The sequence below is a fragment of the Macellibacteroides fermentans genome (assembly GCF_013409575.1).
GTDB lineage: Bacteria > Bacteroidota > Bacteroidia > Bacteroidales > Tannerellaceae > Macellibacteroides > Macellibacteroides fermentans.
This window is the reverse complement of sequence record NZ_JACCCY010000003.1, coordinates 741029-798699: the sequence shown is the minus strand read 5'-3', so window position 1 is coordinate 798699 and position 57671 is coordinate 741029. Positions and strand designations below refer to the sequence as shown.

Sequence of the window (57671 nt, the reverse complement as noted above, 5' to 3'; positions counted from 1 at the left end):
AATCCTTTTCCCCACCACGCATCATTTTCGGGTGTTGGATGGAACTGTGGCAGATAAAAGGCCAGTACCCTTGCTTTATTTTGTTTCATCGTTTTTCTTTTGTACTGCAAATTTACGCTTCATACCGCTAAAATAACCAAGAATCTCCTCCAGAATTACCACGCGAAGCAATTTCATCACTCCCACATACAACAATGCGGAAAGCAGAATCTTGAGAATCAGCAACAAATATATATTATCCACTGGTTTTAACAATAAGGAAACCACCAGGAAAACCGCAACAGTAATAAATCCGAAGGGAAGCACATCTCTTATAAAATCGGTCAGTCCGAAACGGAGCAATCTCCAGGCTACTACAAAGTAGGCCCCCAGTGTAAGTAAATTGATCGCCGTAGTAAATAACAACAGCTTAACCACTCCCAGATGCACCGTCGCCACTATGGTTGCCAGGAGTAAACATCCGTTCACAAGGCTGAATATCAGGTTTACACCCGGATGACCACGGGATATCATAACATTTACATACAGGCTGTACATCGGGACAAATGCTCCCCAGATACAAAGAATCTGAAGAATTACCACCGCACCCAGCCATTTGGCCGTAACCATCACCAAAATAAACTCTTTGGCGATGAAGGCAAGTCCCAGAATCATAGGAAATGAGATAAAAGCTGTAAACCTCATCATTTTGCGAAATACAGCCCGCTGCCGTTCGGTTTCATTGCTTATCTCGGACAATACAGGTAAAGCCAATGTGTTGATAATCCCATACACAATGGAATAGGGAATGGTATACCATTTATTTGCCTGGGTATAGTAACCAACCTGTTCCGCATCGTAATACTTACCAAGGAACAAAGAATAGGCCCCTCCGGCCAGCTGGGTGATTACACCCGAGAAAAGAAGCTTTACGCTAAACGGGAACATCCGCTTTAGAGCAGGCAGATGGAACGAAGCTTCCGGTCGCCAGTCGCTCATCATCCAGAGCAGCAGGGTACGGAAAAATGAAAGTGACACCGCCTGTATGGCGATGGCCCAATGCGCAAAATCGAGCAACGCAAATGTAAGTCCCAGGACACACGACAACAGAATGGATCCCAGATTTACCATGGCCAGCTGCTTCTGCGCAATCTGCTTGGTAAGAATGGCGTTTTGAATGATACCCAATGCGTTGAAGACAAATGACAGGAACACCACACGGGAATAATCCACCAGAACCGGTTGATCGAAGAAACCAGCTATTGCCGGAGCCGACACAAAAAGAATGAGGTAGATGACCAGACTGATAAAAACGTTGAACCAGAAGACCGACGCATAGTCCTCTTTGGTGGGTGCCTGCATTTTAATTAGTGTGGACGAGAAACCACTTTCCTGCAGTGTGTTGGCAACCAGGGTGAAGACCGAGATCATCCCGATTAAACCATAATCGTCGGGCATCAGGATTCGGGCCATCACAATCCCGAATACCAGCTGGACAAGCTGTTGTGAAAAGGTATTAAGTCCCCCCCAGAAAATGCCTGTGGCGGTACGTTCTTTCAATGATTTCATTCAGAAACTTTTTTCCTAAAAATTTTGGTCAGACTCCCCCCTGTTCCAAGCTTTACGCCCAGGTACTCGTTCATGTCGTCCATCAATGCCCGGATTGCACTACCCCAGCCTAAACGGATACCCTCTGACTTTTGGTGTACGACCGGCCCTCCATCGGACAATTGCCATTTATTGATAAACTGATAAACATGGGCATCGGGGCGACGCACCATGAAGGCTGCTAAAAAACGGAATGCATAATACTGTTTAAGTTCCGTAGCATCGGGACGCATCAGGTTAGATTCCTCAGCCACACTAAGCAATCCGCAGCTATTGAACAATTCAAACATACTTTTCCGGGTAAAGAAATGTACATGGGTATCATCAAGCAGACCAAAGGACTGGTATGGAAATTCGCCTTTAAGCAGGCCCATCACTACTGCATTATGAGAAATATTGGGAACAGATGACAGAATAAATCCTCCGGGCTTCAGAAGGGAGACTGCTTTTTCGAGGGTCTTCCGTGGATTACGCAGATGTTCTAACACATCTCCCATCACCACATAGTCGAAAGGACCTTCTATTGTTTCAAACCAGGGATCAGTATCCAGATTACCTACCACCATCTGTTCGGCATAAAGAGCTGCATGGCGGGCCATTTCGGCGCTTATTTCGACTTCGGTAACCCGGCAGTCCAACTCTTCTTTCATATAGCGAGTCATATATCCCATGGCAGCGCCCAGCTCCAATACCCTGGATCCGGATGTAACCCATTGCAATAAAGGCGAGGGGGTATATGCCTCTTCTGTTAATCCGTATATTTTTCCCATCTGGTTTTCTATAACCTCCCGTGAGCACATTCCCGGGGCAGAATCCCCTTTACGTCGAACAGGATGGTTTTTTTATTTTTTACAAATTGAAAGTCGACCGACCGGAAGCAATCGTGCCCTACAGCAAGCACAATGGCATCGTAGGTGGTAAGGTCGGGCAGATCGGGTAGCAGGCTGAGGCCGTACTCCTCCTCCACCTTGCTTCGAAACACCCAGGGATCGTACACTTGCACCGTTACTCCGAAGTCGGACAACTCCGTATAGATATCAATGATCCTTGTGTTGCGGGTATCGGGGCAATTCTCCTTAAATGAAAAGCCCAGAATCAGGGCCTTACTCTGACCGATACAGATTCCCTTTTTACTCATCAGCTTCACCACTTTTGATGCCACAAAATGCCCCATGGAATCATTCACATTCCGTCCCGATAATATCACCTGGGGGTGATAACCCAGGCATTGAGCTTTATGAAGCAGGTAGTAGGGATCCACACCGATACAATGACCTCCAACCAGACCGGGACTAAAATTCAGGAAATTCCATTTGGTTGATGCGGCCTCCAGCACTTCGCGGGTGTCTATCTCCATGCGGTCGAATATCAGTGCGAGTTCATTTACAAATGAGATATTTACATCCCGCTGGGCATTCTCGATGGCTTTGCTGGCTTCGGCAACCTTCATGGAAGAGGCTGTAAACACACCCGCGTCAATGATTGAAGCATATAAACCGGTCAGCATCCCGGCAACCCCGGGGGTTGAACCGGATACCACCTTACGAATGGTCTCCAGACGGTTTTTCTTATCACCGGGGTTGACCCGTTCCGGAGAATAGCCACAAAAGAAATCCAGGTTATATCTTAATCCGGATGTTTGCTCGAGCACAGGAACACAATCCTCCTCCGTGCATCCGGGATAGACAGTCGATTCGTACACAACCACGTCGCCTTTCTTAAGCATACTGCCAATCATGGCTGTTGCCGAGAGTAACGGAGACAGGTCGGGCGATTTAAACCGGGTGATGGGAGTAGGAACCGTAACAATATAAACCGAACAGGATTGGATGGATGCCGGATCAGAGCTAACTGTAAGTCCACCGGAGTTATCAACAGAGGTTTTCAACACCTTAACAAGCTCATTTTCATCAACCTCAAGTGTGTTATCAACACCCTGTTGCAAATCGGCTATCCGGGACGAATCTATATCGAAACCTCTTACCCGGTACTTTTTGGCAAAAGCAACCGCAAGGGGTAAGCCTACATAACCGAGACCAATAATTGCTATTTCCATTTCTTAGATTGCTTAACGTCCGGATACACCACAGGTTCGTCACTCCCGTCCCCGAAAGCAACCTGCGGGGACAAAGATAATAAATTGGGAGAATAGTTATTCCTTATTTATCCTTTAAGGCATAAATACGTTGAATAATATCCACAACCTTTAACCCTTCCAGCACATTGGTGGTTATACATGCGTTTCCTGAGAGAACCCGGACTACATTTTGAATTACATAATTATGATTTTGTGCGGAACCTTTATAGGCTCCATAGTCGTTGCCGGGATTGGTGGGAGCCAATTGGGGCAACTGATAATCCTTTACATGGCAATATTCTACTTCGTTCATATACTGCCCCCCTATCTTCACGCTTCCGTTTTGAGCCACGATAAGAATGCTGCTCTCCATATTCTTATCCCATACGGAGGTCGAATAATTGAGGGTACCCACACCTCCGTTCACAAAATCGAAACTCACGAACCCCGAATCTTCAAAATCGGTGAGTCTGCTGTGGTTAAAGTCTCGGAAACGAGCCTGAATATTGGTGATATCTCCAAAAAGCCAGTACATGATATCAATAAAATGGGAGAATTGGGTAAACAGAGTTCCTCCGTCCAGCAGAGCCGTACCGTGCCAGCCGCCCGGTTTATAATACCGGTCGTCACGGTTCCAGTAACAATTTAGCTGCACCATGTATAAATCGCCCAGTTTTTTGGAATCAATCAGCTCTTTTATCCATACGGAAGGAGGCGAATACCGGTTTTGCATCACACAAAACACCTGCTTCCGATATTTCAGGGAGGTAAATACCACCCGCTCTGCCTCGGAAACGGTAAGCGCCAGGGGTTTCTCCACAACAATGTGATATCCTGCCTCAATTGATTTAATGGCCATGGAGGCATGCATCCCGTTGGGAGTACAAATACTGATTACATCTATGGGGAGGTTCGCCGACAAAAGTGTGGACAAATCCTTAAAAAACAGAATTACGTCGGCCGGTTCATTTCCGGCCCGCCTGTTTTCATTGAGAGCTCCGGCAGGAACAACCGACTGATCTCCCGTGTCCAGCTTTAGCAACTCCAGAGGCAGCACATCGCATATGGCTACTAATTGTGCTCCCGGTTCTCTGCGAACCATCTCAATGTGGCGCTTTCCGATGTGTCCGCAGCCAACAACGGCAAAGCGTATTTTTTTATCTTGTTCCATAAACGGTATCAATTTCAAGGCTCTTCGTTACGTATCGGCATGTAGGTATTATTACTCGCATCCGGCTTGTAATCCGTCCGATTCGAAAAAAGCATTTACCTGTTGAATAATATATTGAATTTCATCTTCACGCATCGCGGTATGGATGGGCAAAGACAGCACTGTTTTACATAATTGGGAGGCGACTTCCAGTTTTTCAACCGGACGGACTGCCTGACGAAAGGCATGTTGCTCATTAAGCGGTAAAGGATAATAGACCATGGACGGTATATTTCTTCTTTTCAGAAATTGCTGCAAAGCATCGCGTTTCCCATTGTTTACCTGCAACGTATACTGATGAAAAACATGGGTGGATGAAGCGGTGCGCTGGGGTACTTTTATACCCTTGCAGCGTTTAAATCCTTCGTCGTATGTATCGGCAACTTTTTGCCGGGCTTTGTTGAATTCATCCAGATGTGATAGTTTGACTTCCAGAACAGCCGCCTGGATACTGTCCAGCCTGGAATTGCAGCCTACACGTTGGTGATGGTATTTGGACTGCTGACCGTGATTTGCAATCATACGTAAAGTATTTGCCAATTGCTGATCGTGGGTAAACATCGCTCCTCCGTCGCCATAACAAGCCAGGGGCTTGGATGGGAAAAACGAAGTGGTGCCAATCACCCCCATAGTACCGGCCATCCGCGTCTGCCCCCCCGGGAAGCGGTAGACCGCCCCCATCGACTGGGCGTTATCTTCAATTACATATAGATTTTGTTTGGATGCAAAAGAGAGGATAGAATCCATATCGCAGCACTGCCCAAATAAATGGGCCACTACAATAGCTTTGGTTCTGGAAGAGCAGGCTTTTGCCAGCGTATCTGCGGTAACCATAAACGTATCCGGATCCACATCCGCCCATACGGGGGTCAAGCCCAGCAAAGCCACAACCTCCGCCGCTGCCACATAGCAAAAGGCAGGTACTATAACCTCGTCGCCCGGTTTTAAAGTCAGAGCCATTAGCGCAATCTGCAAGGCATCCGTACCATTGGCACAAGGAATCACGTAGGGAACATCCAGGTAATCCGCCAGCTTTCCGGCAAACGATTTGACCTCCGGACCATTTATAAACTGTCCCTTCTCCACCGTTGCCAACAAGGCGGCATCAATCTCATTCTGAAGCCGATGATACTGCCTTTGCAAATCTACCATCTGAATATTAACCTGAAGTTCCGACACGCTGTTTCCCATTATTCATTATACATCGCTAACTTCCATAAAAACATAAAAAAGGCCTATTTATTATACAGATCGGTTTATTTCTTCGTCAGAGAATCACTTTTCATTTAATGCGATCTTTCAATAAAAAGAATTTTAAAATTTAACACCGGAAAAGTATATTATGAACATATGTTCATTATATTTGCAGAAAAATACAGATCAACAAACAACATCAACCATTATATATCAACACTTTAATTAATATTTTCATCATGATAATAGCAATCACATCTACAGATAATAATTTAGAAGGAACTATCGATAGCAGGTTCGGACGTTGTTCCTTTTTTGCATTTTACGACACAGAATCTTCAACTACTGAGTTTATGGTAAATCCTAACAAAGATTGCGATGAAGGAGCCGGACCTGCCTCAGTACAGTTTATTGCATCCAATGACGTAAAGAGAGTAATATCTGGCGAATTTGGAATGAAAATTAAATCGTTATTTGTTGAATTAGGCATTAAAGCAAGTATTGAAAAGGACACTACAAAAAAAATTAAAGAAATTATTGAATCAATAAAAAAAGAATAAGTATAATTCTTCAAACCGTAATTTATTGAATGTATTAATAAAAAGGAGGTAGTTATGCCAAGATTTAACAGACAACATGGATGCAGGAACGGTCAAGGAAAAGGAAGAAATTTCGGATTGACAGAATTGGAAAGTAATGCTGAGTCAAAAAAAACAGTTTGCAACCCTATAAGAGAGAGTTTGCAAATTGGGTTAAGCCGACGTAAAAGATGCTGTTTCAGACAGGATAATTTGAACAGAGGCAGATTTGGTATGGGCCAAAATATTTACAACAACAAGTAACAGGACGATAACTTTTGGCCTTATTGTGACAAGAAAATAAATACAATTAGATGAACAATAACAAAGTAATTCCTGATTACAGATGCTTTTTTTGTGCTACAAGAGTATTTGGAGAGTTGATGGAAAAGCTGAATATCCCTGCAGAGGATAAAAGCATATTCACAAGAGAAATGGCTATGCAATACAGTAAAACATGGGATTGTTATTTTTCTCCTGAGTTTTCTCGCTCCCTTCATTTGATGCTCAAAAAATACACCGGCGTAAATGACCCTTATAAAAATGAAAAGAGAGAAAGTAATGACTTTATCTTGTCCAAATATCCTAAATTAAAAGAGAAGGTTATCAACTCCCCCGACCCCTTCAACAAAGCACTTAGACTGGCAATAAGTGGGAACATTATGGATTATGGAGTCAGTAATAGCTTTAATGTAGATCAAACTTTACAAAAAGTTCTTCAATCGGATTTTGCAATAGACGACTCAATCGAATTAAAAGAAAAAATACAGAAAGCAAATACAGTGCTTTACTTAGGAGATAATTGTGGTGAAATTGTTTTCGACAAATTATTTATTGAAACGATTATGCATCCTAATTTGTATTATGCCGTACGGGGTGATGCTATTATAAATGATGCAACATTAGAAGATGCACGCTATATACAAATGGATGAAGTAGCAGATATCATATCAAACGGATACGATGCGCCATCTACAATTGTAGATAAGTGTTCTGCTGAATTTGTGGAAATATTTGAAAAAGCAGATGTAATTATATCTAAAGGACAAGGAAATCTGGAAGGGTTGCTGGAGCGGTCCGATAAAGAAATATTCTTCCTTTTAATGATTAAGTGTCATGTAATAGCAGAAAAACTTGGCGTTAAAAAGGGAGATTTTGTAGTAATGAAAAAAAATGGAATAAAATGAAAATAGCTATCGCAAGCGGAAAGGGTGGTACTGGTAAAACATTAGTATCAACCAACCTTTTCTATACACTGATGCAACAAGATTACGAAGTAACATTGGTTGATTGTGATGCCGAAGAACCAAATGCTCAGGCATTCTTCTCTGGCTTCCGGATTAAATCAAAGCGAATTACGCAGCAGGTACCTGTTATAAACACTGATTTATGTACATATTGTGGAAAGTGTTACGATTATTGTAATTACAATGCTATTTTCTTTCTCCGTACAAGAAAAACCATTCATGTAATGGAGGAATTGTGTCATGGATGCGGTGCGTGTTCGATTGCTTGTACTAAAGGTGCCATAACAGAGAAAGAAGATGAACTGGGTACAGTAAATACATACTCAATTTCAAAGTTCTCAAAAATCATTGAAAGCCGGATGAAGGTAGGGGTTTATACTCCGGTTAATGTGATTAAAGCTGCGATAAAAGAAGCCGGGCAATGTCCGGTTGTAATATTAGATTCTCCTCCAGGAACTTCATGTCCGTTTATTCAAACTGTATCTCAGGCAGATTTTGTAATATTAGTTACAGAACCAACACCTTTTGGCTTGAGTGACCTTAAACAGTCAGTCGATACGTTAAAAACTCTATCAAAAAAATATGGAGTAATTATAAATAAAGCGGGTTTAGGAAATCGGGACGTTTATAACTACCTGGAAACAGAAAAAATAGCATTGTTAATGGAAATTCCATTCGATAAAGAGGTAGCTTCTATTTATTCAAAAGGAGAAATATATTCGATTTTCAATCGGGATTGGCAGAAGAAATTTAAAGAAATGGTTGATAAAATAATAAATAATAATGGAGATAGCCGTAATTAGTGGAAAAGGAGGAACAGGGAAGAGCAGTATCAGCGCGGCATTTGCCACTTTAGAAAATCACGTTGTTCTGGCGGATTGCGATGTAGACGCAGCTAATCTTTATATTTTATTCAATCCGGTAGTAGAAAAAGAAAAAGCTTTTGTAACAGGTCAGAAAGCTGTGATTGATGAGCGTAAATGTACAAATTGCGGATACTGCATAGATTTTTGTCGTTTTGATGCAATTAGCTATGAAAATGACAAAGTTATTATATCTGATACTCTTTGTGACGGATGTGTATTATGCTCCAGGATTTGTCCGTATGACGCCATTAATAATATCTACGAAGATAAAAGCAGAATGTATGCAGGTAGCTTTAGAAATGGAAGGATGGTATATGGACGCTTAGCTCCCGGCGAAGAAAATTCGGGAAAACTAGTCAACATGGTTCGTCAGGAAGCCAAAAGGGAGGCCGAAAATAATCAGCTGGCAGTTACAATAATTGACGGTCCTCCTGGAATAGGTTGCCCTGTAATTTCGGCAATCACTGGTGTAGATCACGTAATCATTGTAACAGAACCAAGCGTTTCTGGATTACATGATTTGAAACGGACTATAGAAATTACCAGCAAATTTAATCTAAAGAGCTGGGTAATTATAAATAAATCAGATATAAATTCAAATATATCAGAACTAATAAAAACATATTGCAAAAATACCAGAATAGACATTTTGGCAGAGTTGCCATTTGATTCGCAAATGGTTGAAGCAATGGTACAATGTAAAAGCATCATAGAATGGTTACCAGATTCCACTATTTCCCAAAAACTGATTCACGCATTTAATCGAATTACAAATGGAAGCTAAGGGATATATTCATCTTTATACTGGAAATGGCAAAGGAAAAACGACTGCTGCCATTGGACTTGCAATCAGGGCAATTGGAGCTGGAAAAAGGGTTTTTATCGGTCAGTTTGTAAAGGGAATGCCATATTCAGAACTGAATGCATTAAAACACTTTCCAGAATTGGAGATTAAACAGTATGGGCTGGATTGTTTTATAGAAAATAATCCCACACAAAGAGATATTGAGGCTGCATGTGACGGACTAAAAGACGTAGAAAAACAAATAGAAGCAGGTTATTACGATGTCATCATACTAGATGAAGTATGTATTGCATTGTATTATAAACTTTTTAAATCGGAGAATTTAATATCTATTCTTCAAAAAAAAGCAGTTTCGACAGAAGTTGTTCTTACAGGTAGGTATGCACCTGCAGAACTGATAGAAGTCGCCGATTTAGTTACAGAAATGAAAGAAATAAAGCATTACTACAATCAAGGAGTTCCCGCAAGAGAAGGAATCGAATTTTAAATATATAGAATCATGTTTGGCAAAAAATTCGTCGGTAGATTATTTGGAAATGGAAATGGAAGAAAATTCCTGTTTGGTAAGAAACAAACACAAGGCTGTAAAGGAAACAGACAAGGTACAAAAGAAGAGAGCTCGTACAATGAAGAGCGGTCTACTGTTGTGTGTGTTTGTCCTCGATGTGGCTATACTGCACCTCACCAAAGAGGAATATCCTGCAGATCTATACTATGTCCTTCCTGCAATGCCCAACTGGAGCGACGTAGAAAAGATGAGATAAAAGATAATGAGATTAAGTCTGATAAAAAACCCATTCGAAAAATTCCGGTTGTTAATATTGCATTATGTAGTGGCTGTGGAAACTGTGTAGATGCTTGTCCCTTCCATGCGATAGTGATTGAAAATAGCAAAGCTGTAATAGATGAAAGCATCTGCAAAAAATGCCGGAAATGCATTCCGGCTTGTCCTTCTGATGCAATAAGTTAAGGTTTTTCAATAGTTATATAAAAAGGAATAGATTATGATTAGTTTTGGACCGGTACCTTCTCGCAGACTAGGCATAAGTCTTGGGATAAATAATATCCCAACGCCTAAAATATGCTCCTATTCATGTATTTATTGTCAGGTTGGTGTAACTAAAAAGCACAATATCATCCTTCAGCAATTTTACAAGCCTGAAGTAATCTTTAAAAAAGTAAAAAAACATCTTGATAGTCTGGACAAAGACAACAAGCCCGATTATTTAACTTTTGTAGCAAACGGAGAACCCACATTAGATATAAACCTGGGAGAATCTATAGAGAGACTCAAAGAGTTTGGAATTCCAATTGCCGTAATTACCAATGCATCTTTGCTCAATGCTACAGAAGTGAGAAACAACTTATGTAAAGCAGACTGGGTATCATTGAAAGTAGACAGTGCCGACGAAAAAGTGTGGAGAGCAATTAATCGGCCACATATACTGTTGGATTTTAATACTTATAAAGAAAATCTGTTTCTTTTTGCAAAGGAATATAGAGGTAGCCTTAACACAGAAACGATGCTTGTTAAGGATGTTAATGACAATGCATTACAAATACAAGATACAGCCGATCTGATCAAACAAATCAAACCCACAACCTCATATATTTCGATACCGACCAGACCCCCGGCATTGAACTGGGTAAATAAACCAGATGAGGAAAGCCTCAATCAGGCTTACCAAATTTATCTGAACGCAGGTATAAATCCGGAGATGATACTTGGTTACGAAGGTTCAAATATGGGATATACCGGCAATATTATTAAAGACATCGTTAACATTTGCAGTGTTCACCCAATCAGAGAGGATGCTATGCAACAACTATTAATTAAAGACAAGGCAGATTCCAGAATTGTGGATTACCTGATAAACAACCATTCGATTCGTAAAGTTGAATACAATTCGACTGTATATTACATACGTCAATTTCAAAAGTAACACCGTCATGACATCAAGAATAGTTACCTACGGCTCTCCTGTTTTACGCAAAATAGCTGAGCCTATTACCGAAAACACAGAATTAGAGCAAACTGTAAACCGGATGTTTTCCATTCTCGATAAAGAAGAAGGCATAGGGTTGGCTGCTCCTCAGATCGGAATCTCCAAGCGTATATTTATTATAGATACAACCCCACTAGTGTCCGGTTAAGGACTTTAACAAACTCCTGAAACCCGCATTGATAAAGGCTTTCAAATACGTTCTTTAATTTTTCGATTTGAAAATATTGGAAATTACCTAGATTTACGAAAAATACCGTAAATCATGAATATAGGGAAAACCGTTTTCGCGCAACTGATGTCATTTTTACCGACTTATGAATTCAACAAGTGTGTTGAAAAGTACAAGGGTAACCATCGCGTAAGGAACTTTACCTGTAAGGAACACTTTTATGTGATGGGTTTTGCTCAACTTACCTATAGGGAAAGTTTACGTGACATCGAATCTTGCTTGACAGCGTTTTCCAATAAATTATATCATTCAGGCATAAAGCAGCCGGTTCCTAAATCCACATTGGCAGAGGCCAACGAAAGTCGGGATTGGCGAATTTATGCAGACTACGCACAAGTTCTGATCAAGGAGGCTCGACACCTTTATGAAAAGGATAACGAGTTCAAGCTTGATGTCAAAAACATGGTGTACGCCTTGGACAGCAGCACCATCGACTTGTGCTTAAGTCTTTTTCCATGGGCGAAGTTTCGCAAAAACAAAGGTGCTGTTAAAATGCACACGTTGCTGGACTTGCGGGGCTCCATACCCACATTTGTACATTTGACGGATGGTTTATGCCACGACGTCAATGTAATGGAACATATCGTAGTCGAGCCTGGTGCCATTTATGTAATGGACAAAGGTTATGTCGATTTCTTTCGGTTCTACACTATCATCCACGAACAACGCGCGTTCTTCGTGACTAGGGCCAAGGATAACATGGCTGCCAGAAGAGTGTATAGTCGAAAGGTGGACAAGACCACCGGACTCAAATACGATCAATCTATAAAACTGACAGGCTTTTACATCAAGAAAGATTATCCAGACTATTTGAGGAGGATAAAATATCAAGATGCCGAAACCGGCAAGATTTATGTTTTCTTGACGAATAACTTAGAGTTACCAGCCTTTACAATTGCTCAGTTATACAAAGAACGATGGAAGATTGAACTGTTTTTCAAATGGATAAAACAGCATCTTCGGATAAAAGCTTTTTATGGCACCAGCAGAAACGCAGTGTACACCCAAATATGGATAGCAATCTGTATGTATCTGCTTGTCTCAATAGTCAAAAAGAAAATGAAATTAGAGCCGCCGCTCTACACTTTATTGCAGATTTTCAGCTTGACTTTGTTTGAGAAAATGCCTATAAATGAGCTATTTATAAATACAAATTACAATTTAACCAGTCCGAATAGTTCTAACCAGTTGAATATCTGGTAGTTTTAACCGGACACTAGTGATACAACCCCATTAATAAACGATGATCCAGAAATTGAAATTATTCGGCAAGCCTTCATAAATCCATCTATAATTGAATACAGTTCAGAAAAATCAATTTATAATGAAGGGTGCTTGAGCATTCCGGGAATTTATGAAATTGTAGAACGTCCGGCCCATATAAAGGTTTCATTTTCAGACATGGAACTAAAACTTGTTGAAAAAGTATTATCGGGGATAGAAGCTCGTATTTTTCAACATGAATTTGATCATCTGGAGGGAATCCTATTTACCGACAGACTCGACCCTATGCGAAAATTACTCATTAGCAGCAAATTAAAGAAGCTTCAAAAATCATCAAGGATATAATAACAATTAATAGTTCAAATATGGAACAGAAAGTAAAAAGAGAGGTGATCGAAAAAACGGTACTGCCTCATATTAAAAATATTATCATAGTTGCCTCGGGAAAAGGAGGTGTTGGAAAATCTACGGTAGCATCAGGTATGGCTGTAAATCTGGCTTTGGAAGGATATGCTGTGGGATTATTGGATGCCGACATCTATGGTCCTTCAGTGCCTACATTGTTCAATATTCAAAACCAGCACCCGGAAATTAAAGAGTGTGAAGGAAAAAACAAAATAGTCCCCTTTCATAAATATGGCATCAAAGTTATGTCCATTGGGTTCTTCATTGATCCCAAACAAGCTGTTTTGTGGCGTGGTCCACTTGCATCCAATGCCTTAAAACAATTGATCAATGACACAGAATGGGGTCCGCTTGATTATCTTATTATTGACACTCCTCCGGGAACCGGAGACATACATATAACTTTACTGCAGCAATACATGATAACCGGAGCAGTTATTGTAACAACACCTCAATTACTTGCCATGTGTGATGTTAAAAAGGCTATTGATATGTATCTGGACGAACATGTAGGAGTTCCCATCTATGGCATTGTAGAGAATATGTCCTGGTTTACACCGGGAAAACATCCGGAAGAAAAGTATTATTTGTTTGGTAAAGACGGAGGCGAAAAGTTAGCAAGCCAATTCAATCTACGATTGCTTGCACAGATTCCAGTTACAGAAGATGTATGTAATAACTGCGATGAAGGAAAATTAGACATATTATTTAGAAATACAGCCGTTAAAAAAGGATTTGAATCCCTAACAGATGGTATTATTTCCTTTAATAAAGAACTCTCTGATAAATTAAATATGCAATGATAGAACATAGCCATTCTTTAAGGGTTTTATATCCGGAAACAGATAAGATGGGCACAGTGCATCACTCTAATTATGCCAGATACTATGAAGTTGCACGTTGGGAGTTATTTCGTGCGATTGGAATTCCTTATAATGAAATAGAAAATGCAGGTTATATGCTCCCTGTAATCAAAATGAATTTCCGGTTTATTAAAACAATCCAGTATGACGAACTTCTTACTATTAAAACTGTATTGAAGGAGATAAAAGGAGTTCGAATCTGGTTTACATATAAGCTATACAATAGCCAGAGCGAATTAGTCAACACAGCCGAGACAGAACTTGCTTTTGTTTGCAAAGAAAACTGGAAGCCCTGCCCTCCACCCGAATTCGTATTATCTGCGATTGAAAAAGCATATTTAATATAGGTCTTGTGATAATCCATAGGTATACTATATCAATAAGAAATCTGTTTGTCTTAAAAGATATACATGTTATATGTTTTTGAACATTAGTTCATTATTATTTATCATAATAATTTGTTTTAGTGAACTTTATTAATAATTTTATTGCCACAAACAATTGCTAATTTAAATATGGGGGGAATACATATGGGATGTGATACAGGATTAAAACCAAGAAAGAAAATCGAGACTAGCAGGATTGAAAATGTTAATTATCAAAAAGAAGAAAAAACTATGAGTTCAACAATGGTAAGACGTGAGATGCCAGTATTCACAATGGATGCATTTGATGCTAAAACAGGGCATTTTAAAACTGTTTCAAGTGAAGATTATAAAGGCAAGTGGGCTGTTGTATGCTTCTATCCAGCCGACTTTACATTTGTTTGTCCAACGGAAATTGCAGCGATGAACGCAAAATACGATGAATTTCAGAAATTGAATACAGAAATTTTAGCTGTATCCGTCGATTCTAAATTCTCACATAAACGTTTTGTAGAAACCGAACCGCTTTTAAAAGGGCTGCAACTTACCATCGGAGCTGATACAAATCAGGAAGTAAGCCGGGCTTTTGGTGTTTTAGTGGAGGAAGAAGGCGTTGCTTTACGTGGCCGTTTTTTATTTAATCCGGATGGAATCTGTGTTGCTCAAGAGGTGCAGGCCGACTCTGTAGGGCGCAATGTTAATGAATTTCTTCGCCAGGTTGAAGCATGGCAATATGCTACTAAGACAGGAGAAGTTTGTCCTGCAGGTTGGAGACCTGGAAAAAAGACACTGCCTGTAAATACTGACGCTGAGAAAATGGCTGGACATGTGGGTGACTATATCACCATTGAGGAAATAATGAGTTAACACTTACACTCCATAAAAAGAGGTATCTCATTTACATAATAAGTCGGAGTGTATACATTAAAAAAGGTGCAAGATAATTTGCACCTTTTTTAATCTGTCAAAACATTTATTATTTTGCTTTCTCACGAAAATCACAAACTCCATTGTTATTTGCATCAACATAGCGACCTCCTCTGCCATCTCCGGAACCGTCACGTTTTCCTTGAGCTAATCCTTTGCCGTTTCCATTCCTTCGTCCACTACCATCCCGCAAACCAGCATTGTTATTTCTTCCTCTTTGTTGAGAGTTGTTACAACCACTTCCATCTCTCAAGCGCTGTCTGTTTCCAACTGTAGTTGAACTATCCGCTACTTTTTTGGGTGCTGAACCCGACTTTGCATCCTGTGCCCATGCCATACTTCCGGCCAGCAAAAATGACATCATAATAATCACGACTTTTGTTTTCATATTTCTACGTTATTAAATTGTTAATAAAGCCACACTATAACTATCTGTTTCTATAAATAAAACTCGCACTACTCCTTAACCCGTCTGTGTTTGCCTTGTCTATCCATCACTTTACCCTGGGCAGATTGGGCAGTAAATAATGGAGAAAATACTGTTCCTAATTTCGATTGCTGTTCCTGATTGCATACGGCTTTGATGCGTTTATAAAATAAAATAGTTTCTCTTTTCAAATCCGCATGCAATAGTCCAATTTGCGCTGCAAGAGAGTCCAAAACAACCGAGTCCATATCAGCTTGTTGTAATTCTGTAAACATCTCACTTTTTAATGAATCAATGCGATATATTATATGTCGGAATCGAGGTTGAAAATGTCTGTTTTCCTTTCGGAAACTATCCATCTGTTCATTGTCGAAATTAAGAATATGCCTAAATTGACTCCCTGTTAATCTTTTACCCTCAGACATAATAAGCATACTTTCTTGTTCAACACTTGTTTCCCTTTGAATGTAATGATACGTTACAACAGTAGTAATATTTAAAACCACCAGTATTACAATCACCCATACAAGCATAGTCGTCTTACTCATCTTCATTCAGATTATAATAGTTTAAGCACTCTATATCTCTATCATTCAGAACAACGTCTGCATTTATTTCATTGGCAGGAGTAAAAGCAATACCGATCCGGATACCAAGCAAAACAGTAAGTACAATAGCCAAACTGAAAAATGCCGGTTGCCAATACGGTATCTGTTTCTGTATCGGATTGTCAATTTTTGACATAATCCTCGCAGACAACCAAGGATTAGGCAGAATCTTTTTCTCTTGTTCAATGTATTCCTTTATTTGATTAGGTATGTTCATCTTTGTTTCTGTTTTGTTTAATATTAGACAATGATTTCTGTTGAATCCTACGGATGTTTTATTTTTTTCTTAAGATTCATTTTGGCTCGTTGCAAAAGTTGCTCAACAGCCCCCTCTGATCGATTCATAATTGAGGCAATTTCTTTTATCGGCAGTTCTTCATATGCACTTAGAATAAAAGCCGTTCGTTGATTGATTGGCAATGAATCTATGGCAGTACGTACAAGGTTTCCACTTTCCATTTCTTCTAACTCCTGTTGTGCATCTTTATCGTTAATAGCCGTATTAAACACATGGCCTATAAGCTCTTCAGCCAATACAATAAAGCGATTTCGTTTATTCTTCTCTACAAAATTAATACAGTAATTAACTGCAATCCGATACAGCCACGTAGAAAAGATGGCGTCTCCTTTATAATTGGGAAGTGCAATCCACACCTTAATAAAAATATCCTGCGTAAGATCCTCTGCATTCTCCTTCTGATGTACAAATCCCATAGCCAGTGTAAACACCATACGCTGGTATTTGTCAATTAGTTTGCTAAACAAGAATCTATTACCCAACAGTATCTCTGTTATAATATCCTGATCGGTCATCTTATCATTTTTGATCATATTAATTAGACAGGAATATGATTGATTTCCTACGGTCTCAAACACACTTTATTAATGAACTTTTGTTCATTATTTTACGACGCATACCTATTTAATTCAACGAATTATCTACTTTTGCAAACACAATATAAAAATAATAAAACCCAATGAATTTCTCTAATAAAATAGCTGATTTTGATATTGAAGAACGTGTTGATAAAGCTGTTGATAACTTTTATACAGGTTATAATTGTGCCCAATCTGTGTTTCTGGCATATTGGGATATTCTTGGATTAGAGTACGATGTAGCTAGAAATATGTCTGTTTCTTTCGGAGCGGGAGTCGGCCGTATGCGTGAAATATGCGGAACAGTGACAGCAATGGCCATGATAGCCGGATTTAAATATCCGATATCAGTACCTAATGATGAAAATGAATCCAACAGCGTTGATAATATTATAAGGGAAATGGCCGGAATTTTTAAAGATAAACATCATACAATCCTTTGTCGCGAATTATTACCGGAATCGGAGTTGCAATCTACTCCTGCCCCATCCATCCGGACAAAAGAATATTATCAACGCAGACCATGCTCAGCCTTTATTGCTGATGCAGCCAGAATTGCAGGGTTTATGCTTAAAGAACAGCTCTCAAGTTTACAATCTGCAAAATCTTAAGGATTATATAAACACACGATGACCGGTCATATTATAAAAAACGGTACAGGAAAGGTCTTGCTTAAGTGTAAAATACTTTTCAATACCAGTACAATGACATACGCCTATTCTTTTGGGTTGTATTTCATTCATACATTCTATAACCTCCTCGTATTGCCGGGGAGTGCAGTTTTTAAGATGGAAGCCACCCAGAATCAGGTCGACCGACAAAATGAATGTTCTTACGGCTTCATACACCATATTGCTTATCCCCCTATGAGAACAACTGCTTATTATGGAAAGCTTTCCACTTCGAACAATGGTTAAAAACAGTTCGTCCTGAAATGTATCGTCCTTTATCTTCTGATCTTCTTTTACCTGAAAGCCATGCATAGATGTATCATCTGCATTTACAAGAGGTGTATGGGGCATAACAAATATTCCTTTGTCTATTTCAGTCCGTTCATAAACCAAACAGAGGCGATCCTTTAGTAGTTGGACATCAATGGTTGTTCCGATAAAACGATCCTTTCCGTGATACTTGGCATCAATGGCTCCGGGTTTCATATAGATGACAGCCTTGGTATTAATCTTCAGAAAGGCCTCTAATCCGCCAGTGTGGTCGTAATGTCCGTGACTAACAACCAGTGCATCTACATCGCTAAGGTCTATACCCAATGCTTTGGCATTATCTATGAAACGATCGCTTTGTCCGGTATCGAAAAGAATTTTCTTGTGATATCCTTCCATATAAAAAGACAGCCCATGCTCAGCTACAAGTCCGGATTGGTATACCAGATTCTCAATCAATGTTGTAATTTCCATACTGAAGAAATGAGATAAAACATTTTACATAAATTATTGAGACAACAGATTAATAATCTGTCGAATAGTAAGTTCAGGATCATTTACCAGAATCAGTTGAATTCTGTTTTCATCGAGAAGGGGTTTGATCTTCATCCCAAACTGTCCGGAAATAATCTTCGAACACGAAAAGGCACTAATCCAGTCTACTACTGCAACCCCAACTCCTTCGTCATTGTCTTTAAACGGATTGGGTTGAAAAACGGATTCTTTGGTCTCCGTATTATAAAAGACAAAATAGGAACAGCGGCCAAACCGAGGATCAATAAAGCTGTCAGACGAATTCCCTGTACTTGTAATGGCGACAATCATAACGAACGGATTTATCTATTAGAGTTCTCTGTATTTAATGTATTTGCATCGCTTTCTTTTTCCGGATTATCACAATTTTGGATGTTGCGACTTCCGCATAAAGCGCATTCCCTGGCCAGTCCATCATCAAACGGGTAGTTAAAATAACAATTACAAGACTTACAGGTATACCAATCGTTATTAAAAACAACTTTTCCCCCTTCAATGATCAGCCTCTTCCCTTCTACAAACGCCTGAGCAATTTTATTCCTTGCAGAGGTGTAGATTCTACTCAGCGTAGGGCGCGAAACGTTCATATAAACAGAGGCCTCCTGTTGAGAAAGTTTCTCGTAATCGCACAACCGGATGGATTCATACTCTTCGTAATGCAGAAAAACAGAGCCGGATACCTTCTTGTCGGGTAAAAAACCATACGGTTTAAAACCAGACACAACCGGGTGGTGGTTGATTTTTCGTATTAATTTGGGACGAGGAGACATAGTGAACAGTTTTATTGGCAAATATAATGAACATTTGTTCGCTACACAAATTGGTATACATAATTTGGCGCATAAAAAAAGAGCAATTTAAATTGCTCTTTTTTAGTTACCTGCTGGCCCTATCGGGACCAGGATTGAGGTATGTCAGTATTTGTCCGCTAAGTTGAAGGAGAGATATTTCACATAATTTTGTTGCGTATTCGGCTATGGACTGCCTTTCTTCTGCTTCAAGCAGGCTGTTCTGGGCCTCGCGAAGTTCTATTCCCGAAAGATCACCCAATTTATACCGGTCGATGGCAATACTATAGTTCTCTTGCGCCACAGCCTGGTTTTCTTTTTCCAGCTTCCACAGTTCCAGGTTGTTCTTATAGGCCATCCATAAGTTGCTTAGATCGGCCCGAAGAGATAATTCGAGTTCCTGCATGCGCAGTTCTTTATTCTGAATCTCAAGTCTGGCATTGCGTTGTTCCCGTCGTTTATTAAACCCGTCAAACAAGTTAATTCCGATGGTAACCCCGTAATTTAATCCCAATCGTTGCTGCAGGTCGGTTGTCCCAACTTCGTACCAATTGGCGGTGTATCCGTAACCGGCGTTCAGTTTTACGTAGGGATAGTTCCGGCTTTTAGCCTTCTTGTAATCCAGTTCCGAAAGCGTCCGGTTCTTCTGGGCGGCCAATAAGGATGTATTCGCTTCCAATGTAAGCTTCCACAGTTCGGCTTCCTCTAAGAATGGATTGGGATAGATAACCGAATCTTGCAATTGAATTTCACTTCCTACATTTTCGAGAGCCATTAACTCGTTCAGCCGGATGTTCGACGTGTTTACAGCTTCAAACTGGGTAAGTAGCTTAGAACTATCCGCGTTAAAGTCGACCTGCGCCTGCTGCAGATCCAGGCGTGACATGGAACCCAACGAATAACGCTCGGCCACAATGCGAAGGCGCTCCTTGGAGAGATCGACCGACGAGCGTAAATTCTTCAAACGTATCTTCTGACGAATCAAATTGTAATATTCGCTGGTAAGGTTTGCCACAAAATCTTCGATGGTCATACGCGTATTCAATTCCCCCATTAGCTGCAACTCTTTCAGCTTAGTATATGTAGCCTGAATACCGAAACCATCAAACACCGTCCAGTTCAAACTTAAGCCTGCATTAGCCGTTTCAGTGGATACCCCGTTACTTTTCTCGATAGTACCATCTGTAAGAGTAGAACGCGTATTGTTGTTAACTCCGCTGTAGCCGCCTGTCAGATCGAGAGTGGGCAGATAACCGGCATTGCCCGGAGTGGCATTGTTGGCACTTTGCTGTTGTTCGTTCTTAACAATGCGGATGGCATAATTCTTTTCAAGTCCGGTTTCTATGCATTTTTTAAGACTGAAAACTTCCTGCCCTTTACCATTCATTGCAAAGGAACAGACTATCAGGGAAGCAAATATATATTTTCTCATCATTGTTCAGTTGTAGTGTGTTTTCTTTTGGTTGAGACATAACTGTACATGGTAGGCACAATGTACAATGTAAGCAGCGTGGAGATAAGCATACCTCCCACAACAGAGATACCCATGGCAATACGGCTGTTGGCACCTTCGCCGGAAGCAAAAACCAATGGAACCAGACCAAGAATGGTCGAGATACTTGTCATCAGAATAGGACGTAACCGCTGTTCGGCAGCAGATTGTATAGCCTCCATTTTAGGGATTCCGGACTCCTGCCGCTGATTTGCAAATTCCACAATCAGAATACCGTTTTTAGCCACCAGACCGATCAACATGATCATCCCGATCTGACTGAATATATTCATGGTCACCCCACTGAACATCATGAATAGAAGTCCCCCCGCCAATGCCAGCGGAACCGTTATCATTACAATAAAGGGATCCTTGAAACTTTCAAACTGCGCCGCCAAAACAAGAAAGATCATAAGCAGAGCAAGTATCATGGCGAACATAAGGCTGTCCGAGCTTTCGCGGAACTCCTTGGACTCTCCCGACAATGCCGTGCGGAAGCTTCCCGAAAGTGTTTCGGATGCAATCCGGTCCATTTCATCCAATCCGTCGCCAATCGTATATCCCTTGGCAAGTCCGGACGAGATCGTAGCGGCAACAAAACGGTTATACCGGTAAAGTTGAGGTGGAGCAACATCCTCTTCCATAGTAACCAGATTATCCAGCTGAATCATTTCACCCTTATCGCTTCTTACATAAATCGACTTCAAGTCTACTGGTTTATTTCTTTGCTGCCTGTTTATTTCTCCTAAGATCTGATATTGTTTACCATTCAGATAAAAATATCCCATACGCTGACCACTCAAGGCATATTGTAATGTTTGAGCTATATTGCGGGTACTCACTCCCAGCAAGGTAGCCTTATCACGATTGATGGATATGCGAGTCTCCGGTTTAGTAAACTTCAGGTTTACGTCTGCCATTTCAAATACAGGACTGGCATTCACCTTATCCATAAATGCCGGTAAAACCTCCTGCAATTCGGCCAGGTTAGGAGCCTGTAATACATACTGAATCGGCATACCTCCACGTCGTCCTCCAAAAGTGGATTGTTGCTGAACAAAGCTTCGGGCTTTAGTCTCTTTGCGCACAACAGCACTCAGGTTGTCGGCAATTTCCATCTGAGTACGTGGACGATCCGAAATATCCGGCAGAATGATATTGATAAAACCACCTCCACCCCACGAGCGTACGATATTTGCCTTACGTTCGTAAGCTACAGAATCTGCCAGAAATTCAATCCGATCCGCATAATCTCTTATAAACTCGAAGGTTGCACCTTCCGGTCCGCGTAAATTGACAGTCACCATCGAACGGTCTTCCATGGGCGAAAGCTCCGTAGGAATGTTTTTCCATAAGAATGCAATCGAAATAAACAAAACAGCCACTACAGGTAAAGACCAGATACGATGTTTTAGCACCCAATTCAAACTGTTGGAATAAATATGGTTCAATCCTTCAAAAAAAGGTTCTGTTTTCTGATAAAATAAGTTCTTCTTTTCACGGCGTTTTAACAGTTTAGTAGCAAGCATCGGCGTGAATGTCAGTGCCACAATAGACGAAATACCCACCGATCCGGCAATTACAATACTAAACTCCTTGAAAAGACGCCCCGTCATCCCCTCCATAAATACGATAGGAAGAAATACCGAAATCAACGTAATAGTGGTGGATACAACAGCAAAGAAAATCTCTTTAGATCCTTCTATACCGGCCTCAATGGGCTTCATCCCTTTTTCTATACGTACATAGATATTCTCGGCCACCACAATCGCATCATCTACCACAAGTCCCACCGACAATACAACGGCCAGCATGGTGAGTACGTTTACGGAGAAACCCGACAAATACATTACAAAAAAGGCACCCACAAGTGAAACGGGAATAACGACCACCGGAACCAACGTAACACGCCAGTCGCGCAAAAACAGAAAGATAATGATAACCACCAGTAAGAAAGCAACATAAATCGTCTCTTCCACTTCAAAGATGGAGGCACGAATGAAACGTGTATTGTCGTATACCATTTCGATACTTACATCTTCAGGCAAATCTTTTTTTAGCTGCTCAATACGTCTATAGGCTTCGTCAGCAATTTCAATGTGATTAGCCCCGGGCTGAGGGATTAATACATTTATAACCGTGGGTTCTCCGTTCTTTTTCAACAGACTTCGGATATCTTCGGGGGCTAATTCAGCCATACCTACATCGCTAAAACGAACAATATTACTACCGTCATCTTTAATAATCAGATCATTGAACTCCTTGGCCGTATGCATCAAGCCCAGGGTACGTATGGATAACTCCATGGTATTCCCCTCAATACTTCCGGAAGGAAGCTCAACATTCTCGCGGTCCACCGCATTCTTGATATCTATCGGGGTAACACCATATCCGGCCATTTTAATAGGATCCAGCCACAAACGCATGGAATAGCGTTTTTCTCCCCAGATATTGACTGCACTAACATTCGGAATGGTTTGCAAACGTTCCTTAACCGTAAGATCGGCTATCTCACTCAGTTCCATCAAAGAACGGGTTTTACTTTGAACCGCGATCTGCATGATTGGACTGGCATCGGCATCTGCTTTAGATACAGTTGGGGGGTCACAGTCCCGGGGTAAGAAACGCTGAGCTCTCGAAACCTTGTCGCGGACATCGTTAGCGGCCGTTTCCATATCGACACTCAATTCAAATTCGACTGTAATACGGCTGCTTCCCTGACTACTCACACTCGACAACGAACGAATCCCGGGAATACCGTTGATATTCTGCTCCAACGGCTCCGTTATCTGGTTCATGATCACGTCGGCATTAGCTCCCGGATAGGAAACGTTCACAGATATGATGGGCTGGTCTACACTGGGGTACTCACGTACACCCAGAAAATTGTAGCCAATCATACCAAACAAGACAATAACCAGCACAATTACTGTAGCCAGTACAGGTCTTTTTATACTTAGTTCGGATATATTCATGATTGAAATTTTACAGATTTAATTAAGCGCATCAATACTAACCTTCATTCCGGTACGCAGCTGCATAACTCCCGTAACAAGAAGTGTATCTCCGGGTTGTAAACCTTCCAATACCTGCACACGGCTTTCTGTTCGTAATCCTGTTATTATTTCTGTTGGTTTGGCCTCTCCCGACTTATACAGATACACCATATTTTTACCCATCTCGGGGATGATGGCCTCGCTCGGGATGGCAAGTGCGTCTTTAATCTCATTCATATTGATTTCGACCGAGACAAACCGTCCGGGCAATATCGTTTCTCTAACATTGGGATAGGTGGCACGCACATTTAATGTTCGTGTTTCCATATTCACTTTGGATTCCACAGCATATACTTTGGCATGAAGATCTTCCAACGCTCCATCCATTCGGAAAGTGATGGGAGTTCCGGCTACAATCTGACTGGCATACCGTTCCGGGATGGAGAAATCAATCTTTAAGGGAGATATTTTGGTTAGTTTCGCAATCACGGTGGAGGGAGAAGTGAAGGCGCCTTCACTTACGGAACGAAGTCCGATAATGCCGTCGAAGGGAGCCCTAAGCTCTGTCTGGGCAATATTAGCCTTCACTAAATCGATGTCTGCCATCAATTTATCGTATTCTGTCTGCACTTGCTCAAAGGCCTCCTGACTTACAGCGTCTCTTTCAAGCAGTGTACGCTGGCGGAAAACCCGGTCTTTTGCAAGCGGAATCTGAGCCACCAGCTTTTTTAGCTGTGCCTGTAACGGCTGATCATTAATCTTTGCGAGCAATGTCCCCTTGCTTACATGGGAGCCTTCTTTAAAGTATATGGACGTAATCTTTCCCGATGATTCAAAAGACAGATTCACCTCTTCATCAGGGATTACACTTCCTGTACTCATTATCTTATCCGTAAGTGTTTGGAATTTTACCACTTCTGCATTCACATTGAGTACTTGGTTTCTTCCTCCTCCTTTAGAGGGTGACATGGGAATTTCGTCTTTGCTTCCCTGAAATTTTCTTTTTATATCCGGATAAAAAGCAAGCGCTGCAATAAATACAACAATAGCCGCTGTAAGGCTCCATTTTACACTCTTGGTCATCTTCTCTCTATTTTAATGATTCGTCATAAAAGTAATACTTTTGCTTAAGCATTAGAGATTATGACGTATATTTTACAATAAGGTTTAATTACCTACAGAAAAAAATTACAGTGATAGTCGCATACGGTTTAAAATTCCTATCTTTATCCTCCCAAAAGAAATTAGATATTACATGAAACCTTTTGTTCATTTACATGTACATACCCAGTATTCGATGCTGGACGGACAGGCATCTATCGACTCGCTGATTGAAAAGGCGCAAAACGATGGAATGCCCGCTATTGCCATCACCGATCATGGAAATATGTTTGGTGTTAAAGAGTTTTTCAATAAAGTTAACAAGAAGAACAGCAAATTCACCGGAACACTCAAAGATTGCGAGAAGGAGCTGAATATACTCAAAGATAAAGAGATACTTACACCGGAAGAGGAAGAACGGATAACGAAACTAACGGAGAAAATTGCAGAATGCAAAGCCTCTTTGTTTAAACCGATCATCGGCTGCGAATGTTATTGCGCCCGTACCAATCGGTTCGACAAGGATGGAAAGGAGCATTTAAGCGGCTATCACCTGATTGTTCTTGCCAAGAATTTTCAAGGATATAAAAACCTGATCAAGATGGTTTCTTTATCGTGGACTGAAGGTTTTTACGGCCGTCCGCGTATTGATAAAGAATTATTGGAAAGATATCATGAAGGTTTGATCGTAAGCTCTGCCTGTCTGGGGGGAGAAATACCTCAACACATCATGAAGGGGCGGTTGGAAGAGGCCGATAAATCCATTCAATGGTTTAAGAATCTGTTTGGTGATGACTATTACCTGGAGATGCAACGCCACGAGACGCATGATCCGTTGGCCGATCAAACTACTTTCCCCAAACAACAGGAGGTAAATAAGGTATTGATCGAGCTTGCCAGGAAACATGGGGTAAAACTTATTGCTACCAACGATGTGCACTTTGCCAACGAAGAAGATGCTGAGGCTCACGACCGGTTGATTTGCCTGAGTACCGGTAAAGACCTTGACGATCCGGATCGTATGCGTTATTCCAAGCAGGAATGGATGAAGACAACGGCTCAGATGAATCAGATTTTCGCGGACATTCCCGAGGCTCTTGACAATACGTTGGAGATCGCCAATAAAGTTGAATTCTATTCCATCGACCACAAGGCGCTTATGCCCGACTTCCCCATTCCTCCCGAATTTCAGGACGATGATGATTATCTACGGCACCTTACATACGTTGGAGCTGAAAAAAAATACGGAGAAAACCTGAATGATGAGGTTCGAGAGCGTATCGACTTTGAATTGGGTGTGATAAAAGGGATGGGATTTCCCGGTTACTTTCTCATCGTACAGGATTTCATTGCTGCGGCACGTAAGATGGGCGTAGCCGTTGGTCCGGGTCGTGGATCGGCTGCCGGATCGGCTGTTGCCTATTGTTTGGGAATTACGGATATCGACCCGATTAAATATGACTTGCTTTTTGAGCGTTTCCTGAATCCGGACCGTATCTCAATGCCCGATATCGATGTGGATTTTGATGATGACGGACGTGGAGAGGTTTTACGCTGGGTTACAGATAAATATGGGAAAGACAGGGTGGCGCACATCATCACCTATGGAACGATGGCTACCAAGTCGGCCATTAAGGATGTGGCTCGTGTGCAGAAACTGCCTTTAAGCGAATCCAACCGGTTGGCCAAATTAGTGCCCGACAAGATTCCGGACATGAAGAAATTCAAATTAAAGGATGCCATCGAATATGTTCCGGAACTGAAGGAGGCAGCCCGCTCGTCGGATCCGGCCATGCGCGACACCCTCAAATATGCACAGATGCTGGAGGGTAACGTGCGTAATACCGGAGTACATGCCTGTGGTATTATTATAGGTAAATATGACATCTCCGATGTTGTGCCTGTAAGTACCGCAAAAGATAAGGATACGGGCGAAGAGATGCTCGTAACCCAATACGAAGGATCTGTAATTGAAGACACGGGACTGATTAAGATGGACTTTTTGGGTCTGAAGACCCTCTCAATTATCAAAGAAGCCATCGAGAATGTTCAGTTGACTACCGGAAAACGTATTGACATCGACACAATCGACATAGAAGACGAGAAAACATACGACTTATACAGTAAAGGTAAAACAACCGGAACCTTCCAGTTTGAGTCGGCCGGTATGCAGAAATACCTGAAGGAACTGCAGCCCACCAAATTTGAGGATCTGATAGCCATGAATGCCCTTTACAGACCGGGGCCCATGGATTATATCCCCTCTTTCATCGCCCGAAAAAACGGTTCCGAACCTATCACCTACGATATTCCAATTATGGAACGTTACCTGAAGGATACCTATGGGATTACCGTGTATCAGGAACAGGTGATGCTTTTATCCCGTTTGCTGGCTAATTTTACCCGTGGTCAGTCGGATGAGTTACGTAAAGCCATGGGTAAGAAGCTCATTGAGAAGATGAACAGCCTGAAGGTAAAGTTCCTGGAAGGTGGAAAATCCAACGGACATAAGGAGGATGTGCTGCTTAAAATATGGGCGGATTGGGAAAAATTTGCTTCGTATGCTTTCAATAAGAGTCATGCAACCTGCTATTCGTGGGTCGCTTATCAAACGGCTTTTCTGAAAGCTAACTATCCATCCGAATACATGGCGGCGGTATTGAGCCGGAATATCTCGAATATCACCGAAATCACCAAGTTCATGGATGAGTGCAAGGCCATGGGAATCCAGGTGCTTGGTCCGGATGTAAACGAATCTCAGCTCAAATTCTCTGTGAACGCGAATGGCGATATCCGGTTTGGAATGGGAGCGATCAAAGGCGTGGGAGAGTCGGCTGTACAGAACATCATTGAAGAACGAAAGAATGGCCCTTTCAAAAGTGTTTTCGACTTTGTAGAACGGGTAAATCTTTCTGCCTGTAACAAGAAGAACATCGAAGCATTGGCTATGGCCGGAGCATTTGATAATTTCCCCGAGATCAGGCGCGAACAGTTTGTGGCCGAAGCAGGTAAAGGCGAAACATTTTTAGATGTATTGGTACGCTACGGCAATAAATTCCAGGTAGATAAGAATACGGCCACTAATTCTTTGTTCGGCGGAGATGATTTTGTAGCCATTGCCCGTCCCGAAATCCCTCAGGGGGACAGATGGAGCGATTTGGAACGCCTCAACAAAGAAAAAGAGCTGGTAGGAATCTATCTTTCAGCCCACCCGTTAGACGAATACTGGATTGTGCTCAACTATGTCTGCAACACGGGCGTTGCCGAACTGGCCGACCGGGATGAGCTGAAAGGAAGAGAAATTCTTATGGGAGGAATTGTTACCGGATTCAGAGAGGGTATGACTAAAATGGGAAAACCTTATGGAATCCTGAAACTGGAAGATTTTACCGGAAATGGAGAGATACCTCTGTTCGGAAATGATTATATCGAGTTCAGTAAATATTGCAAAGATGGCCTTGTTCTATTAATTAATGCGTCTGTTCAACCCCGCAGGTGGAATGAAAATGAGTTGGACTTCAAGATTGGTATGATCCAGACATTGGACATAAAAGAGAGTGATAAACTGGTAGAAAAGATCCGTATCACATTGCCTATCCATGATTTAGATGAGCCCCTGATCAATGAACTATCTGTATTGATTAAGAACAATCCGGGAAACAGCTTGTTATATTTCAAAGTCATGGACGGAGAACATAATGTATCATTAGATCTTTTTTCTCAAAACGTGCGTTTTCGTATCACCCGCGAACTGGTTGATTTCCTTAGGGAAAATGAAAACGTTGATTTTAAAATTAATTGAAACTTTGTCCGGCAGTAAAGAATTCGTATTTTTGATGCCACTTAGACAAACATAAACGAAAGAAAATAAAGTTATGGCACTACAAGTTACAGATGCAAATTTTGACGAGTTGGTAAACTCTGGTAAGCCCATGGTTCTGGACTTTTGGGCAGAATGGTGTGGCCCTTGCCGCATGGTTGGTCCAATTGTTGACGAACTGGCTACAGAATATGAAGGTAAAGTGATAATTGGCAAGATCGATGTGGATAACAACGACGATGTAGTATCGCAATTCGGTATCCGCAACATTCCTACAATTCTTTTCTTTAAAGATGGCGTAGTAGTTGACAAGCAAGTTGGAGCAGCGCCTAAAGCAACTTTTGTTGCCAAAATTGACGCGCTGCTGTAAGCTAAAGATATTACAGTTTTGTAGCGCGAAGCATTTCACGCTTCCCAGGGGGTCCGGGTATTCTTTCAACAGAAAATCCGGACTCTTTCATTGTACGGCGTACCGCTCCTTTGGCACAATAGGTTGTAAGTATACCTCCCGCATTCATACGGAAATACAATTTATTGAATAGTTCCTGATTCCACATTTCGGGTTGTTTATCCGGAGCGAAAGCATCAAAATATACAAGGTCTATTTCGTTGGGAAGCTCTGCCTGGTTGCAGTCTCCTTTCATTTTATGCAGCGTAAAATTGGGCGTGATCGACGCCGACTGGTTCCAGGGCGCTTCATGAAGCGCCATAAACAGGTCTTCTTCCCGGGCACACAACACTTTTCCGTAATTAAGATTTTGGACCAATACGATATCCAGCGGATAAAGCTCCATCGAATAATAGGTAATATGCCGATCGGCTTGCCTACTATCCAGAAGCGTAAGGAAGGCATTAAGGCCTGTTCCGAACCCAATTTCCAATACCCTGACCTCCTTTTTGGGTAACCGGTGGAGGCCGGCTTCAATAAATACATGTTCCGACTCTTGAATAGCTCCGTTCACCGAATGATAATGCTCGTCCATATCGGGCATGTACAACGTATGACTGCCATCTGATGTAATCTGCAACTCCCTTTTCAACCCGTCAGAAACCGGTTCTATGTTTACGGAATGGCTCAAATGCTGAAATGTATTCTTTTCTTTCAAGATATATTGAAAATTATTCTGTTTCTTTGGACAAAAGTACATCTTTCTTTGTTACATAAGGTATATTACAGATCTGAATAGATTCCAAAAAATAAAACTATGAAATATCAGCGCATGAATCTGAGGACTTACGCACTACTTATCCTGTTTTTATTAATTTCCGTTGTTCAGTTAACGGCGCAGCAAACGTATTCGATCAAGGGTGTTATAAAAGATAATCTTAGCGGAGAACCATTGCCTTTTGTGAACGTAATTATCTGGAATTCATTAAATGGATCGGTCACCGCTGAAGACGGATCCTTTACCATACAGGGAGTTTCGCCGGGAAGTTACCGGCTTCAGGCCTCGTTTATCGGATATAAGCCTTTTGTAACGGCCGAATTCCGCGTAGTAAAATCGGATGTCTTTGTGGGCATCGAAATGGAAGAATCGAGTCAGAATCTGCAAGAGGTCAACGTCGTGGCTACCCCCTTTAGAAAAACAGCCGAGAGTCCTCTTGGATTGCGAGTGATAGGATTTAAGGAGATTGAAAAGAGTGCCGGAGGAAACCGGGATATTTCAAGGGTGGTTCAATCTTTTCCCGGAGTGGCGTCGACAGCTGCTTTTCGTAATGACATCATTGTTCGCGGAGGAGGTCCTTCTGAGAACCGTTTTTTTCTCGACGGGGTGGAGATACCGAATATAAATCACTTCTCTACTCAGGGAGCATCGGGCGGACCGGTTGGGATAATCAACCCCGATTTTATCAGGGAGGTCAACTTTTATGCAGCGGCCTTTCCCGCTGCTCGCGGGAATGCGCTAAGCTCGGTTCTCGATTTTAAATTGCAGGACGGCAATCAGGAAAAATCATCCGCAAGGGCTGTGGTTGGAGCTTCCGAAGTAGCTTTTTCGTCCAACGGTCCTTTAGGGAAAAAAACCACCTATCTTGTTTCCGTTAGACGTTCGTATCTGCAATTTCTGTTTAAGGCGATCGGACTACCGTTTCTTCCTACGTACACAGATGCTCAGTTTAAGATTAAGCATCAGATAGATAAACAAAACGAAATCTCCTTTATCGGACTGGGGGCGTTAGATGACATGAAATTGAATACAGGGATGAAGGATATGTCTGACGAAAACAAATATATTCTTGAATACCTACCCGTTGTAAAACAAAAGACATACACCCTGGGTGCTGTATACAAACATTTTGCCGGGCATAACATGTATTCGCTCATTGCCAGCAGCAGCTACATGAATAATAAGAATTTAAAATATAAAGACAATATTGAAGAACCGGAAAGGCTGTCTTTAGACTATAACTCGGGAGAATCCGAGTTCAAATTACGTTCGGAGAATCTCTTTCGGTTGCCCTATGTACAACTTGCTGTAGGCGGTAATGTTGAATATATAAAATACACCAATGAGTCGTATCAGAAAATATTTACCGACCGGCCATTTATTCAGGAATACAATACTTCGCTGGGGCTGACGAAGTGGGGGTTGTTTGCAACCGCAACGTACGAAAGTTACAACGAACGGTTTACGGCTTCGCTAGGATTGCGTACAGACGCAAACAACTACAGTGCCCAAATGAATAATATGGTTGATCAGCTGTCGCCCCGCTTATCCCTATCCTATCGGTTTTACAAAGATTTTTACGTGAATGGAAACATAGGCCGTTTTTTTGAACTGCCTGCCTATACCTCTATGGGATTCAAAAATAATCAGGGAGAGTACATCAATAAAGTGAACGGACTGCAATATATAAGAAGCGACCAGGCCGGCATTGGCTTGGAGTTCAGACCAAAATCGTACCTTAAATTTACAGCAGAAGGCTTTTATAAGCATTACGATCGTTACCCGATGTCGCTTACAGACTCTATTCCGCTGGCATCCAAAGGAGCCGACTATGGTGTATTGGGAAATGAAGCGGTTCAATCTATCGCCACGGGAAGAGCCTATGGTCTTGAACTGATGGGACGCTGGTATAATTACAAAGGGTTGACTTTTATTGCCTCCTATACATTGGTTCGCAGTGAGTTTAAGGACGGGCGGAATACGAACAGATACCTTCCTTCCAGCTGGGATAATAAGCATCTGTTTACATTCAGCGGAACCTATTCGCTGCCTCGAAACTGGGATGTAGGTGCCAAGTTCCGCTATGTAGGCGGGGCACCCTATACCCCTTACGATCTGGAAAAAAGCAGCTTAGTTGAAGCCTGGGATGCCAAAGGCAACCTGTATTACGACTACAGCCGCTTTAATAGCGGGCGACTCAAGTCGTTTACACAGCTTGACATCCGTATTGATAAATCGTATTCGTTCAAGAAATGGATGCTGGGTTTATACCTTGATATCCAAAATGCCTTGAACAGCACCTATAATCAGCCGGACGTATATATCAAGACCGGGAAAATAATGAATCCGGAAGCTCCGATTTCCCAACAACGTTATGAACTTAAACCGGTAAAAAGAACATCAGGCACGTTGTTGCCCAGCATTGGTATTATGATTGATTTCTAAAAGATCCGGTTATTGCATACCCAGGGTATTCTTAATGCTATCGGCGTATTCAGCATCGGTTCCACTGATATGGATGATCAACCATTTTCTCATAAACGAGATCATTTCATTCAGGAGTTCCTCATTGTTATTATAATAACTATGATGGAACTCTTCCACTTTCTTCCTGAACAGCTCATGCTCCATGACATGTAAGTCAATATTGGGTGACTGAGATTTCACCATAAGATCTTCTTCTGTCTTGAAATGGTAGATAACATAGTTTTGAAGTTCATTGATTAAAGAATGCATCTCAGATTTTTCCTGCTTTTGATTAAGAGTCACCAGGTTATCTAATATTACAAAAAATTTTTTATGCTGATTATCTATCATCGGTATACCTAGTAAATAACTGTCGTTCCAATTGGTAGTCTCAGTATTGTATTTTGTTTTCGTCATCTTTCTTTCTATATTAAATTAATATCAAACAGCCTTTCAATAACAAGGCGTAAAAGTATTGCCAAAGATAGTTTAAATATTTATTTACCTTTTGAAATTGTATCAGTTAATGGGATTTTGTTTCTTTGTAAAAACTTTTAAAAATAAATTCATTGGCCGGTATATACAGACATCGAACGAATCGATTCATTATCATATTACTTTGTATTACATTATGCATTGTTTCAACAACACATGGGCAAGTGTATGAAAAGAATCTAAAGGCTGATTCTTTATCCCTCAAAGATTCATTGCCCGTTACAAAAACAAAGTATAGTAAAGTTCCCCTAAAGCAGTTTGTTTTACCTGCAACTCTGATTGCGGTTGGTGCTTTTGGCTCTTCTGTAGACGGAATGCGCGATTTTCATTTAATCTCCAGGAAAGATTCCGTTTCTCAAATTCGCATAGATGATTATCTTGAATGGGGAATGTTGGGTTGGGTATTTATGTGTGATATAGTAGGTAAGGAAAAACATAGCCTGGCAGATCAATTTGTTTTGCTTGCAATGGCAGAGGGAATAAACGCAGCAGCTGTTCACGGCTTAAAAAACAACATTGAAACAACCCGCCCCGACGGACGGCCCTACTCTTTCCCCTCCGGCCATACAGCAAATGCATTTCTGGGTGCACATATGGCTTATAAAGAATTTAAAGACAGCTCTCCGGTATTGGCCTATTCCGGTTATGCCATTGCGGGATTTGTAGCTGCATCGAGGGTATACAATAACCGTCATTGGTTGGCCGATGTGGCTGCAGGTGCAGGAATCGGTATCTTGTCTGTCGAATTATCTTACTTAATCTACTTCCCAATAAAGAACCTCATAATCCGGAAGAGCGGGAATAAAACGGCAAACAACCTGTTTCTAGCCCCCTCTATTCAGAGAGAAGGGGGCGGTTTTTATCTTTCGTACCGGTTCTAGTGGCGAATACTTATCTATTTAATTCCAGAAGCTCCTCAATATAGGTTCTTTGATTGCTGAGCCGGGGTATTTTATGCTGTCCACCCAATTTCCCTTTTTCTTTCAACCATTCATAAAATACACCCTCACGCGCCTGAATAATCTCGGGAGATAGCAAAGACATCCCTCTGTAACGCTTCGCTTCATAGTCCGAATTCAGTTTCTGAAGGGTATCATCCAGTATTTTTGTAAATTCATCCAGGGATTCCGGTGCATGCTCAAATTCGATAAACCATTGATGCCTACCGTGACCAGCATTAAGCATAAATAACGGTGCGGCTGTATATTCTTTTACTTTGGCCCCCGTAAGTTCGCAGGCTCTGGCTAAGCCTTTGTCGGCATTATCAACCATCAATTCTTCGCCAAATGCATTGATAAAATGCTTCGTACGGCCTGTAATAATGAATTTATAAGGATTCCGGGATGTAAAACGAATCGTGTCTCCAATCATATACCTCCATAAACCACCACAGGTAGTAATTATCAGGGCATAGTTTGTATCTGTTTGTACATCCTCTAGTGGTATAACCGTAGGATTTTCCTTTTCGATCTCGCTCATCGGTATAAATTCGTAGAAAATACCATAGTCTAATGTGAGCAACATGGCCGGATCGGACAAGTCTCCCTGTATGCCGAAAAATCCCTCAGACGCATTGTAGGTCTCCACATAATGCATCTTATCCGAAGGGATTAATGCTTTGTATTGAGCGCGATAGGGACTGAAACTGATTCCTCCATGAAAAAAAACCTCCAAGTTAGGCCATACGTCGGAAAGGGTTTCAGCTCCGGTACGTTCCAAGATTGCCTTAATGAGCACCAACATCCAGGAAGGTACTCCGGAAATGCTATTTACATCCTTGTTCCAGGTATAGTCTACGATCGCTTTAATTTTACTTTCCCATTCGTCCATAAGGATAATCCGCTTGGGGGGTACCCTCACCAAATTCACCAACGGATTTAACTGCTGCAGGAGAACAGCCGAAAGGTCGCCGCAATGGGCATGCTGGTTCAACGCGACAGGTTTGTGACTGCCGCCAAGGATCAACCCTTTTCTGCTGAAAAAATTACTGGATGGATTGTTTCCTAGATATAGAGCTACAGCATCGAAACCGCCTTTATAATGACATTTCCATAAAATTTCTTTCGACACCGGGAGGAATTTACTTTTATCGTTGGTGGTGCCGCTCGATTTGGCAAACCACTTTACAGCAGTTGGCCAGATAAGTCCCTGTTCTCCCTGAAGCATTCTTTCTACATAAGGCTTAATATCATCATATTGTTGTATCGGTATACGCTGTTGAAATGTTTCGTAGGTACGGATACTTTTATAATCGTATTTTTTACCCCACTCTGTATTCCTGGCGCTCTCAATAAGATTAGATAGCTGTCTTTGCTGTACAGCATCGGCGCACATTACGTGCGATTCGATCTGTTTTAATCTGTAACGAAAGAAGGGTAAAACCGCTTTAGTTAAAAAATCCATGCTTTTTCATATTGTGTTCTTTGCAAATTTAAGTATTCTCTTTTTATTTATACCTTTGCTAAGTACTTAAATGAGTAAAACAATGAAAATAGGGATACTTTCTTCCGGAGGAGACTGCCCCGGTATCAACGCAACCATTCGTGGAGTGGGGAAAACGGCCTTAATGCATTATGGTATGGAGGTGATTGGCATTCACAGTGGATTTGTAGGATTACTCAATAAAGATATCGAAGTTTTTAATGAACGTAGTCTTTCCGGTATACTCAACCTGGGGGGGACCATTCTGGGCACTTCCCGCGAGAAACCTTTCCGCAAGTTATTGGCATCCGGAGATTCAGAGAAACCTCATATCATAAAGGAAAACTACGAGTCCCTCGGCCTGGACTGCCTGGTTTGTATCGGGGGAAACGGAACTCAGAAAACGGCGAATCTTCTTTCTCAACTAGGACTTAATATTATCGGTGTTCCTAAAACGATCGACAACGATATATGGGGTACAGATATAACCTTTGGATTTGATACGGCAGTAAACATTGCCACCGAAGCCATAGACAGATTACATAGCACAGCCAGTTCGCATAAACGTGTGATGGTTGTAGAAGTGATGGGACATCATGCGGGGTGGATTGCATTGTATGCAGGTATGGCAGGAGGGGCCGACGTAATTTTACTGCCGGAGCTTGGTTACGATATTCGCAAGGTGAATGAAGTAATTCTGGATCGTGCACATCGTGGAAAGCCCTATTCTATTGTTGTCGTTGCCGAAGGTGTCTCTTCGCCCGGTAAGACAAGGCCTGCCGACTATATTACAAGAGCGATTGAAGAAACAACTGGTATCGAAACTCGTGAAACGGTATTAGGATACATTCAACGCGGAGGTAACCCCTCTCCCTACGACCGCAACCTGGCTACCCGGCTAGGGGGCCATGCAACGGAATTAATCTCTAAAGGAGAATTTGGCCGGATGGTTTGTATGTGCGGGAATAACGTAACTTCAACTCCGCTAAGCGATGTTGCCGGAAAACTTAAACTGGTTACCAAAGAGCACGAACTGATTGTACAGGGATTACGGATGGGGATAAATTTTGGTCATTAACAAGCAATTCTATTCACGAACAGTAAGTAAACTAATTATTATTCGAAGACTTTTAGATCTTTGCCTTAAGGGAAGTATTTGTTTAACAAATGGACACTTTGCATTCAACAGCTGTTAAACGCAAGGTATCCAGCTGTTGACTTTGCGTTTAACAGCTGTCAAACGAATACTTACCTTATGTGTTGTGATTAGTTTCCTTAACCTTTGCAATTACTACTAAACTTAACAGCAATCACTTTCTGACGGATTAAACTGAAAACGTAGACGGATCAACAATCATGATACTGAAATAATGGACACCATCTCGAAGTCCGTCATAACAAAGGTTGCAGAGGAGAAACCGTTTTGGACATATAAGGGCCCTGATTCCATTGATGGCAGATGACAGATACATTGAATCTGTCACAAGCCATCTATCATTCCAAGAACCCTTATCTGGAAAGGGATCTGAGCTGTTTCATGACAGATGACAGATTAAAATGACGTTTATTCGTTCCGGATAAGAACGGGGCTGGTTATTCTTCGGAAAGCAGTTTCTCCAACTGCTGATCATCCATTTTTTTGGTAGAATCAACTGTTTCAGGTTGTTGTTCTTTGCCATTGGCTTCGTCTGAGACGGTTGTATCAGGGTCGGATGATTTTTTCAAGTTTGCGATGATCTCTTGTGTTGCAGGATCTTTGCGAATCTTCTTTATAGCCATTTTTGAAGCATTTTGCTGAGCCTCTTTTTTTGAAAAGCCTATTCCGATTCCTAACTGTGTTTCTCCCAACATAACAGCGTACTGGAAAATAGGATTACTTTCCTCGTCTGTAAAAGATTCTACAAGATTGAAAGAAATATCCAACTTCGTTTTCTGACTCCATTCAATTAAAGCCGATTTGAAGTTAACCTCTTTACGGGCAAGTTTATCAATATTGATATATTTACCAATAATTACGGTAGAAACAAACTTATGACATACTTTATAGCCCTGATCCAAATAGATGGCTCCAATCAAAGCTTCCAGTACATTTCCATAAATATCATTTCCATGTGTGTGCATCTTTTTGGCACAAACAATGTGTTTATCGAGGCCTAATTCCATAGCCACACGGTTCAGCGTTTCACGTTGAACGATCTTGGAACGGGTATTGGTAAGAAAACCTTCGCGCTTATTTTGAAATTTGATGTAAAGAATATCGGCTATTACGGAGCTGAGAATGGCATCACCAAGGAATTCCAACCGTTCGTTGTTCCTCCAAGGTTGTTCAATGATACCTTCTGCAATAGCAGATTTGTGGATAAAAGCCTGTTGGTAAAGGTCAGGTTTATCGGGGTAAAAACCAAGTATCTTATATAAAGAAGAATAAGGCTCCTTGTTTTTACACAGGAGGAGCCTTATTTTTTTGTATAATGCTTTCAACACGTTATTTCACAAATTTTTTAACAATCATGCTCGCATTGTGACCTCCAAAACCGAAAGTGTTGGAAAGTGCTGCATTGATTTCTCTTTTCTGTGCTTTGTTGAACGTATAGTTCAATGTGTAATCTATTTCCGGATCTTCATCTCCCTCTGCAAAATTAATTGTAGGAGGAACAATGCCTTCTTTTATAGCCAGGATACAAGCTGCTGCTTCCAAAGCACCAGTTGCACCTAAAAGATGTCCGGTCATTGACTTGGTAGAACTTATATTTAGTTTTTTAGCATGTTCGCCAAAAACTTCCTTAATAGCTTTAACTTCAGAAATATCTCCAACAGGAGTAGAAGTTCCATGAACATTGATATAGTCAATGTCTTCCGGGTTCATTTCAGCATCTTCCAATGCATTACGCATCACCAACTTAGCACCTAGACCGTCAGGATGAGTCGCTGTAAGATGATATGCATCCGCAGACATTCCTGTACCAGCAACTTCACAGTAGATTTTAGCTCCTCTTGCAAGGGCATGCTCCATTTCTTCCAATACCAAACACGCGGCACCTTCTCCCATAACAAATCCATCTCGGCTTGCACTAAAAGGACGCGAAGCGGTTTCTGGAGAATCGTTTCTGGTAGAGATTGCATTCATGGATGAAAATCCACCAACCCCTGCACTTGTAATGGAAGCTTCTGCACCTCCGGTTACAATGGCATTAGCCTTTCCTAACCGGATGTAATTAAAAGCATCTGCAATTGCATTGGTTGAAGAAGCACAAGCAGAGACAACCGCAAAGTTAGGCCCTCTAAATCCGTATTTCATCGAAATATGACCAGACGCGATGTCTGCAATCATTTTCGGAATGAAAAAAGGATTAAAACGCGGACCACGTTCAGCATCGTAATTCTCAACCTCTTCTTGAAAAGTAGTTATGCCTCCAATACCTGAAGAGAAAATAACACCGACTTTGTTCAAATCAAGTTTTTCTATCTCCATGCCTGAATCAGCAATTGCTTCATCGGCAGCGATTAACGCAAATTGGGCATAACGATCAAGCTTGCGGGCTTCTTTACGGTCGAAATACTGGGTGGGATCAAAATTCTTTACTTCACAGGCAAACTGTGTCTTGAATTTTGAAGCATCAAAATGAGTAATAGGTCCGGCTCCACTCTTACCGTTAACAAGACCCTCCCATGTTTCTGTGAGGGTCTTGCCAAGCGGTGTTATAGCTCCAAGACCTGTTACTACAACTCTTTTTAATTCCATGCTTTCAACGTAAAAGGATTACTTTGCGTTTGCTTCGATATAAGCAACAGCATCACCAACAGTTGTAATCTTTTCTGCTTGATCATCAGGAATTGAGATACCGAATTCTTTTTCGAACTCCATAATCAATTCTACTGTGTCAAGAGAGTCTGCTCCTAAATCGTTAGTAAAGCTTGCTTCGTTTGTAACTTCTGTTTCTTCAACACTTAACTTATCTACGATAATCGCTTTTACTCTTGATGCAACTTCAGACATAACTTTTTCAATTTAGATTAATTAATACGAATTTACTTTTTAAATTTGCAGTGCAAAGAAAAGAATTTTTTATGTTACAAAACAAATATTATGTACTAAAAATGTGGAAAACTGCACATTTTTTCTTTTCTTGTGCATTAAAACCTAGAATTAATGAAGAGTTTAGCCATTTTTGCCTCCGGTTCAGGAACGAATGCGGAGAATATTATCCGATATTTCTCTAATAGTGAATTTTTTAAAGTCGCCATCGTACTCTCCAATAAACAAGGAGCCGGGGTTCACGAACGGGCTAAAAAACTGAATACACCCTCAATCTCTTTCTCGAAAGAAGAGTTTGAATCGGGAGAAGCCATTCTTGATATCTTAAAAACATATCAAATTGATTTTATTGTACTTGCCGGCTTCATGTCTAAAATTGCGGATAATTTACTTGCGGCTTATCCGCACAAAATAATAAATATTCATCCGGCTTTACTTCCCAAATTCGGGGGAAAAGGGATGTACGGCATGCATGTTCATCGGGCCGTAATTGCTTCCGGCGAAACAAAATCAGGAATCAGCATCCATTATATTGACGAGCATTATGATGAAGGACCGATTATATTTCAGGCCGAATGCCCCGTATTTGCGGATGACACCCCCGAGTCGTTATGCGAAAGAATACACCAGCTCGAACATAAATGGTATCCTGAAATAATAGAAAAGGTACTTACCGATTGAACCCTAACAGATCCGACAGAAAGATCTCTTCTTCCTTTATATTTAATAATGTATAGGCTTTGTACTCTCTTGGATGGTTGTAATTATTTCGTAGCGACTCAAAATCATGAGGAGCATTGCGTAACATCCGGTCTACTGTTTCCGGACAAAAGGTTTTCAGCACAGCCTGTTCCATCCGTCGGGAGGTAAATAAATCAAGATCAATTACCGGCTCTTCCGGTAGAGGAGGAACAACTTCTCCAATCTTTTCAATGGGAATACGAAAGAAATTACCGATTGTTTGAAGACAGGCGCGTGTTCCGTTAGCTTTTCCATCTGCCGAAAATCCGGCTATATGAGGCGTGGCTATAGAAGCAGCGTCCAACAGCTGTAAATCAATATGGGGTTCGTTTTCCCAACAGTCTATGATAAGTTCGGATACAATGCCTTCCCGTTTTGCCCTTAGCAAAGCTGTTGTATCATGCACTGCTCCCCTGCAGGTGTTAATAAACCATGGCTTCTTCTTCACTTCTGCAAAGAACGCCTCGTTTGCCAGATGCTTGGTTGCATGAATGCCAGATACAGTGTAAGGAACATGAAACGTAATTATATCACTTTCTTCGGCAATTGTCTTAAGAGAAACAAAACCGGCTGAACCCTCCTGCTCTTCACGGGGAGGGTCGTTCCGCAGAATATTCATCCCATAGGCTTTACACACCCGTTCTACAGCCTTTCCAACATGCCCTACTCCTACAATTCCTAATGTCTTATTTTTCAGATCTATATTATTGCGGATAGATAATGTAATAAGAGATGCCAGCACATATTGAGCAACGGAATCCGCATTGCATCCGGGGGCATTGGCCCAGGCAATACCTGCTTTATCGCAATATGCGGTATCAATATGATCAAAACCAATGGTAGCAGTCGTTATAAGCTTTATACTTGTTCCCTCCAGAATCTGTTGTGTACATTTATCGATACTGCGGATTATAAGTGCATCGGCGTTTTTTATTCTGTCGTGCGTAAACTCTTCAGGCGAAATATAACTAATTTCCGCAAAAGTTTCGGCAATTCCTTGCAGGTAGGGAATTGTATTGTCTGCAATGATTTTCATCCCTTATGTTCTATTTAATCTTCATTTATGAGGCAAAAGTACTTGAAAGAATGCCAATGTCCAAAGATATGATTGGCTCATTAGAAAGTTTTATTACTTTTGCACAGATTTGTAGAAAGATAAGACAATACATGATCGTATAGAGAATAGAGTGAGTTTTTAGGTTCTCTGCTTATCAGACTCTTAGCATGTAAAGAAATGGATTAAAATGGAATATGGTATGAAAAAGATGAATATTATTACTCCTGTAAAGGACTCGATAGAGTTAACTTTGCAGACCATCAAGGCGATTACCGCCTCACAACTATCTGTTCCATTTTCGTACATGGTTTACAATGATTTCAGCACTCCGGAAAACACCGAATTACTTAAAGAAGCTTCCGGAACGTATGGCTTTACGCTTGTCAACATTGCAGATATTACGGATCATCCCTCTCCTAATTATCTTTTAATTTTGCAGATGGCGCAAAAAGAAGCCATTCAAGAAAACGCAGCACTTATTATTGTTGAATCGGATGTAACGGTCGCACCAGACACGCTTCAGAAGTTATTCGACGAGTCGGTCATCCGTAAGGATTGTGGTATTGCCGCAGCTGTAACGGTTGATAGCCAGGGAGCAATCAATTACCCTTATCTATATGCTAAAGGAAAAGAAAACAGCGTATTTTCTACTCGTAAACACGTAAGCTTCTGTTGTTCGCTTTTAAAACCCGATTTTCTTAACAAATATAGTTTTGAAGAACTAAACCCTGAAAAGTCCTGGCACGATGTTACGATTTCTCACAAATCGTTGCAGTTAGGCTTTAACAATTACCTGTTCACTACGTTGCCCGTTTTGCATCAACCCCATAGCAGCAGGCCCTGGAAACAGCTAAAATATACAAATCCGTTAAAATATTACTGGATTAAATGGACGAAAGGTTACGATAAAATTTGACAGGCCGATTGAAATGATTAAAAAAACTTTAGTTTCGGTAGTGATTCCTGTCTATAATATGGAAGACTATCTGGAAGAAACGGTCAACTCTGTATTACAGTCGACCTATCCGAATATAGAAATTATATTGATGGACGATGGTTCGTCTGATAAGTCTCCCTTGATTGGCAAAAAATTATCGGAGCAGCACCCATCAATCTTTTTTTACAGCCAAACCAATAAAGGTGTGGCTGCAGCCCGCAACCATGCCATATCGCTTGCCAAGGGTGAATATATCTTTCCTTTGGATTCGGACGATTTGATTGGTCCTGATTTTTTTGAAAGTGCGGTAAAAGTGCTGGATACTCAAGATGATGTCAAAGTTGTATACTCGAGAATGATGTTTATTGGAGAGAAGAACAGCGAATGGATTTTACCAGACTTCTCCCTTTCCCTAATTGCAAGAAAAAACATTATTCCAGTCAGCGCCCTGTTCAGGAAAAGTGACTGGATAAAAGCCGGAGGATACTGTGAAACTATTATAGCCAGAGAAGATTGGGAATTCTGGATTTCAGTACTAAAAGACGGAGGAAAGGTTGTAAAATTACCTTGTATCGGATTATACTATCGAATCCGTCCAAATTCAAAACGGATGACTGATAGAAAACTAAAGAAGCACGTTATTGAAACATTAAATAATCGTCACGCCGATTTTTTCTTAAAAGAGCTAAACGGTCCGTTACGACAGTATCGTAGTTGGTCACGTATGTATAACAGGATGACCAATTTATTCTGTAAGAAGTCGGTCGCCGTGAATCCCTACTTCAAACACCTTACAACCTTCTTAAATTCATTGCCTTTTCAGTTCGATAAAATGGGAACTATCATATATAAAGGAAGAAATGAACTTAAAATGTTTGCTGTAGATGGTGATGAATATATTGTTAAGTCCTACAAAAGGCCGATATGGATAAACCGGATAATTTATGGATTTTTAAGGGCATCAAAAGCTCAAAGAGCCTATGACAATGCTTTTAAATTATTAAAAGCAGGCATTAAGACTCCTCTTCCGGTAGCTTATATAGAATACAGCCAAAATTGGTTGTTCGACAAAAGTTACTTTGTAAGTAAAAAATCATCGTGTCCGTTTGAATACCGCGACCTATTCAAGCAAACTTTCCAAAACGAGACAAGTATTCTGAAAGCTATTGCCCGGACCACTGCCATGCTGCATGAAAATGGTTTTTTGCACAAAGACTATTCGGGGGGTAATATATTATTTAAAGAAACGGACGGTGAAATTCAGGTGGAAATCATAGACCTGAACAGAATGTCTTTCGGAAAAATAAATATGAGAACAGGATGCAAAAACTTTGAACGTCTAAATGGGAATGAACACATCTACACTGTTTTAGGAGAAGAATATGCCAACGTGCGTGGATTCGACAAAGAAAAATGCATTCGGCTTATTCTTGAGGCGACAAAAAAACAGAACAAATAACCAGGTAAGACCTATTTTCGTCCAAAATCAGCTGGGATTTCTCCCCATTCCGACGTTTCCCATTTAAGGATGGTCGTTGAGTATTCATTTTCATGAAGCCATTTCTCAGCTCTTTCAATCAGGTTAAAGATAACTTCATTTCGAGGTTCTCTTTCCAATAATGTTTTACATTTCTTTTTTTGGACCCACATAATCGCATTTCTGCTGTCTGAATAAATAGGAAGAGGGCTATTCTTTTGTTTCAAAAAAGCAAGGCCGTGCACCAGAGCCAGGAACTCTCCAATATTGTTTGTTCCCTGTTCATAAGGGCCGATACGAAATAGCTCTTGCTTGGTTGCCGTATATACACCTCTGTACTCCATCAAGCCGGGATTGCCACTGCACGCGGCATCTACTGCAATGCTGTCAAGTATGGGTCTGCCGCCATTTAAAACAGGAAGTTTCTGCATTGTTCGTGTGGCAGAAGCCGGTTTTATGAATTCCTTGAAATCTTTTTCAAAGGCAGCATAAGCCTCTTCTCTCGTTTCGAAAGATTTGTATTTAGCGCCATCCTGACCTTCAACCTGCATCTTACAGGCATTCCAGCTATCATACACTCCGGGATTCAATCCTTTCCAAACTACGTAGAACTTATTTTTTGCCATTATAGATTATTTATCTCTGCAAAGATAGACTATATTTTGGGTTGAAATAAGTCGGATAAAGCTTTTAGCCTTTTTGTTATCTAAAAAACAAGTTGAATTATAATCGTAGGAGTTTTGTGACGCGATCCGTGCAATTATTTTATTCTGGTTGACCGAATTGCTTTATAAAAAACTACATTTGCAAAAAATAGTTCAATTTGGGATGAAACGTATATTTCTTATCGGTTTTATGGGAGCGGGCAAAACGTCTGTAGGTGTGTGTCTTTCAAAAAATATGGGACTCACATTTGTTGACCTGGATCATTACATTGAAAGCAGATACCTAAAATCTGTTCAACAGCTTTTTACAGAAAAAGGTGAGGCCGGCTTCCGGGAAATTGAACAAAAGATGTTACGTGAGGTAGCCACCTTCGAAGATGTTATAATCTCTACCGGAGGAGGGACTCCCTGTTTTTTTGACAATATGGAATATATGAAAGCCCACGGAACGACCGTATATCTAAAGGTTTCGGTTCCGGAATTGACCAATCGGCTGGAATTGTGCAAAGGGACACGTCCGCTGCTTAAAGACAAGAATAAAGAAGAACTCATGGATTACATACGTGAAACATTGCTAAAAAGAAAAAACAATTATGAGCAGGCAGATGTTGTTTTTGAAGCAGAGGCAATGGAGACAGACACGGATGTACTCTCAATAGCTAATGCATTGGAAAAGATATTACACTATGGATCTGACAGGAGGTAGATGTAGTCAGGGGAAGTATATTCCTCAGGAACTATTAAAGGAGATAAGCAAGATGGGCAATCGGTTGCTTATAGGCATTCCTCGTGAACGAAACGAAGAAGAAAGGCGACTGCCACTTACACCCGAAGCTGTTGATATGCTTACGGATTGTGGCCATCGTGTAGTTGTTGAAACAAATGCGGGTCTTGGCATAAACTATTCCGACAATCATTTCTCTGAAGCAGGTGCCGAAATAGTTGCAACCCCTCAGGAGGTTTATCAGGCCGATTTAATTTTGAAAATTCTTCCTCCGTTACCAGGCGAAGTTGCTTTAATGAAACCAAGATCTACGTTGTTCTCCATGGTACAGTTAAATTCGTTTGCTCCCGAAGCATTCGAACTAATGATGGGCAAACGGATCAATGCAATAGGTTATGAGCTGTTGGCCGACGACCAGAACAAATTGCCGGTACTCAATATCATTTCCGAGATTGAAGGTAAAGCTTCAATCTCCATTGCAGCCGAAATGTTAAGTAACGCCCGTGGAGGTAAAGGATTGCTGTTTGGTGGAATTTCGGGAGTACCACCCACTGAAGTTGTTATTGTGGGAGCCGGAATAGCAGGAACTGCTGCCGCCCGTGCAGCTTTAGGAATGGGAGCCATGGTAAAGGTGTTTGATGAAGATATCAACAAGTTACGAACCATACAGCAAGTATTGGGTCAGTCGTTGTTTACATCTAATTTTCAACCCAACGTGCTACATAATGCATTCCGATCGGCTGATGTTGTTATCGGCGCTATGCGTTATATAAATTCACGTAAAAGATATGTAATTGCCGAAGAGATGATCAGCTCGATGAAAAAAGGAGCATTGATTATCGATCTTCGTGTTAACCAAGGAGGGTGTTTTGAAACAACTTGTGGATTAACCTCTTCTGATCCTTCTGTTTTTCAGCAATATGGAATTTTTCATTATTGTAAATCGAATGTCAGCAATTATGTAGCCCGAACAACCGCTATGGGATTCAGTAACATTTTTGTTCCCATGCTATTCTCCATAGGAGACATGGGGTCTGTCCAGGCACTTATAAAGGCTGACATGGGGTTCAGAGCTGGAATATATATGTACGGCGGCAAGCCGGTGAATCGCTATGTAGCAAATCATTTTAATCTTTCTTCGGCCGATATTAGTATCTATTTGTCGGCTTTTTAGGATTAAAACAGATAAAATTGTAATTTTGTTCACCGTTCAAAGTTTAATTTTTTTACCTTTGCAACGCGATCATAAACAATGGCAATCAGAGAATAAAAGCTTATATAAATTATTATGGCAGAACAAACGAAAGTTACGACGTTGGAAAAGGTTGTTGTTCGTTTCTCGGGAGACTCGGGAGACGGTATGCAATTAACCGGAACAATCTTTTCAAATCTGTCTGCAATTTTGGGAAATGATATTTCAACATTCCCCGACTTTCCGGCAGAAATACGTGCTCCGCAAGGAACGCTTAGTGGTGTATCAGGGTTTCAGGTTCACCTGGGATCAAGAAAAATTTATACACCTGGAGATAAAGCGGATGTATTGGTTGCTATGAATCCAGCCGCTTTGAAGGTTAATGTAAAGCAAATTAAACCAAATGCAATTGTAATTATTGACACTGATTCATTTTTAAAGAATGATCTTACCAAAGCCCAGTTTGTAACGGAAGACCCGTTTGCAGAATTAGGATTGAACAGTGTACAAGTTGTTGCTGTTCCAATTTCATCCATGGTTAAAGATGGCTTGGTTGAATTTGAATTGGATAATAAATCGGCTTTACGCTGTAAAAATATGTTTGCCCTTGGATTGGTTTGTTGGCTGTTTGAGCGCCCACTCGAAGAGGCGATGCATATGTTGCAAAATAAGTTTGCTAAAAAACCAACCATTGTAAAGGCAAATATCAAAGCCCTTACTGATGGCTACAACTACGGTCATAATACACACGCAACTGTTTCTACATACCGTATTGAAAGTACGACTGTTGAACCAGCTTACTATACAGACGTAAATGGAAACAAGGCAACTTCCTATGGTTTGATTGCCGCTGCAGAAAAAGCAGGATTAAGACTTTTCCTAGGCAGTTATCCCATTACTCCGGCAACCGATATCTTACACGAATTGGCTAAACGCAAGGATCTTGGCGTTATCACCGTTCAGGCTGAAGATGAAATTGCAGGTATCTGTACAGCAATCGGTGCAAGCTTTGCAGGTTGCCTGGCAGCCACTTCTACTTCAGGTCCAGGTCTTGCCCTTAAGGGTGAAGCCATCGGATTAGCTGTTATATCTGAAATTCCGCTGGTTGTTATCGATGTACAACGAGGAGGCCCGTCAACCGGGATGCCGACTAAAAGCGAACAAACAGACCTTATGCAGGCTCTATATGGACGTAACGGCGAAAGTCCGGCAGTAGTACTTGCAGCCTCTACTCCAACCGATTGCTTTGATGCTGCATTCTGGGCAGGAAAACTTGCCGTAGAGCATATGACACCTGTTATTTTGCTTACCGATTCGTTTATTGCCAATGGATCATCTGCCTGGAAAATTCCAGATTTGGATACCTATCCGTCAATCACTCCGAATTATGTGACCAACTACAAAGAAGAAGCTCCATGGAAACCTTATCGTCGAGATAAAGATTCATTAGTTCGTTATTGGGCTATCCCTGGTATGAATGAGTTCATGCACCGTATCGGTGGCCTGGAAAAAGATTACGAAACAAGTGCTATATCCACCGATCCTGCCAATCACCAGAAAATGGTAAATGTTCGTCAGGCTAAGATTGATAAAATAGCCGATTACATACCCGAGCAGGAAGTATGCGGAGACAAAGATGCCGATCTGCTTGTTATTGGTTGGGGTGGTACCTATGGTCACCTGTATGAAGCCATGGAAGATATGCAGGCTGAAGGTAAAAAGGTTGCCATGGCTCACTTTAAATTTATCCAACCTCTTCCCAGAAATACAGCTGAGCTGATAAGCCGTTACAAGAAAGTGGTGGTGGTTGAACAGAACAACGGTCAGTTTGCCAATTACTTACGGGGAAAAATTCCGGGATTCAATCCTTTCCAGTTTAACCGTGTTAAAGGACAACCCTTTGTTGTTGCTAGATTAGTTGAGGAATTAACGAAAATTTTGGAGGCATAAACCATGAGTATAGAAGTAAAATATGCTAAATACGTAGCAAAAGACTATAAGAGCGACCAGTACGTACGTTGGTGTCCGGGTTGTGGAGACCATGCTGTGCTAAACTGTCTTCATAAAGCGATGGCCGAATTATCGATTCCTCCGCATAAAACAGCTGTGATTTCGGGTATTGGTTGTTCATCGCGTTTACCTTATTACATGAACACCTATGGATTCCATACCATTCACGGTCGTGGTGCTGCGATTGCTACAGGTGTTAAGACAGCCAATCCAGACCTTTCCGTTTGGTTGATAACCGGAGATGGCGACTGCCTGGCAATCGGTGGGAATCATTTTATCCATGTGGTGCGTAGAAATGTTGATATGAACATTGTATTATTCAACAACAAGATTTACGGTCTTACCAAAGGGCAGTATTCTCCTACATCCGACAGAGGATTCGTATCCAAGAGTTCTCCACTTGGTACTATAGAAGAACCTTTTGTACCTGCAGAACTGACCCTTGGGGCACGTGGAACTTTCTTTGCCCGGAGCATTGATGTGGATTTAAAAAACTCGACTGATATATTGGCCGCATCTGCTAAACACAAAGGAACCTCCGTCGTAGAAGTTTTAGTGAACTGCGTTATTTTTAATGATGGTACTCACAAAGACATAGCGGATAAGGAATACAGAGCCGAACGTACCATTTTCCTGCGTCATGGTGAAAAAATGCTGTTCGGGAAAGATAACGATAAAGGATTGGTCCTTGACGGATTAAAGCTTAAGGCTGTTACAATCGGCCAGGATGGCTACACTCTTGATGACATTCTGGTTCACGATGCTACAACTCATGATAATACCATGCACCTTCTTCTTTCAATGATGGGTGGTGAAATGCCGGTAGCTTTAGGAGTGATACGCGCCGTAGAAGCTCCCGTTTATGGTGAAGAATTGTATAAACAAATGGAGGCTGTTCAAACTAAAAAGCCCAATCTTAAACTTAACGATATATTAATGAGTGGAGAAGTTTGGCAGGTCAAAGAATAATTACTGAAAAATTTCTTTAATTGTTTTTTACTTAAAAGAAATTATATTACTTTTGTAACGTCATCATGCAAGAGTAATGTAATTTCTTGTGATATTTAGAGTATTAGAAAAGTTATATAAGTCAATCAATTTAACTAATTATCAAAATGGCTAATTTAGATTTAAGCAAGTACGGCATTGTTGGTACTACCGAAATAGTACACAATCCGTCTTACGAACAACTGTTCGCAGAAGAAACAAAGCCAGGTCTAGAAGGTTTTGAAGTAGGTCAGGTTACAGAAATGGGTGCCGTAAATGTAATGACCGGAGTTTACACAGGTCGTTCACCTAAGGACAAATTTTTTGTAATGGACGAAACTACCAAAGATACTATCTGGTGGACTTCCGACGAATACAAAAACGACAACAAACCACTTTCTGTTGAAACTTGGGGAAAACTTAAAGCAATCGTTCAGAACGAGCTTTCAAACAAGCGTTTATTTGTTGTTGATACTTTTTGCGGTGCAAACGAAAGCTCACGCATTAAAGTTCGTTTCATTATGGAAGTTGCCTGGCAGGCTCACTTCGTTAAAAATATGTTCATCCGTCCTACAGAAGAAGAACTGGCTAACTATGGCGAACCTGACTTCGTAGTAATGAACGGTTCAAAATGTAATGCCGGCGACAACTATGCAGAGCTGGGCTTGAACTCAAAAACATTCGTTGTGTTCAACCTTACTGAAAAAATTCAGTTAATCGGTGGCTCATGGTATGGTGGTGAAATGAAGAAAGGGATGTTCTCATATATGAACTACCTGTTGCCTTTACAGGGAATGGCTTCAATGCACTGTTCTGCCAACACAAACGAAAAAGACGAAACAGCTATCTTCTTCGGTCTTTCAGGAACAGGTAAGACAACTTTGTCTACAGACCCGAAACGTCAGCTTATTGGTGACGACGAACACGGATGGGACGACGAAGGTGTATTCAATTTTGAAGGCGGTTGCTATGCAAAGGTTATCAACCTTAGCCAGGAACATGAACCAGATATCTGGAATGCAATCAAACGCGATGCTCTGCTTGAAAACGTAACTGTAGCAGCCGATGGCAAAATCAATTTCGATGATAAATCTGTAACTGAAAACACACGTGTTTCTTACCCGATCTATCATATCGAGAATATTGTAAAACCAGTATCAAAGGCTGGTCCCGCAAAGAAGGTTATCTTCTTGTCGGCTGATGCTTTTGGTGTATTGCCTCCGGTATCTATTCTTACTCCGGAACAAACACAGTATTATTTCCTTTCTGGATTTACAGCTAAATTGGCTGGAACAGAACGAGGTATTACTGAACCAACTCCTACTTTCTCAGCTTGTTTCGGTGCTGCATTCTTGTCATTGCACCCAACAAAGTATGGTGAAGAATTGGTAAAGAAAATGCAAAAATCTGGAGCTACAGCCTATTTGGTAAATACCGGATGGAATGGTAGCGGCAAACGTATCTCTATTAAAGATACACGTGGTATTATCGATGCTATCTTAGATGGTTCTATCGATAAGGCAGAAACTAAAACAATTCCTTACTTCTCATTTGAAGTTCCCACAGCTCTTCCAGGTGTAGATCCTAAGATTCTTGACCCACGCGATACTTATGCAGATGCTTCTGCCTGGGATACAAAGGCTCAGGATCTGGCTGCCCGTTTCATTAAAAACTTTGCGAAGTTTACAGGAAACGAAGCTGGAAAAGCATTAGTGGCTGCAGGTCCTAAATTGTAAGTTGTAAAAGGGAAATCATAGATTTTCTTGTAAAACAAAATAGAGGGTGATATCATTCAGGTGAGTCACCCTCTTTCATTTTATATAAAGAGGAGTCTTTATCCCAAAATAGACTACGCTAAGTACTGGTCGCGTGGTTAAAATTATTTTCTAAATCGTATATTTGCAGAAATCTATTCAAAACAAACGCCATTATATCATTTAGAAAACTAAACTAATATGTATTTACAAAAAAAGCTGATTCTTTCTTTCATTACGCTGTTTATGATATTGCCTTGTATGGCACAAAACAAGTATGAAACAATAATATCCTCTCAAGAGGGTGAAGATTGGTGGGGAGGGATGGTTGCCCTGGGGTCTAAAATGCCCTATAGAAATGAACTTCGACTAATTGATCTTTCTCAAGAAAATCTAAACAACCAGAATGTTCCTCTGTTCTTATCATCCAAAGGCAGGGTTGTATGGAGCGACAGACCTTTCTCTTTTAAAACCGAAGCTGGCAATATACATATCTATTCTCAGTATGAAAAAATAAGTCCATTTCAAGCAGGTAGTACATTGAAAGAGGCTTATGCTGTTGCGTCTTCAAGATTTTTTCCTCCTTCCGGAGTGATCCCAGACCCGCTCTTTTTCTCCATGCCGCAATATAATACGTGGATTGAACTAATGTACAATCAAAATCAGGAAGATATTCTGGCTTATGCAGATAATGTGCTTAAACACAATTTTCCGACAGGCGTATTTATGGTTGACGACAACTGGCAGAAGTATTACGGAAATTTCGATTTTAAACCAGATCGGTTCCCTGATCCGAAAGGGATGATTGAGCGCTTACATAAAGAAGGTTTTCGTATCATGTTATGGGTATGTCCTTTTGTAAGTCCCGATAGTCCCGAATTCCGCGATCTGCAGCAAAAGGGATTTCTCATCAAAAGAAAAGGAACAAAAGAGGCTGCCATAATTTCGTGGTGGAACGGATTTAGTGCTTGCTATGATTTGAGTAATCCCAAAGCAGTGGCACATCTGAAAAAACAGTTGAAAGACCTGCAGGAAAAATATGGTGTGGATGGCTTCAAGTTTGATGCTGGCGATATAAGCCACTTTACCGATTCGACACTTGAATTTTATGATAAGTCAGCAACTTCTGTCGACATGTGCGAATATTGGGCTAAAATAGGGCTGGATTTCCCTTTCAATGAGTATCGGGCAGGATGGAAAATGGGAGGTCAGGCATTAGTTCAACGTCTGGGAGACAAAGATTATTCATGGAATGCGGTAGGATTATTAATTACCGACATGATCTCGGCGGGTTTACTTGGCTATTCGTATACATGTCCGGATATGATCGGAGGCGGTCAATTCGGCTCATTTCTGAATATTGATCAATCAAAGCTGGATCAAGATCTAATAGTCCGGTCATGCCAGGTTCACGCACTAATGCCTATGATGCAGTTTTCAGTTGCTCCATGGCGTATTCTTGATCCGGAGCATTTGGAAATATGCAGGAATTATGCACATTTACATCAGAAGATGGGAAACTATATTCTGGAGCAAGCTCACCATTCGGCTAAGAGCGGCGAACCCATTATCCGGCACATGGAATACGAGTTTCCTCATCAGGGATTTGCCTCCTGCAAAGACCAATTTATGCTTGGTGACAAATACTTGGTTGCCCCCATTATAACAAAGGAGCATACTCGTAGTGTAAAATTACCAAAGGGAACCTGGAAAGACGATACCGGTAAAAAATTTAAAGGACCGAAAACTATACAGGTCAACGCTCCGATAGACAGATTACCATACTATGAAAGGATTTCAAAAAAGTGAAATACGTAATCACTTTTGAATCATTTTATAAAAGATAAGTGGCATAATACAAAATAATTAACTATGTTTGTGAACTCATTTTAAAATCTATAATGCTCATGAAATTTTTAAAGAAAGACTCGAACCGCATGGGAGTTTTCTTTAGCTGCGCTGCAGCCTGCCTACTTACATTTGTAAGTTGCGGAGAAGCTCCACAAAACGTACTCACACCACAAGAAGAAGCCGATGGCTGGAAATTACTTTTCGATGGTAAAACTATGGCCGGATGGAAAGATTACAATGGTACTACTTTAACTCAACCGTGGGGTGTAGTTGATGGATGCATCCAGGCTAACGGACAAGGAAGCGATGCCAGTGGCTATATCGTGACTGATAAAGAATATGAAAACTTCGAACTTTCGTGGGACTGGAAATTGTCTAAGGGTGGTAACAGCGGTATGTTGTACCACGTTGTAGAACGTCCAGACTTTGCTGTTCCTTATGTTACCGGTCCGGAATATCAACTTATTGATGAACCTAACTTTGCCGAACCATTGGAAGACTGGCAAAAACTTGGCGTAGATTATGCCATGTATTTACCAGACACAAGCAAAATGAAGGTAAATCCTCAGGGAGAATGGAATAATTCAAAAATTGTTTTTGATAATGGTCATGTTGAACATTGGCTGAATGGAGTTAAAATTCTGGAATTCGAAGCTTGGACCGACGACTGGTATGCCAGAAAGAACAGCGGCAAATGGAGTCATGCCCCAGAATACGGACTAGCCAAGAAGGGCGTAATTTGTCTACAAGACCATGGTTATCCTGCATCTTTCCGTAATATTAAAATTAAGGAACTTCCCAGAAAAACAAAGGAAGTGGTGCTGTTTAATGGCGTAGACCTTACAGGTTGGGAAGTTTACGGAACAGAAAAATGGTATGTGAAAGACAGCCTGCTAATCTGCGAAAGCGGTCCTGATAAACAATACGGCTACCTTGCAACACGCGAATATTTCGACGATTTCGAATTAACTGCCGAATTCAAACAGGAAGCAGATGGCAATTCAGGAATCTTTATCCGCTCTACAGTTGGAGATAGCGTAAAAGTGAATGGCTGGCAGGTTGAAGTAGCTCCTAAGGGCATGGATACTGGTGGTATCTATGAATCATATGGCAGAGGCTGGTTGATCCAGATTGACGATGATAAAGAAAATATTCTGAAACAAGGTGATTGGAACACAATGGTTATCAAAGTTAAGGGAGATAATGTTACAACAATTCTGAACGGACAGGAGATGGTTAACTTTACTGACGAAAAAATCGGTAAGGGTAAAGGACGTATCGCCCTTCAAATTCATGATGGCGGCGGAATTAAAGTTCTATGGCGTAACCTTGTTGTTAAAACGCTGTAAGAAGTCAACAGATTCAACTTAATTATAATATTACCAGGTATCGGAATTTAGATTTCTGATACCTGGTTTTTTTATACTATTCATTTTATACATATTTTTAGTATTCTATTCGCAATTTAAAGACTTACAGAACGTTGAAATTAAGGTTATTTCTTACCTTTGTGGCCGTTGCCTCAGCAAAAAGGCAGATAAATTGAATTAATTATTCACTATATACTATCGTATGGGAAAATATAAACTAATCAACAACGTGCTGGGATGGGTAACCTTTGCCATCTCTTCCATCGTTTATTTGATGACAATGGAACCTACCGCTAGCTTCTGGGATTGCGGTGAGTTTATTTCTTCGGCCTACAAACTGGAAGTAGGACATCCGCCGGGTGCCCCCTTCTTTATGCTAACAGCCAATCTCTTCACTCAGTTTGCATCCGATCCTTCTCAGGTGGCGGTAATGGTCAACTCGATGAGTGCCCTGTTTAGCGGACTTACCATTTTATTCCTTTTCTGGAGTATAACCCACCTTGCCCACCGGATATTGGTAAACGAAGGAGAAGAAATATCCAACTCTCAGCTTATCACCATCATGGGTAGCGGACTTGTTGGAGCATTGGCCTATACATTTAGTGACACCTTCTGGTTCAGTGCCGTTGAGGGTGAGGTATATGCTTATTCGTCCCTTTTCACGGCCGTTGTTTTTTGGTTGATCCTGAAGTGGGAAGCCGTGGCAGATAAACCTCATGCCGATAGATGGATGGTACTGATTGCCTACCTGATGGGGTTAAGTATTGGTGTTCACTTGCTTAACTTGCTTTGTATTCCAGCCATAGTATTAGTATATTACTATAAAAAATATCCGAATCCTACCCTCAAAGGAACATTTGTAGCCCTATTCATTTCTTTTGCCATTATTGCCGTTATGATGTACGGTGTTGTGCAAGGATTGGTAGAAGTATGTGGTTGGTTCGAGCTTTTATTTGTAAATGGAATGGGCATGCCATATAATTCGGGGGTATTTGCTTATGTTGTAGTTTTACTGGGTGTAATCGCCTGGGCAATCTATGAGACAATGACCTCCAACCCAAACAAGGCTCGTATGAACATTGCCTTTATTCTTTCAGTTACGCTGATTGGAATTCCATTTATCGGAAGTGGTTATGTTATTGGTATTTTACTGATTGCAGCACTCACTGCATATCTGTTCCTATCTAAAAGAACAAGCATTGAAGTGATGAATACCATCCTGGTGTCGCTTTTGGTAATTGTGGTAGGTTATTCATCGTATGCGCTTATCCTCGTCAGATCATCGGCAGAAACACCGATGGACCAGAACTCACCCAAAGATATATTCACTTTGCGTACTTACCTTGCCCGCGAACAATATGGTAAAACTCCGTTGATTTATGGACAAACCTATGTATCTGAAGTAAAACGACAGAATCAGGGAGGAAGTTGTGCTGCTGTAACAAAGGAAGGTGCACCTACCTGGAGTAGAGTAATTAAAAAAGACAAAACAGAAAAGGATAAATATTACGTATCCCGCTACGAATCGGAATACGAATATATTGACGAACTTAATATGCTCTTCCCCCGTATGCATAGTGGTGACGGACGTCATGTAAGCGCATACCAGGAATGGGCACAGGTAAAAGGCGAACCTGTACAGTTTGACCGTTGTGGTGAACGAGTGACGGTAATGAAACCCACTTTTGCCGAAAACATCCGCTTTTTCTTCACTTATCAGCTTAATTTCATGTATTGGAGGTATTTCATGTGGAATTTCTCCGGCAGACAGAATGATATTCAGGGAAATGGAGAAGTAGATAAAGGAAACTGGATTACAGGCATTAAAGCAATCGATTCCGTGATGGTTGGACCACAGGATGATATGCCTTATGATATTGCCAACAATAAAGGTCACAATGTATACTATTTGTTGCCGCTGCTGTTAGGAATTATCGGATTACTATATCAGGCTTATGCCGGAGAAAAGGGAATACAATCCTTTTGGGTGACTTTCTTCCTCTTTTTTATGACAGGTATCGCCATTGTGCTTTATCTGAATCAGACTCCGTATCAACCGCGTGAGCGCGACTATGCCTATGCCGGATCATTCTATGCTTTCTGTATTTGGATTGGATTCGGAGTGGCAGGGTTAGCTAAAATCCTGGAGAAATATGGCAAGCTTCCTGCAGTTGCTGCTGCTTCAGTTGCGACGGTTGCCAGCTTGTTCGTTCCTATTCAGATGGCAGCCCAGAACTGGGACGACCACGATCGCTCTGGACGTTATGCAGCAAGAGATTTTGGAATTAACTACCTTGAATCTTGTGAGCCAAATGCCGTAATATTTACAAATGGCGATAACGACACCTTCCCATTATGGTATGCACAGGAGGTGGAAGGTATTCGTACCGACATTAGGGTTTGTAATACGAGCTATTTACAGACAGACTGGTATATCGATCAGATGAAGCGAGAGGCTTATGAGTCGAAACCCCTTCCTATCTCATGGGATAGAGCCGACTACATTCAGGGCACGCGTGACGTGGCATATATCTTCCCGATGACTGATCAGCCTATTGATCTTAATACCGCGCTGAGCTTTGTAAAAAGCAATGATCCTAAATACAAAAAAATTCCTGGCATTAGTCAGCCTTTGGATTATATTCCTTCGCAAACATTGCTTTATAAGGTTGATACAGCTGCTGCTCTAAAACATGGAGTGATTCAGCCGGCCGACTCAGCATTAATGTTGAATGAGATGACGATTGACCTGAAAGAAAAAGAGGTGTTGGGTAAACAGGAACTCATTGTACTGGATATGTTACAAACCAACAATTGGGAGCGTCCTATTTATTATGCTGTGACAGTAAGTCCCGATCAGTTTGTAAAACTAGACGGTTACTTCCAGCAAACCGGACTCGCCTATCAGATTGTGCCGATGAGTACCAAAGGAACAAACAAGGCAGTAAACTCTGAGAAGATGTACGACAATGTAATGAACAAGTTTAAATGGGGAGGCGTAAATAATCCGGATGTTTATCTGGACGAAAATACCATGCGTATGTGTAAAAGCTTCCGTATGGCTCTGTTCAGCAAATTGGCAGGAACGCTTATTGCAGAAGGCAAAAATGACAAGGCATTGAAAGTCCTTGATAAAGCCATGGAAGTTCTACCGGC

Annotated in this window: 55 protein-coding genes (2 of these 55 running past the window's edge); 31 read left to right on the top strand and 24 right to left on the bottom strand. The window is 41.1% G+C overall.

Annotated features, from left to right (window positions below; genetic code table 11):
- The 6 genes from F5613_RS12655 to F5613_RS12630 all read right to left on the bottom strand — a co-directional run.
- Nucleotides 1-89, bottom strand: the 5' portion of a protein-coding gene (locus F5613_RS12655) for a glycosyltransferase WbsX family protein (protein WP_179399999.1). 1000 nt of this gene lie to the left of the window's left edge; 89 of the gene's 1089 nt are visible here — the first part of the coding sequence; its start codon is at nucleotides 87-89; its stop codon lies beyond the left edge, outside the window.
- Nucleotides 76-1548 (bottom strand): lipopolysaccharide biosynthesis protein, encoded by a 1473-nt coding sequence (locus F5613_RS12650; protein ID WP_068185230.1) that lies wholly within the window; start codon nucleotides 1546-1548, stop codon nucleotides 76-78. Before F5613_RS12650 ends, F5613_RS12655 begins: the two co-directional genes overlap by 14 nt.
- A complete protein-coding gene (locus tag F5613_RS12645) occupies nucleotides 1545-2357 on the bottom strand; it encodes a class I SAM-dependent methyltransferase (protein ID WP_179399998.1) in 813 nt (270 codons plus the stop codon). The genes F5613_RS12650 and F5613_RS12645 overlap by 4 nt, the downstream gene beginning before the upstream one ends.
- 8 nt (nucleotides 2358-2365) lie before the next feature.
- Complete coding sequence (locus F5613_RS12640) at nucleotides 2366-3643, bottom strand: nucleotide sugar dehydrogenase (RefSeq protein ID WP_179399997.1); 1278 nt, start codon at nucleotides 3641-3643, stop codon at nucleotides 2366-2368.
- A gap of 103 nt (nucleotides 3644-3746) precedes the next feature.
- A complete protein-coding gene (locus F5613_RS12635; protein WP_179399996.1) occupies nucleotides 3747-4835 on the bottom strand; it encodes a Gfo/Idh/MocA family protein in 1089 nt (362 codons plus the stop codon).
- 51 nt (nucleotides 4836-4886) lie between these two features.
- Nucleotides 4887-6065 (bottom strand): DegT/DnrJ/EryC1/StrS family aminotransferase, encoded by a 1179-nt coding sequence (locus F5613_RS12630; RefSeq protein WP_246303405.1) that lies wholly within the window; start codon nucleotides 6063-6065, stop codon nucleotides 4887-4889.
- Between the two features lie 242 nt (nucleotides 6066-6307).
- Between F5613_RS12630 and F5613_RS12625 the strand changes: the two genes are divergently transcribed.
- The 14 genes from F5613_RS12625 to F5613_RS12565 all read left to right on the top strand — a co-directional run bounded on the left by F5613_RS12625 (nucleotide 6308) and on the right by F5613_RS12565 (nucleotide 15523).
- A complete protein-coding gene (locus F5613_RS12625; protein WP_079682184.1) occupies nucleotides 6308-6628 on the top strand; it encodes a NifB/NifX family molybdenum-iron cluster-binding protein in 321 nt (106 codons plus the stop codon).
- 332 nt (nucleotides 6629-6960) lie between these two features.
- Nucleotides 6961-7833: a damage-control phosphatase ARMT1 family protein gene (locus tag F5613_RS12620; protein ID WP_079682185.1), complete on the top strand. Its 873-nt coding sequence runs from the start codon at nucleotides 6961-6963 to the stop codon at nucleotides 7831-7833.
- On the top strand, nucleotides 7830-8696 hold the full coding sequence (locus tag F5613_RS12615) for a nucleotide-binding protein (protein ID WP_079682186.1): 867 nt from the start codon (nucleotides 7830-7832) through the stop codon (nucleotides 8694-8696). Before F5613_RS12620 ends, F5613_RS12615 begins: the two co-directional genes overlap by 4 nt.
- Nucleotides 8677-9543 (top strand): ATP-binding protein, encoded by an 867-nt coding sequence (locus F5613_RS12610; protein WP_179399995.1) that lies wholly within the window; start codon nucleotides 8677-8679, stop codon nucleotides 9541-9543. Before F5613_RS12615 ends, F5613_RS12610 begins: the two co-directional genes overlap by 20 nt.
- Nucleotides 9533-10051, top strand: coding sequence for a cob(I)yrinic acid a,c-diamide adenosyltransferase (gene cobO, locus F5613_RS12605; RefSeq protein WP_179399994.1), 519 nt, complete (start codon nucleotides 9533-9535; stop codon nucleotides 10049-10051). The genes F5613_RS12610 and cobO overlap by 11 nt, the downstream gene beginning before the upstream one ends.
- 16 nt (nucleotides 10052-10067) lie before the next feature.
- Nucleotides 10068-10328, top strand: coding sequence for a hypothetical protein (locus F5613_RS16550; protein ID WP_246303414.1), 261 nt, complete (start codon nucleotides 10068-10070; stop codon nucleotides 10326-10328).
- Nucleotides 10211-10534, top strand: a complete 324-nt coding sequence (locus tag F5613_RS16545; protein ID WP_317171249.1) for a 4Fe-4S binding protein — start codon at nucleotides 10211-10213, stop codon at nucleotides 10532-10534. The genes F5613_RS16550 and F5613_RS16545 overlap by 118 nt, the downstream gene beginning before the upstream one ends.
- 34 nt (nucleotides 10535-10568) lie before the next feature.
- Nucleotides 10569-11507 (top strand): radical SAM protein, encoded by a 939-nt coding sequence (locus F5613_RS12595; RefSeq protein ID WP_179399992.1) that lies wholly within the window; start codon nucleotides 10569-10571, stop codon nucleotides 11505-11507.
- A 7-nt stretch (nucleotides 11508-11514) separates the two neighbouring features.
- Nucleotides 11515-11718, top strand: coding sequence for a peptide deformylase (locus tag F5613_RS12590; RefSeq protein WP_179399991.1), 204 nt, complete (start codon nucleotides 11515-11517; stop codon nucleotides 11716-11718).
- A gap of 114 nt (nucleotides 11719-11832) precedes the next feature.
- On the top strand, nucleotides 11833-13002 hold the full coding sequence (locus F5613_RS12585) for an IS4 family transposase (RefSeq protein ID WP_179398827.1): 1170 nt from the start codon (nucleotides 11833-11835) through the stop codon (nucleotides 13000-13002).
- Nucleotides 13003-13035: 33 nt separating this feature from the next.
- Nucleotides 13036-13368, top strand: a complete 333-nt coding sequence (locus tag F5613_RS16705; RefSeq protein WP_179400045.1) for a peptide deformylase — start codon at nucleotides 13036-13038, stop codon at nucleotides 13366-13368.
- A gap of 20 nt (nucleotides 13369-13388) precedes the next feature.
- The gene (locus tag F5613_RS12575; RefSeq protein WP_079682192.1) at nucleotides 13389-14231 is read left to right on the top strand and encodes an Mrp/NBP35 family ATP-binding protein; all 843 of its coding nucleotides are present in this window, start codon (nucleotides 13389-13391) and stop codon (nucleotides 14229-14231) included.
- Complete coding sequence (locus F5613_RS12570) at nucleotides 14228-14638, top strand: acyl-CoA thioesterase (protein WP_079682193.1); 411 nt, start codon at nucleotides 14228-14230, stop codon at nucleotides 14636-14638. Before F5613_RS12575 ends, F5613_RS12570 begins: the two co-directional genes overlap by 4 nt.
- 141 nt (nucleotides 14639-14779) lie before the next feature.
- The gene (locus tag F5613_RS12565; RefSeq protein WP_218858926.1) at nucleotides 14780-15523 is read left to right on the top strand and encodes a peroxiredoxin; all 744 of its coding nucleotides are present in this window, start codon (nucleotides 14780-14782) and stop codon (nucleotides 15521-15523) included.
- A gap of 109 nt (nucleotides 15524-15632) precedes the next feature.
- Here the strand turns inward: F5613_RS12565 and F5613_RS12560 are convergent, their stop codons facing one another.
- From F5613_RS12560 to F5613_RS12545, 4 genes are all read right to left on the bottom strand, one after another.
- On the bottom strand, nucleotides 15633-15971 hold the full coding sequence (locus tag F5613_RS12560; protein ID WP_179399990.1) for a hypothetical protein: 339 nt from the start codon (nucleotides 15969-15971) through the stop codon (nucleotides 15633-15635).
- Between the two features lie 68 nt (nucleotides 15972-16039).
- Nucleotides 16040-16558 (bottom strand): hypothetical protein, encoded by a 519-nt coding sequence (locus F5613_RS12555; protein ID WP_179399989.1) that lies wholly within the window; start codon nucleotides 16556-16558, stop codon nucleotides 16040-16042.
- Nucleotides 16551-16835 carry a hypothetical protein gene (locus F5613_RS12550; RefSeq protein WP_179399988.1) on the bottom strand — a complete coding sequence of 95 codons (285 nt, stop codon included), beginning with the start codon at nucleotides 16833-16835 and terminating at the stop codon, nucleotides 16551-16553. The genes F5613_RS12555 and F5613_RS12550 overlap by 8 nt, the downstream gene beginning before the upstream one ends.
- 47 nt (nucleotides 16836-16882) lie before the next feature.
- Nucleotides 16883-17449, bottom strand: a complete 567-nt coding sequence (locus F5613_RS12545) for an RNA polymerase sigma factor (protein ID WP_079682202.1) — start codon at nucleotides 17447-17449, stop codon at nucleotides 16883-16885.
- 146 nt (nucleotides 17450-17595) lie between these two features.
- Between F5613_RS12545 and F5613_RS12540 the strand changes: the two genes are divergently transcribed.
- Nucleotides 17596-18105 (top strand): C-GCAxxG-C-C family protein, encoded by a 510-nt coding sequence (locus F5613_RS12540; RefSeq protein WP_218858925.1) that lies wholly within the window; start codon nucleotides 17596-17598, stop codon nucleotides 18103-18105.
- 3 nt (nucleotides 18106-18108) lie between these two features.
- Here F5613_RS12540 and F5613_RS12535 read toward each other — a convergent pair whose 3' ends face one another.
- The 6 genes from F5613_RS12535 to F5613_RS12510 all read right to left on the bottom strand — a co-directional run bounded on the left by F5613_RS12535 (nucleotide 18109) and on the right by F5613_RS12510 (nucleotide 25328).
- On the bottom strand, nucleotides 18109-18909 hold the full coding sequence (locus F5613_RS12535) for an MBL fold metallo-hydrolase (protein ID WP_179399987.1): 801 nt from the start codon (nucleotides 18907-18909) through the stop codon (nucleotides 18109-18111).
- Nucleotides 18910-18942: 33 nt separating this feature from the next.
- Nucleotides 18943-19260 (bottom strand): NifB/NifX family molybdenum-iron cluster-binding protein, encoded by a 318-nt coding sequence (locus tag F5613_RS12530; protein ID WP_179399986.1) that lies wholly within the window; start codon nucleotides 19258-19260, stop codon nucleotides 18943-18945.
- Nucleotides 19261-19271: 11 nt separating this feature from the next.
- Nucleotides 19272-19739 carry a DUF134 domain-containing protein gene (locus F5613_RS12525; RefSeq protein ID WP_179399985.1) on the bottom strand — a complete coding sequence of 156 codons (468 nt, stop codon included), beginning with the start codon at nucleotides 19737-19739 and terminating at the stop codon, nucleotides 19272-19274.
- Between the two features lie 106 nt (nucleotides 19740-19845).
- Nucleotides 19846-21189: a TolC family protein gene (locus F5613_RS12520; RefSeq protein ID WP_079682206.1), complete on the bottom strand. Its 1344-nt coding sequence runs from the start codon at nucleotides 21187-21189 to the stop codon at nucleotides 19846-19848.
- Nucleotides 21189-24224 carry an efflux RND transporter permease subunit gene (locus tag F5613_RS12515; protein WP_218858924.1) on the bottom strand — a complete coding sequence of 1012 codons (3036 nt, stop codon included), beginning with the start codon at nucleotides 24222-24224 and terminating at the stop codon, nucleotides 21189-21191. The genes F5613_RS12520 and F5613_RS12515 overlap by 1 nt, the downstream gene beginning before the upstream one ends.
- An 18-nt stretch (nucleotides 24225-24242) precedes the next feature.
- Complete coding sequence (locus tag F5613_RS12510; RefSeq protein WP_179399984.1) at nucleotides 24243-25328, bottom strand: efflux RND transporter periplasmic adaptor subunit; 1086 nt, start codon at nucleotides 25326-25328, stop codon at nucleotides 24243-24245.
- A 172-nt stretch (nucleotides 25329-25500) separates the two neighbouring features.
- Between F5613_RS12510 and dnaE the strand changes: the two genes are divergently transcribed.
- On the top strand, nucleotides 25501-29148 hold the full coding sequence (gene dnaE / locus F5613_RS12505; RefSeq protein ID WP_179399983.1) for a DNA polymerase III subunit alpha: 3648 nt from the start codon (nucleotides 25501-25503) through the stop codon (nucleotides 29146-29148).
- 73 nt (nucleotides 29149-29221) lie between these two features.
- Entirely contained in the window at nucleotides 29222-29536 is a 315-nt protein-coding gene (gene trxA, locus F5613_RS12500; RefSeq protein ID WP_068185175.1) for a thioredoxin, read from the top strand.
- Between the two features lie 10 nt (nucleotides 29537-29546).
- On the opposite strand, the gene mnmD is transcribed toward trxA, so the two are convergent.
- Nucleotides 29547-30227 (bottom strand): tRNA (5-methylaminomethyl-2-thiouridine)(34)-methyltransferase MnmD, encoded by a 681-nt coding sequence (gene mnmD, locus F5613_RS12495; protein WP_317171248.1) that lies wholly within the window; start codon nucleotides 30225-30227, stop codon nucleotides 29547-29549.
- 159 nt (nucleotides 30228-30386) lie between these two features.
- On the opposite strand from mnmD, the gene F5613_RS12490 reads away from it, so the two are divergent.
- The gene (locus tag F5613_RS12490) at nucleotides 30387-32777 is read left to right on the top strand and encodes a TonB-dependent receptor (RefSeq protein WP_179400041.1); all 2391 of its coding nucleotides are present in this window, start codon (nucleotides 30387-30389) and stop codon (nucleotides 32775-32777) included.
- Nucleotides 32778-32786: 9 nt separating this feature from the next.
- Here the strand turns inward: F5613_RS12490 and F5613_RS12485 are convergent, their stop codons facing one another.
- Nucleotides 32787-33215 carry a bacteriohemerythrin gene (locus F5613_RS12485; RefSeq protein ID WP_179399981.1) on the bottom strand — a complete coding sequence of 143 codons (429 nt, stop codon included), beginning with the start codon at nucleotides 33213-33215 and terminating at the stop codon, nucleotides 32787-32789.
- Nucleotides 33216-33505: 290 nt separating this feature from the next.
- Here F5613_RS12485 and F5613_RS12480 point away from each other — a divergent pair, with 290 nt between their 5' ends.
- Nucleotides 33506-34174, top strand: coding sequence for a phosphatase PAP2 family protein (locus F5613_RS12480; RefSeq protein ID WP_246303411.1), 669 nt, complete (start codon nucleotides 33506-33508; stop codon nucleotides 34172-34174).
- 10 nt (nucleotides 34175-34184) lie between these two features.
- On the opposite strand, the gene F5613_RS12475 is transcribed toward F5613_RS12480, so the two are convergent.
- Complete coding sequence (locus F5613_RS12475; RefSeq protein ID WP_179399980.1) at nucleotides 34185-35696, bottom strand: GH3 auxin-responsive promoter family protein; 1512 nt, start codon at nucleotides 35694-35696, stop codon at nucleotides 34185-34187.
- 82 nt (nucleotides 35697-35778) lie between these two features.
- On the opposite strand from F5613_RS12475, the gene F5613_RS12470 reads away from it, so the two are divergent.
- The gene (locus F5613_RS12470) at nucleotides 35779-36792 is read left to right on the top strand and encodes an ATP-dependent 6-phosphofructokinase (protein ID WP_179399979.1); all 1014 of its coding nucleotides are present in this window, start codon (nucleotides 35779-35781) and stop codon (nucleotides 36790-36792) included.
- A 515-nt stretch (nucleotides 36793-37307) separates the two neighbouring features.
- Here the strand turns inward: F5613_RS12470 and rnc are convergent.
- Genes rnc through F5613_RS12455 form a run of 3 tightly spaced genes read right to left on the bottom strand, consistent with a single transcriptional unit; the run spans nucleotide 37308 to nucleotide 39711 of the window.
- Complete coding sequence (rnc, locus tag F5613_RS12465; RefSeq protein WP_179399978.1) at nucleotides 37308-38198, bottom strand: ribonuclease III; 891 nt, start codon at nucleotides 38196-38198, stop codon at nucleotides 37308-37310.
- A 1-nt stretch (nucleotide 38199) separates the two neighbouring features.
- Nucleotides 38200-39456 (bottom strand): beta-ketoacyl-ACP synthase II, encoded by a 1257-nt coding sequence (gene fabF / locus F5613_RS12460; protein WP_079682214.1) that lies wholly within the window; start codon nucleotides 39454-39456, stop codon nucleotides 38200-38202.
- An 18-nt stretch (nucleotides 39457-39474) separates the two neighbouring features.
- Nucleotides 39475-39711 (bottom strand): acyl carrier protein, encoded by a 237-nt coding sequence (locus tag F5613_RS12455; RefSeq protein WP_009860668.1) that lies wholly within the window; start codon nucleotides 39709-39711, stop codon nucleotides 39475-39477.
- Between the two features lie 153 nt (nucleotides 39712-39864).
- Here F5613_RS12455 and purN point away from each other — a divergent pair, with 153 nt between their 5' ends.
- The gene (gene purN, locus F5613_RS12450) at nucleotides 39865-40431 is read left to right on the top strand and encodes a phosphoribosylglycinamide formyltransferase (RefSeq protein WP_179399977.1); all 567 of its coding nucleotides are present in this window, start codon (nucleotides 39865-39867) and stop codon (nucleotides 40429-40431) included.
- On the opposite strand, the gene pdxB is transcribed toward purN, so the two are convergent.
- Nucleotides 40421-41527 (bottom strand): 4-phosphoerythronate dehydrogenase PdxB, encoded by a 1107-nt coding sequence (gene pdxB / locus F5613_RS12445; protein ID WP_079682216.1) that lies wholly within the window; start codon nucleotides 41525-41527, stop codon nucleotides 40421-40423. The two genes, purN and pdxB, sit on opposite strands and share 11 nt — an antisense overlap.
- Nucleotides 41528-41747: 220 nt before the next feature.
- Here pdxB and F5613_RS12440 point away from each other — a divergent pair, with 220 nt between their 5' ends.
- Both F5613_RS12440 and F5613_RS12435 read left to right on the top strand, forming a co-directional pair.
- Entirely contained in the window at nucleotides 41748-42464 is a 717-nt protein-coding gene (locus F5613_RS12440; RefSeq protein WP_179399976.1) for a glycosyltransferase family 2 protein, read from the top strand.
- Between the two features lie 13 nt (nucleotides 42465-42477).
- Complete coding sequence (locus tag F5613_RS12435; RefSeq protein ID WP_179399975.1) at nucleotides 42478-43944, top strand: glycosyltransferase; 1467 nt, start codon at nucleotides 42478-42480, stop codon at nucleotides 43942-43944.
- A gap of 11 nt (nucleotides 43945-43955) precedes the next feature.
- Here the strand turns inward: F5613_RS12435 and F5613_RS12430 are convergent, their stop codons facing one another.
- Nucleotides 43956-44588, bottom strand: a complete 633-nt coding sequence (locus F5613_RS12430) for a ribonuclease H1 domain-containing protein (RefSeq protein WP_179399974.1) — start codon at nucleotides 44586-44588, stop codon at nucleotides 43956-43958.
- Nucleotides 44589-44790: 202 nt separating this feature from the next.
- Between F5613_RS12430 and F5613_RS12425 the strand changes: the two genes are divergently transcribed.
- The 8 genes from F5613_RS12425 to F5613_RS12390 all read left to right on the top strand — a co-directional run.
- Nucleotides 44791-45333 carry a shikimate kinase gene (locus F5613_RS12425; protein ID WP_179399973.1) on the top strand — a complete coding sequence of 181 codons (543 nt, stop codon included), beginning with the start codon at nucleotides 44791-44793 and terminating at the stop codon, nucleotides 45331-45333.
- On the top strand, nucleotides 45314-46525 hold the full coding sequence (locus tag F5613_RS12420; protein ID WP_179399972.1) for an alanine dehydrogenase: 1212 nt from the start codon (nucleotides 45314-45316) through the stop codon (nucleotides 46523-46525). The genes F5613_RS12425 and F5613_RS12420 overlap by 20 nt, the downstream gene beginning before the upstream one ends.
- A 114-nt stretch (nucleotides 46526-46639) precedes the next feature.
- The gene (locus F5613_RS12415) at nucleotides 46640-48493 is read left to right on the top strand and encodes a 2-oxoacid:acceptor oxidoreductase subunit alpha (protein ID WP_179399971.1); all 1854 of its coding nucleotides are present in this window, start codon (nucleotides 46640-46642) and stop codon (nucleotides 48491-48493) included.
- A gap of 3 nt (nucleotides 48494-48496) precedes the next feature.
- Nucleotides 48497-49522 (top strand): 2-oxoacid:ferredoxin oxidoreductase subunit beta, encoded by a 1026-nt coding sequence (locus F5613_RS12410; RefSeq protein ID WP_068185124.1) that lies wholly within the window; start codon nucleotides 48497-48499, stop codon nucleotides 49520-49522.
- Between the two features lie 146 nt (nucleotides 49523-49668).
- Nucleotides 49669-51276, top strand: a complete 1608-nt coding sequence (gene pckA / locus F5613_RS12405; protein ID WP_068185118.1) for a phosphoenolpyruvate carboxykinase (ATP) — start codon at nucleotides 49669-49671, stop codon at nucleotides 51274-51276.
- Between the two features lie 219 nt (nucleotides 51277-51495).
- On the top strand, nucleotides 51496-53103 hold the full coding sequence (locus F5613_RS12400) for a glycoside hydrolase family 31 protein (RefSeq protein ID WP_179399970.1): 1608 nt from the start codon (nucleotides 51496-51498) through the stop codon (nucleotides 53101-53103).
- 98 nt (nucleotides 53104-53201) lie between these two features.
- Complete coding sequence (locus F5613_RS12395; protein WP_079682231.1) at nucleotides 53202-54494, top strand: 3-keto-disaccharide hydrolase; 1293 nt, start codon at nucleotides 53202-53204, stop codon at nucleotides 54492-54494.
- A gap of 223 nt (nucleotides 54495-54717) precedes the next feature.
- Nucleotides 54718-57671, top strand: the 5' portion of a protein-coding gene (locus tag F5613_RS12390; RefSeq protein WP_179399969.1) for a glycosyltransferase family 117 protein. It continues 301 nt past the right edge of the window; only the first 2954 of its 3255 coding nucleotides appear in the window; it begins with the start codon at nucleotides 54718-54720; its stop codon lies off the right edge, out of view.

Coding starts and splice junctions, on each gene's coding strand:
- F5613_RS12650 (WP_068185230.1), bottom strand. CDS start 1,548: ATGAAATCATTGAAAGAACGTACCGCCACAGGCATTTTCTGGGGGGGA.
- F5613_RS12645 (WP_179399998.1), bottom strand. CDS start 2,357: ATGGGAAAAATATACGGATTAACAGAAGAGGCATATACCCCCTCGCCT.
- F5613_RS12640 (WP_179399997.1), bottom strand. CDS start 3,643: ATGGAAATAGCAATTATTGGTCTCGGTTATGTAGGCTTACCCCTTGCG.
- F5613_RS12635 (WP_179399996.1), bottom strand. CDS start 4,835: ATGGAACAAGATAAAAAAATACGCTTTGCCGTTGTTGGCTGCGGACAC.
- F5613_RS12630 (WP_246303405.1), bottom strand. CDS start 6,065: ATGGGAAACAGCGTGTCGGAACTTCAGGTTAATATTCAGATGGTAGAT.
- F5613_RS12625 (WP_079682184.1), top strand. CDS start 6,308: ATGATAATAGCAATCACATCTACAGATAATAATTTAGAAGGAACTATC.
- F5613_RS12620 (WP_079682185.1), top strand. CDS start 6,961: ATGAACAATAACAAAGTAATTCCTGATTACAGATGCTTTTTTTGTGCT.
- F5613_RS12615 (WP_079682186.1), top strand. CDS start 7,830: ATGAAAATAGCTATCGCAAGCGGAAAGGGTGGTACTGGTAAAACATTA.
- F5613_RS12610 (WP_179399995.1), top strand. CDS start 8,677: ATGGAGATAGCCGTAATTAGTGGAAAAGGAGGAACAGGGAAGAGCAGT.
- cobO (WP_179399994.1), top strand. CDS start 9,533: ATGGAAGCTAAGGGATATATTCATCTTTATACTGGAAATGGCAAAGGA.
- F5613_RS12595 (WP_179399992.1), top strand. CDS start 10,569: ATGATTAGTTTTGGACCGGTACCTTCTCGCAGACTAGGCATAAGTCTT.
- F5613_RS12590 (WP_179399991.1), top strand. CDS start 11,515: ATGACATCAAGAATAGTTACCTACGGCTCTCCTGTTTTACGCAAAATA.
- F5613_RS12585 (WP_179398827.1), top strand. CDS start 11,833: ATGAATATAGGGAAAACCGTTTTCGCGCAACTGATGTCATTTTTACCG.
- F5613_RS12575 (WP_079682192.1), top strand. CDS start 13,389: ATGGAACAGAAAGTAAAAAGAGAGGTGATCGAAAAAACGGTACTGCCT.
- F5613_RS12570 (WP_079682193.1), top strand. CDS start 14,228: ATGATAGAACATAGCCATTCTTTAAGGGTTTTATATCCGGAAACAGAT.
- F5613_RS12560 (WP_179399990.1), bottom strand. CDS start 15,971: ATGAAAACAAAAGTCGTGATTATTATGATGTCATTTTTGCTGGCCGGA.
- F5613_RS12555 (WP_179399989.1), bottom strand. CDS start 16,558: ATGAGTAAGACGACTATGCTTGTATGGGTGATTGTAATACTGGTGGTT.
- F5613_RS12550 (WP_179399988.1), bottom strand. CDS start 16,835: ATGAACATACCTAATCAAATAAAGGAATACATTGAACAAGAGAAAAAG.
- F5613_RS12545 (WP_079682202.1), bottom strand. CDS start 17,449: ATGATCAAAAATGATAAGATGACCGATCAGGATATTATAACAGAGATA.
- F5613_RS12540 (WP_218858925.1), top strand. CDS start 17,596: ATGAATTTCTCTAATAAAATAGCTGATTTTGATATTGAAGAACGTGTT.
- F5613_RS12535 (WP_179399987.1), bottom strand. CDS start 18,909: ATGGAAATTACAACATTGATTGAGAATCTGGTATACCAATCCGGACTT.
- F5613_RS12530 (WP_179399986.1), bottom strand. CDS start 19,260: ATGATTGTCGCCATTACAAGTACAGGGAATTCGTCTGACAGCTTTATT.
- F5613_RS12525 (WP_179399985.1), bottom strand. CDS start 19,739: ATGTCTCCTCGTCCCAAATTAATACGAAAAATCAACCACCACCCGGTT.
- F5613_RS12520 (WP_079682206.1), bottom strand. CDS start 21,189: ATGAGAAAATATATATTTGCTTCCCTGATAGTCTGTTCCTTTGCAATG.
- F5613_RS12515 (WP_218858924.1), bottom strand. CDS start 24,224: ATGAATATATCCGAACTAAGTATAAAAAGACCTGTACTGGCTACAGTA.
- F5613_RS12510 (WP_179399984.1), bottom strand. CDS start 25,328: ATGACCAAGAGTGTAAAATGGAGCCTTACAGCGGCTATTGTTGTATTT.
- dnaE (WP_179399983.1), top strand. CDS start 25,501: ATGAAACCTTTTGTTCATTTACATGTACATACCCAGTATTCGATGCTG.
- trxA (WP_068185175.1), top strand. CDS start 29,222: ATGGCACTACAAGTTACAGATGCAAATTTTGACGAGTTGGTAAACTCT.
- F5613_RS12490 (WP_179400041.1), top strand. CDS start 30,387: ATGAATCTGAGGACTTACGCACTACTTATCCTGTTTTTATTAATTTCC.
- F5613_RS12485 (WP_179399981.1), bottom strand. CDS start 33,215: ATGACGAAAACAAAATACAATACTGAGACTACCAATTGGAACGACAGT.
- F5613_RS12475 (WP_179399980.1), bottom strand. CDS start 35,696: ATGGATTTTTTAACTAAAGCGGTTTTACCCTTCTTTCGTTACAGATTA.
- F5613_RS12470 (WP_179399979.1), top strand. CDS start 35,779: ATGAAAATAGGGATACTTTCTTCCGGAGGAGACTGCCCCGGTATCAAC.
- fabF (WP_079682214.1), bottom strand. CDS start 39,456: ATGGAATTAAAAAGAGTTGTAGTAACAGGTCTTGGAGCTATAACACCG.
- F5613_RS12455 (WP_009860668.1), bottom strand. CDS start 39,711: ATGTCTGAAGTTGCATCAAGAGTAAAAGCGATTATCGTAGATAAGTTA.
- purN (WP_179399977.1), top strand. CDS start 39,865: ATGAAGAGTTTAGCCATTTTTGCCTCCGGTTCAGGAACGAATGCGGAG.
- pdxB (WP_079682216.1), bottom strand. CDS start 41,527: ATGAAAATCATTGCAGACAATACAATTCCCTACCTGCAAGGAATTGCC.
- F5613_RS12440 (WP_179399976.1), top strand. CDS start 41,748: ATGAAAAAGATGAATATTATTACTCCTGTAAAGGACTCGATAGAGTTA.
- F5613_RS12435 (WP_179399975.1), top strand. CDS start 42,478: ATGATTAAAAAAACTTTAGTTTCGGTAGTGATTCCTGTCTATAATATG.
- F5613_RS12430 (WP_179399974.1), bottom strand. CDS start 44,588: ATGGCAAAAAATAAGTTCTACGTAGTTTGGAAAGGATTGAATCCCGGA.
- F5613_RS12425 (WP_179399973.1), top strand. CDS start 44,791: ATGAAACGTATATTTCTTATCGGTTTTATGGGAGCGGGCAAAACGTCT.
- F5613_RS12420 (WP_179399972.1), top strand. CDS start 45,314: ATGGATCTGACAGGAGGTAGATGTAGTCAGGGGAAGTATATTCCTCAG.
- F5613_RS12415 (WP_179399971.1), top strand. CDS start 46,640: ATGGCAGAACAAACGAAAGTTACGACGTTGGAAAAGGTTGTTGTTCGT.
- F5613_RS12410 (WP_068185124.1), top strand. CDS start 48,497: ATGAGTATAGAAGTAAAATATGCTAAATACGTAGCAAAAGACTATAAG.
- pckA (WP_068185118.1), top strand. CDS start 49,669: ATGGCTAATTTAGATTTAAGCAAGTACGGCATTGTTGGTACTACCGAA.
- F5613_RS12400 (WP_179399970.1), top strand. CDS start 51,496: ATGTATTTACAAAAAAAGCTGATTCTTTCTTTCATTACGCTGTTTATG.
- F5613_RS12395 (WP_079682231.1), top strand. CDS start 53,202: ATGAAATTTTTAAAGAAAGACTCGAACCGCATGGGAGTTTTCTTTAGC.